Source organism: Pseudomonas sivasensis (assembly GCF_021391435.1).
GTDB classification, from domain to species: Bacteria; Pseudomonadota; Gammaproteobacteria; order Pseudomonadales; family Pseudomonadaceae; genus Aquipseudomonas; species Aquipseudomonas sivasensis.
The window spans coordinates 2,790,450-2,848,120 of sequence record NZ_CP090029.1 but is presented as its reverse complement, the minus strand read 5'-3'; the positions used below and the strand labels follow the sequence as shown (position 1 = coordinate 2,848,120).

General features: G+C 60.1%; 51 protein-coding genes and 1 pseudogene (2 of these 52 cut by a window edge). 35 read left to right on the top strand and 17 right to left on the bottom strand.

All coding sequences use genetic code 11. The annotated features are described in order from the left end of the window. From LRO94_RS12700 to tpx, 4 genes are all read right to left on the bottom strand, one after another. Positions 1-50, bottom strand: partial view of an efflux RND transporter permease subunit gene (locus LRO94_RS12700; protein WP_032886862.1) — the 5' end (the start) only. The gene continues 3,058 nt to the left of window position 1, outside the view; the window shows 50 of its 3,108 coding nt (coding positions 1-50); the start codon lies at positions 48-50; the stop codon falls past the left edge of the window. Continuing rightward, positions 47-3,148, bottom strand: a complete 3,102-nt coding sequence (locus LRO94_RS12695; protein ID WP_233897033.1) for an MdtB/MuxB family multidrug efflux RND transporter permease subunit — start codon at positions 3,146-3,148, stop codon at positions 47-49. The genes LRO94_RS12700 and LRO94_RS12695 overlap by 4 nt, the downstream gene beginning before the upstream one ends. After that, positions 3,145-4,443 carry an MdtA/MuxA family multidrug efflux RND transporter periplasmic adaptor subunit gene (locus LRO94_RS12690; protein ID WP_032886865.1) on the bottom strand — a complete coding sequence of 433 codons (1,299 nt, stop codon included), beginning with the start codon at positions 4,441-4,443 and terminating at the stop codon, positions 3,145-3,147. Before LRO94_RS12690 ends, LRO94_RS12695 begins: the two co-directional genes overlap by 4 nt. Positions 4,444-4,673: 230 nt before the next feature. Then, positions 4,674-5,174 (bottom strand): thiol peroxidase, encoded by a 501-nt coding sequence (gene tpx, locus LRO94_RS12685; protein ID WP_179179135.1) that lies wholly within the window; start codon positions 5,172-5,174, stop codon positions 4,674-4,676. A 158-nt stretch (positions 5,175-5,332) separates the two neighbouring features. Here tpx and LRO94_RS12680 point away from each other — a divergent pair, with 158 nt between their 5' ends. The 11 genes from LRO94_RS12680 (at position 5,333) to LRO94_RS12630 (ending at position 17,022) form a co-directional block, all read left to right on the top strand. Next, positions 5,333-6,622: a glycosyltransferase gene (locus tag LRO94_RS12680; protein ID WP_233897030.1), complete on the top strand. Its 1,290-nt coding sequence runs from the start codon at positions 5,333-5,335 to the stop codon at positions 6,620-6,622. A 73-nt stretch (positions 6,623-6,695) separates the two neighbouring features. Further along, complete coding sequence (locus tag LRO94_RS12675) at positions 6,696-7,601, top strand: AraC family transcriptional regulator (protein ID WP_099602877.1); 906 nt, start codon at positions 6,696-6,698, stop codon at positions 7,599-7,601. Positions 7,602-7,818: 217 nt separating this feature from the next. Next, positions 7,819-9,102: an ABC transporter substrate-binding protein gene (locus LRO94_RS12670; protein ID WP_371260725.1), complete on the top strand. Its 1,284-nt coding sequence runs from the start codon at positions 7,819-7,821 to the stop codon at positions 9,100-9,102. Between the two features lie 154 nt (positions 9,103-9,256). After that, a complete protein-coding gene (locus tag LRO94_RS12665) occupies positions 9,257-10,147 on the top strand; it encodes a carbohydrate ABC transporter permease (protein WP_050442832.1) in 891 nt (296 codons plus the stop codon). A gap of 10 nt (positions 10,148-10,157) precedes the next feature. Continuing rightward, complete coding sequence (locus LRO94_RS12660) at positions 10,158-10,988, top strand: carbohydrate ABC transporter permease (RefSeq protein WP_032886872.1); 831 nt, start codon at positions 10,158-10,160, stop codon at positions 10,986-10,988. A gap of 23 nt (positions 10,989-11,011) precedes the next feature. Continuing rightward, a complete protein-coding gene (locus LRO94_RS12655; protein ID WP_095185869.1) occupies positions 11,012-12,115 on the top strand; it encodes an ABC transporter ATP-binding protein in 1,104 nt (367 codons plus the stop codon). Between the two features lie 18 nt (positions 12,116-12,133). Further along, the gene (locus LRO94_RS12650; RefSeq protein WP_179179136.1) at positions 12,134-13,615 is read left to right on the top strand and encodes a mannitol dehydrogenase family protein; all 1,482 of its coding nucleotides are present in this window, start codon (positions 12,134-12,136) and stop codon (positions 13,613-13,615) included. Between the two features lie 139 nt (positions 13,616-13,754). Next, positions 13,755-15,236, top strand: a complete 1,482-nt coding sequence (gene xylB / locus LRO94_RS12645) for a xylulokinase (protein ID WP_179179137.1) — start codon at positions 13,755-13,757, stop codon at positions 15,234-15,236. A gap of 12 nt (positions 15,237-15,248) precedes the next feature. Then, positions 15,249-16,187: a carbohydrate kinase family protein gene (locus LRO94_RS12640; protein WP_122681362.1), complete on the top strand. Its 939-nt coding sequence runs from the start codon at positions 15,249-15,251 to the stop codon at positions 16,185-16,187. Positions 16,188-16,287: 100 nt separating this feature from the next. Further along, positions 16,288-16,545, top strand: a complete 258-nt coding sequence (locus LRO94_RS12635) for a DUF2790 domain-containing protein (protein ID WP_032886878.1) — start codon at positions 16,288-16,290, stop codon at positions 16,543-16,545. Between the two features lie 78 nt (positions 16,546-16,623). Beyond that, positions 16,624-17,022 carry a hypothetical protein gene (locus LRO94_RS12630; RefSeq protein ID WP_095185873.1) on the top strand — a complete coding sequence of 133 codons (399 nt, stop codon included), beginning with the start codon at positions 16,624-16,626 and terminating at the stop codon, positions 17,020-17,022. Here LRO94_RS12630 and LRO94_RS12625 read toward each other — a convergent pair. Both LRO94_RS12625 and ilvA read right to left on the bottom strand, forming a co-directional pair. After that, positions 17,019-17,288 (bottom strand): DUF1652 domain-containing protein, encoded by a 270-nt coding sequence (locus tag LRO94_RS12625; protein WP_095185874.1) that lies wholly within the window; start codon positions 17,286-17,288, stop codon positions 17,019-17,021. The genes LRO94_RS12630 and LRO94_RS12625 overlap by 4 nt on opposite strands. Positions 17,289-17,513: 225 nt before the next feature. Next, positions 17,514-18,545, bottom strand: coding sequence for a threonine ammonia-lyase, biosynthetic (gene ilvA, locus LRO94_RS12620; RefSeq protein WP_179179138.1), 1,032 nt, complete (start codon positions 18,543-18,545; stop codon positions 17,514-17,516). A gap of 269 nt (positions 18,546-18,814) precedes the next feature. On the opposite strand from ilvA, the gene LRO94_RS12615 reads away from it, so the two are divergent. Together LRO94_RS12615 and map are read left to right on the top strand one after the other, a co-directional pair. After that, complete coding sequence (locus tag LRO94_RS12615) at positions 18,815-19,015, top strand: ParD-like family protein (RefSeq protein WP_025855286.1); 201 nt, start codon at positions 18,815-18,817, stop codon at positions 19,013-19,015. Then, on the top strand, positions 19,015-19,776 hold the full coding sequence (gene map / locus LRO94_RS12610; RefSeq protein ID WP_099602882.1) for a type I methionyl aminopeptidase: 762 nt from the start codon (positions 19,015-19,017) through the stop codon (positions 19,774-19,776). The genes LRO94_RS12615 and map overlap by 1 nt, the downstream gene beginning before the upstream one ends. Before the next feature lie 44 nt (positions 19,777-19,820). Here map and LRO94_RS12605 read toward each other — a convergent pair whose 3' ends face one another. Both LRO94_RS12605 and LRO94_RS12600 read right to left on the bottom strand, forming a co-directional pair. Further along, positions 19,821-20,753, bottom strand: a complete 933-nt coding sequence (locus tag LRO94_RS12605; RefSeq protein ID WP_179179139.1) for a magnesium transporter CorA family protein — start codon at positions 20,751-20,753, stop codon at positions 19,821-19,823. A 6-nt stretch (positions 20,754-20,759) separates the two neighbouring features. After that, complete coding sequence (locus tag LRO94_RS12600) at positions 20,760-22,346, bottom strand: RimK family protein (protein ID WP_032886887.1); 1,587 nt, start codon at positions 22,344-22,346, stop codon at positions 20,760-20,762. Positions 22,347-22,440: 94 nt separating this feature from the next. Between LRO94_RS12600 and LRO94_RS12595 the strand changes: the two are divergent. Next, a pseudogene (locus LRO94_RS12595) lies at positions 22,441-22,890 on the top strand (GNAT family N-acetyltransferase); the annotation flags it as partial. Here LRO94_RS12595 and sfnG read toward each other — a convergent pair. Continuing rightward, complete coding sequence (gene sfnG, locus LRO94_RS12590) at positions 22,886-23,971, bottom strand: dimethylsulfone monooxygenase SfnG (protein ID WP_032886892.1); 1,086 nt, start codon at positions 23,969-23,971, stop codon at positions 22,886-22,888. The pseudogene LRO94_RS12595 and the gene sfnG sit on opposite strands and share 5 nt — an antisense overlap. 266 nt (positions 23,972-24,237) lie before the next feature. Between sfnG and LRO94_RS12585 the strand changes: the two genes are divergently transcribed. After that, the gene (locus LRO94_RS12585) at positions 24,238-25,476 is read left to right on the top strand and encodes an acyl-CoA dehydrogenase family protein (protein WP_099602885.1); all 1,239 of its coding nucleotides are present in this window, start codon (positions 24,238-24,240) and stop codon (positions 25,474-25,476) included. Between the two features lie 127 nt (positions 25,477-25,603). Here LRO94_RS12585 and LRO94_RS12580 read toward each other — a convergent pair whose 3' ends face one another. Further along, positions 25,604-26,389: a sulfite exporter TauE/SafE family protein gene (locus LRO94_RS12580; RefSeq protein ID WP_095185880.1), complete on the bottom strand. Its 786-nt coding sequence runs from the start codon at positions 26,387-26,389 to the stop codon at positions 25,604-25,606. Between the two features lie 194 nt (positions 26,390-26,583). Here LRO94_RS12580 and LRO94_RS12575 point away from each other — a divergent pair, with 194 nt between their 5' ends. The 3 genes from LRO94_RS12575 to LRO94_RS12565 all read left to right on the top strand — a co-directional run bounded on the left by LRO94_RS12575 (position 26,584) and on the right by LRO94_RS12565 (position 28,363). Continuing rightward, the gene (locus tag LRO94_RS12575) at positions 26,584-27,105 is read left to right on the top strand and encodes a DUF3455 domain-containing protein (protein WP_032886898.1); all 522 of its coding nucleotides are present in this window, start codon (positions 26,584-26,586) and stop codon (positions 27,103-27,105) included. Positions 27,106-27,173: 68 nt separating this feature from the next. Beyond that, positions 27,174-27,692: a sigma-70 family RNA polymerase sigma factor gene (locus LRO94_RS12570; RefSeq protein WP_233897029.1), complete on the top strand. Its 519-nt coding sequence runs from the start codon at positions 27,174-27,176 to the stop codon at positions 27,690-27,692. After that, positions 27,689-28,363: an anti-sigma factor gene (locus tag LRO94_RS12565; RefSeq protein WP_179179141.1), complete on the top strand. Its 675-nt coding sequence runs from the start codon at positions 27,689-27,691 to the stop codon at positions 28,361-28,363. The genes LRO94_RS12570 and LRO94_RS12565 overlap by 4 nt, the downstream gene beginning before the upstream one ends. Here the strand turns inward: LRO94_RS12565 and LRO94_RS12560 are convergent, their stop codons facing one another. Both LRO94_RS12560 and LRO94_RS12555 read right to left on the bottom strand, forming a co-directional pair. Continuing rightward, positions 28,364-29,665, bottom strand: a complete 1,302-nt coding sequence (locus LRO94_RS12560; protein WP_032886902.1) for an ATP-binding protein — start codon at positions 29,663-29,665, stop codon at positions 28,364-28,366. A 3-nt stretch (positions 29,666-29,668) separates the two neighbouring features. Continuing rightward, positions 29,669-30,370 carry a response regulator transcription factor gene (locus tag LRO94_RS12555; protein WP_032886904.1) on the bottom strand — a complete coding sequence of 234 codons (702 nt, stop codon included), beginning with the start codon at positions 30,368-30,370 and terminating at the stop codon, positions 29,669-29,671. A 289-nt stretch (positions 30,371-30,659) separates the two neighbouring features. Here LRO94_RS12555 and LRO94_RS12550 point away from each other — a divergent pair, with 289 nt between their 5' ends. The 8 genes from LRO94_RS12550 to LRO94_RS12515 all read left to right on the top strand — a co-directional run bounded on the left by LRO94_RS12550 (position 30,660) and on the right by LRO94_RS12515 (position 39,284). Further along, complete coding sequence (locus LRO94_RS12550; RefSeq protein ID WP_099602888.1) at positions 30,660-31,817, top strand: efflux RND transporter periplasmic adaptor subunit; 1,158 nt, start codon at positions 30,660-30,662, stop codon at positions 31,815-31,817. Between the two features lie 13 nt (positions 31,818-31,830). Beyond that, on the top strand, positions 31,831-34,929 hold the full coding sequence (locus LRO94_RS12545; RefSeq protein WP_179179142.1) for an efflux RND transporter permease subunit: 3,099 nt from the start codon (positions 31,831-31,833) through the stop codon (positions 34,927-34,929). A 147-nt stretch (positions 34,930-35,076) separates the two neighbouring features. After that, positions 35,077-35,547, top strand: a complete 471-nt coding sequence (locus LRO94_RS12540; RefSeq protein ID WP_141606202.1) for a hypothetical protein — start codon at positions 35,077-35,079, stop codon at positions 35,545-35,547. A gap of 126 nt (positions 35,548-35,673) precedes the next feature. Then, on the top strand, positions 35,674-36,315 hold the full coding sequence (locus LRO94_RS12535) for a DUF1345 domain-containing protein (RefSeq protein WP_095185885.1): 642 nt from the start codon (positions 35,674-35,676) through the stop codon (positions 36,313-36,315). A gap of 73 nt (positions 36,316-36,388) precedes the next feature. After that, positions 36,389-37,228 carry an AraC family transcriptional regulator gene (locus LRO94_RS12530; protein ID WP_032887015.1) on the top strand — a complete coding sequence of 280 codons (840 nt, stop codon included), beginning with the start codon at positions 36,389-36,391 and terminating at the stop codon, positions 37,226-37,228. A gap of 54 nt (positions 37,229-37,282) precedes the next feature. Next, a complete protein-coding gene (locus LRO94_RS12525) occupies positions 37,283-37,888 on the top strand; it encodes a LysE family translocator (protein WP_179179143.1) in 606 nt (201 codons plus the stop codon). A 121-nt stretch (positions 37,889-38,009) separates the two neighbouring features. Next, on the top strand, positions 38,010-38,786 hold the full coding sequence (locus LRO94_RS12520; protein ID WP_179179144.1) for a carbohydrate binding domain-containing protein: 777 nt from the start codon (positions 38,010-38,012) through the stop codon (positions 38,784-38,786). A 75-nt stretch (positions 38,787-38,861) separates the two neighbouring features. After that, a complete protein-coding gene (locus tag LRO94_RS12515) occupies positions 38,862-39,284 on the top strand; it encodes a hypothetical protein (protein ID WP_032887019.1) in 423 nt (140 codons plus the stop codon). A gap of 82 nt (positions 39,285-39,366) precedes the next feature. Here LRO94_RS12515 and LRO94_RS12510 read toward each other — a convergent pair whose 3' ends face one another. From LRO94_RS12510 to LRO94_RS12500, 3 genes are all read right to left on the bottom strand, one after another. Then, the gene (locus LRO94_RS12510) at positions 39,367-41,634 is read right to left on the bottom strand and encodes an autotransporter outer membrane beta-barrel domain-containing protein (protein WP_233897028.1); all 2,268 of its coding nucleotides are present in this window, start codon (positions 41,632-41,634) and stop codon (positions 39,367-39,369) included. Between the two features lie 211 nt (positions 41,635-41,845). Then, positions 41,846-43,828, bottom strand: a complete 1,983-nt coding sequence (locus tag LRO94_RS12505) for a hypothetical protein (RefSeq protein WP_179179145.1) — start codon at positions 43,826-43,828, stop codon at positions 41,846-41,848. Positions 43,829-44,003: 175 nt separating this feature from the next. Beyond that, entirely contained in the window at positions 44,004-45,950 is a 1,947-nt protein-coding gene (locus tag LRO94_RS12500) for a hypothetical protein (RefSeq protein WP_179179146.1), read from the bottom strand. Between the two features lie 225 nt (positions 45,951-46,175). On the opposite strand from LRO94_RS12500, the gene LRO94_RS12495 reads away from it, so the two are divergent. The 5 genes from LRO94_RS12495 to LRO94_RS12475 are packed head-to-tail and all read left to right on the top strand — an operon-like array spanning position 46,176 to position 51,267. Beyond that, on the top strand, positions 46,176-47,189 hold the full coding sequence (locus LRO94_RS12495; protein ID WP_122681373.1) for a LacI family DNA-binding transcriptional regulator: 1,014 nt from the start codon (positions 46,176-46,178) through the stop codon (positions 47,187-47,189). 43 nt (positions 47,190-47,232) lie between these two features. Beyond that, positions 47,233-48,015: a sugar phosphate isomerase/epimerase family protein gene (locus tag LRO94_RS12490; protein WP_095185893.1), complete on the top strand. Its 783-nt coding sequence runs from the start codon at positions 47,233-47,235 to the stop codon at positions 48,013-48,015. Further along, a complete protein-coding gene (locus tag LRO94_RS12485; RefSeq protein ID WP_179179147.1) occupies positions 48,008-48,949 on the top strand; it encodes a sugar kinase in 942 nt (313 codons plus the stop codon). The genes LRO94_RS12490 and LRO94_RS12485 overlap by 8 nt, the downstream gene beginning before the upstream one ends. Positions 48,950-48,994: 45 nt before the next feature. Next, the gene (locus LRO94_RS12480; RefSeq protein WP_095185895.1) at positions 48,995-50,293 is read left to right on the top strand and encodes an MFS transporter; all 1,299 of its coding nucleotides are present in this window, start codon (positions 48,995-48,997) and stop codon (positions 50,291-50,293) included. Beyond that, positions 50,290-51,267: a 2-hydroxyacid dehydrogenase gene (locus LRO94_RS12475; RefSeq protein WP_032887030.1), complete on the top strand. Its 978-nt coding sequence runs from the start codon at positions 50,290-50,292 to the stop codon at positions 51,265-51,267. Before LRO94_RS12480 ends, LRO94_RS12475 begins: the two co-directional genes overlap by 4 nt. 134 nt (positions 51,268-51,401) lie before the next feature. Here LRO94_RS12475 and LRO94_RS12470 read toward each other — a convergent pair whose 3' ends face one another. Beyond that, on the bottom strand, positions 51,402-53,027 hold the full coding sequence (locus tag LRO94_RS12470; RefSeq protein ID WP_032887031.1) for a methyl-accepting chemotaxis protein: 1,626 nt from the start codon (positions 53,025-53,027) through the stop codon (positions 51,402-51,404). Positions 53,028-53,259: 232 nt separating this feature from the next. Between LRO94_RS12470 and LRO94_RS12465 the strand changes: the two genes are divergently transcribed. Genes LRO94_RS12465 through LRO94_RS12455 form a run of 3 tightly spaced genes read left to right on the top strand, consistent with a single transcriptional unit; the run spans position 53,260 to position 55,725 of the window. Then, positions 53,260-54,687, top strand: coding sequence for a nucleobase:cation symporter-2 family protein (locus LRO94_RS12465; RefSeq protein ID WP_099602898.1), 1,428 nt, complete (start codon positions 53,260-53,262; stop codon positions 54,685-54,687). A 12-nt stretch (positions 54,688-54,699) separates the two neighbouring features. Continuing rightward, entirely contained in the window at positions 54,700-55,161 is a 462-nt protein-coding gene (locus tag LRO94_RS12460) for an LEA type 2 family protein (protein ID WP_032887033.1), read from the top strand. An 18-nt stretch (positions 55,162-55,179) separates the two neighbouring features. Continuing rightward, the gene (locus tag LRO94_RS12455; protein WP_179179148.1) at positions 55,180-55,725 is read left to right on the top strand and encodes a GNAT family N-acetyltransferase; all 546 of its coding nucleotides are present in this window, start codon (positions 55,180-55,182) and stop codon (positions 55,723-55,725) included. A 119-nt stretch (positions 55,726-55,844) separates the two neighbouring features. Here LRO94_RS12455 and LRO94_RS12450 read toward each other — a convergent pair whose 3' ends face one another. Then, positions 55,845-56,771, bottom strand: coding sequence for a carbon-nitrogen hydrolase family protein (locus LRO94_RS12450; protein WP_032887037.1), 927 nt, complete (start codon positions 56,769-56,771; stop codon positions 55,845-55,847). Positions 56,772-56,862: 91 nt separating this feature from the next. On the opposite strand from LRO94_RS12450, the gene LRO94_RS12445 reads away from it, so the two are divergent. After that, on the top strand, positions 56,863-57,671 hold the 5' portion of the coding sequence (locus LRO94_RS12445; protein ID WP_179179149.1) for a LysR family transcriptional regulator. The gene runs 112 nt beyond the window's last position; the window shows 809 of its 921 coding nt (coding positions 1-809); its start codon is at positions 56,863-56,865; the stop codon falls past the right edge of the window.

The window sequence follows — 57,671 nt, the reverse complement described above, 5'->3', positions numbered from 1 at the left end:
AGCAGCAGGGTCGCTACCGGTCGGCGGATGAAAGGTCCGGACAGGTTCATGACTCAACCGGCTCCAGGCTTTGCGGCTCTTTGCGCCAGCGACGACCCAGGCGATCGAAATACAGGTAGATCACCGGCGTGGTGAACAGCGTCAACACCTGGCTCACCAGCAGACCGCCGACCATCACCAAACCCAGCGGCTGGCGCAATTCAGCACCGGAGCCGGTGGCCAGCATCAGCGGAACCGCACCGAACAGCGCGGCCAGGGTGGTCATCAGGATTGGCCGGAAGCGCAACAGCGCGGCCTGGTAGATCGCGGTCTGTGGGTCGAGACCCTGGTTGCGTTCGGCGTCGAGGGCGAAGTCGATCATCATGATCGCGTTCTTTTTCACGATACCGATCAGCAGGATGATGCCGATGATCGCGATCATGCCCAGGTCATTACCACTGAGCAGCAGGGCCAGCAATGCCCCCACCGCCGCCGAAGGCAAGGTCGACAGGATGGTGATCGGGTGGATATAGCTCTCGTAGAGCACGCCGAGCACGATGTACATGGTGACCACCGCCGCCAGGATCAGCAGCAAGGTGCTCGACAGCGAGGCTTCGAACGCCTGGGCTGCGCCCTGGAACTGGGTCTGCACGCCCACGGGCATGCCGATGTCTTTCTGCGCCTGGTTGATCAGCTCCACGCCCTTGCCCAGCGCCACGCCGGGAGCCAGGTTGAACGACATCATCACGGCCGGAAACTGGCCGATATGGGCAATGGCCAACTGCGCCTGACGCTGTTCCACACGGGCCAGGCTCGACAGCCGCACTTGGCCGCCGTCGGTGGTTTTCACATGGATCTGGTTCAGTGCATCCGGGCCGAGGGTCTCACCGGACTGGGCCTGCAACACCACGCGGTATTGGCTGGCCTGGGTGTAGATGGTGGAAATCTGGCGTTGGCCGAAGGCGTCGTACAGCGCGTCGGTGATGGTCGACACACTGACGCCCAGGCGCGAGGCCGCATCGCGGTCGATCACCAGGTACACCTGCAGGCCTTTGTCCTGCAGGTCGCTGGCGACGTCGGTAAGCTCCGGCAACTGGCCGAGGGCGTGCACCAGCTTGTCACTCCACAGCGCCAGCAACTCAGAGTCCGGGGAGGACATGCTGAATTGGTACTGGGTGCGGCTCACACGGTCTTCGATGGTCAGGTCCTGCACCGGCTGCATAAACAGGCGGATACCCACCAACTTGTCGATTTCCGGTTGCAGACGCGTGATTACCTGGGCTGCGCTCAAGTCGCGCTGGCCGTGGGCCTTGAGGTTGATCAGCAAGCGTCCGCTGTTGAGGGTCGCGTTATCGCCATCCACACCGATGTAGGACGACAGGCTTTCCACCGCCGGATCCTCCAGGATGATTTTGGCCAACGCCTGCTGGCGCTGACTCATGGCCGCAAAGGAAATCGACTGCGGCGCCTCGGAAATACCCTGGATCACCCCCGTGTCCTGCACCGGGAAAAAGCCCTTGGGCACCACCAGGTACAGCACCACGGTAAGACCCAACGTGGCGATGGCCACCAGCAGGGTCAGCGGCTGGTGCTTGAGCACCCACTGCAACTTGCGCCCGTAGGCTTCGATCATCCAGTCGATCCAGGCGCCACTGGCCTTGTAGAAGCGGCCCTGTTCTGCCTCTTTCGGCTCACGCTTGAGCAACCGCGCACACATCATCGGCGTGAGGGTCAGGGACACTACCAGGGAAATCAGGATCGCCACCGCCAGGGTGATGGCAAATTCGCGGAACAGGCGCCCCACCACATCGGCCATGAACAGCAGCGGAATCAGCACAGCGATCAGCGAAAGGGTCAGGGAAATCAGGGTGAAACCAATCTGCTTGGCGCCCTTGAGGGCGGCGGCCAGGGGGGTCTCGCCTTCTTCGATGTAACGGGAGATGTTCTCCAGCATCACGATGGCATCGTCCACCACAAACCCGGTGGCGATGGTCAAGGCCATCAGCGTGAGGTTGTTGATGGAGAACCCAGCCAGGTACATCACGCCGAAGGTGCCCACCAGAGACAACGGTACGGCGATGGACGGAATAATCGTGGCGCTGACCCGGCGCAGGAACAGGAAGGTCACCATCACCACCAGGGCAATGGCGATCAGCAATTCATGTTGTACGTCCTTGACCGAGGCGCGGATGGTCTGGGTGCGGTCGGTTAGGACGGTGACGTCGAGGCCGGCAGGCAGATTGTCGGTGATGCTCGGCAGCAACGCCTTGATGCGGTCCACCACCTCAATGACGTTGGCACCCGGCTGGCGCTGGATGTTCAGCAGCACCGCCTGGTTTTCATTAGCCCAAGCCGCGAGGCGCTCGTTTTCGGCGCCGTCGACGATCTGTGCCACATCTTTAAGGCGCAACGGCGCGCCATTGTTGTAGGCCAGGATCAGTTCGGCGTATTGCTGGGGCGAGACCAACTGGTCGTTGGCGTCAAGCATCGACACCCGGGTCGGGCCGTCGAAGTTACCCTTGGGTTGGTTGACGTTGGACGCCGCGATCAAGGTGCGCACATCCGACAAGTTCAGGCCATTAGCCGCCAGGGCTTCGGGGTTGACCTTGATACGCACGGCCTGACGCTGGCCACCAGCGATGCTGACCATGCCGACGCCACTGATCTGGGCAATTTTCTGCGCCATGCGCGTGTCGACCAAGTCATTGAGCTTGGGCAGCAACATGGTCTTGGAGCTGATAGCCAGGGTCAGCACCGGGGTATCCGCCGGGTTGACCTTGTTGTACACCGGCGGCGCCGGCAGGTCCTTGGGCAGCAAATTGGTGGCGGCGTTGATCGCGGCCTGCACCTGTTGCTCGGCGACATCCATATTAATGTCGAGGTTAAAACGCAGGGTCAGTACCGAAGCGCCGCCGGAACTGGTGGACGCCATCTGGGTCAAGCCGGGCATCTGCCCGAACTGGCGCTCAAGGGGCGCGGTAACCGCGCTGGTCATCACGTCGGGGCTGGCGCCGGGGTAGAGGGTCATCACCCGAATGGTCGGGTAATCCACCTGGGGCAAGGCCGAGACCGGCAGCAAGCGGTACGCGATGATGCCGGCCAGGACAATGGCCAGCATGCTCAGCGTGGTGGCGACCGGGCGAAGGATAAACAGCCGCGACAGGTTCATGCGCCGACCTTTTGCGCCTTGCCAGCGTCAGCGCCGGTCTCCCCTTTCGCTGCCGGTTTGCCTTGCAGGTGCTCAGTCGGGGTGGTCGGGACTTCAGTGCTGTCGTTGACCACTTCGATTTCGCTGCCTTCCTTAAGGCGGTCGGTGCCTTCCAGCACCACACGGTCGCCAGCGACCAAGCCTTCCTTGATCACGGTGTTTTCACCGTCGGTATCACCGACCACAAGGGGCTGTACCTTGACCTTCTTGTCGCCATCCAGTTTGTAGACAAAGGTGCCAGCATTGCCGAACTGAATCGCGGCGGACGGAGCCAGCACCACGTTGTGCAGGGTGTCGGCCAGCAGGTGCACGTTGACGAACTGGTTGGGGAACAGCGCTTTGTCCTTGTTATCGAAACGCGCCTTGAATTTCAGAGTGCCGGTGGTGACGTCGATCTGGTTGTCCAGGCTCTGCAACACGCCGACGGCCTGCTGTTTCACGTCGCCACGGTCCCAGGCTTCCACGGGCAGTTTGTTGCCAGCGTGGTAACGGGCGAGCACGGTTTCCAGGGTGTTTTCCGGCAGGGTAAAGGCCACGCTGATCGGCTGGGTCTGGGTGATCACGGCCAGGGCGGTAGTGTCGTTGGCGGCCACCAGGTTGCCGACGTCGAGCTGGCGCAAGCCGACGCGACCGGCGATCGGCGCGCGGATCTTGGTGAATTCAAGGTTGAGCTTGGCGTCGTCGACCGCGCCCTGATTTGTCTTGACCGTGCCTTGGTATTGCAGGACCAGCGCTTCGGCGGTGTCCAGGGTCTGCTTGGCGATACTGTCCTGGGCATACAACCCACGATAGCGTTCCACATCGACCTGGGCATTTTTCAGCTGGGCCTGGTTCTGCATCAGCGTGCCCTGGGCCTGGAGCAAGGCGTTCTGGTAGCTGCGCGGGTCAATCTCGGCCAGCAGATCACCGGCCTTGACCATCTGCCCTTCTTCAAAGGCGATCTTCATCAATTCCCCGCCCACCCGGCTGCGTACATTAATGGTGTTGAGCGCAGTAACAGTGCCCAATGCCTTGTAGTACACCGGAAACTCTCCCAACACCGCCGGCGCCACGCGCACCGGTATCGGGCCCGTGGAACCGCCGAAACCAGGGCGTGCCATGCCGGTTTTGCTGGTGTGCCCGGCCGGTGCGTCTTTTTGGGCCGCGCCGCCGGGCCAGAATTTCCAGCACAGACCGGCGATAACCAGCAGCACAAGCAGGCCGAACAGCCAGCGACGGGAGTTGCGGGGGGAGGATTGCATGGAATGATCAACCATTGGGCGCGAGAGCTTCTTCTTTGGGAGGCTGAAAGATAAGCACTGGGGCGCATTAAGAAAAGCGCCTTTACCGGCTATTTACCTTGGGCTTACAACTTTTAACGTCTGGGTCTAGTCCGTCGGCTATTTGCCTAAACGTCTGAAGCACAAATGAAAACGGCCTGGACTAGGCCAGGCCGCAATCATGTATCACGCGTGTTACTGCAAAACGACAGCATCCACGCAAACAGTTACTTCAGAACAGCCAGAACAGCTTCGTAGTTTGGTTCTTCAGCGATTTCAGAAACCAGTTGGCTGTGCAGGACGTTGTTGTTTTCGTCCAGAACCACCACGGCGCGGGCGGTCAGGCCGCGCAGCGGGCCATCAGCGATTGCCACGCCAAAGTCCTGAGCGAAAGCAGGATCGCGGAAATCCGACAGGTTCTTCACGTTTTCCAGGCCTTCGGAGCCGCAGAAGCGTGCTTGGGCGAATGGCAGGTCGGTGGAGATGCACAGTACAACGGTGTTGTTCAGTTCGTTGGCCTGGGCGTTGAACTTGCGAACCGACGTCGCGCAAGTCGGGGTATCAACGCTTGGGAAGATGTTCAGCACTTTGCGCTTGCCGGCGAAGGTCGCCAGGGTGGCGTCCGACAGGTCGTTGGCAGTCAGGATGAAGTCTGGAGCCTGGGTGCCGACTTGCGGCAATTCGCCTTCAACCTTGACCGCGTTGCCTTTAAGGGTGACTTGAGCCATGAACAGAATCCTTATGCTGGGTTTAGTTAAACGAATTCGAGAGGCGGAAGTTAACCACAAAGTGCCGTGCCTACCTACCGCCAGACACAAATTGTCATGCCCACAGGTTGTGGTTTAATTGCGCGCTTTTCGCCTGCCCTTAAAGGAAACCGTCGTCGATGAATCCGCCTGCCACCAAAGTTCTGGTCATTGGTTATGTCTGGCCGGAGCCGCGTTCTTCGGCCGCTGGTGGGCATATGATGCAGATTCTTGAGACCTTTCTTACACAAGGTTGGGACATTACCTTCAGCAGCCCAGCTGCACTCGGCGAGCACAAAGCCGACCTGCTCTCCCTGGGCATTGCCGAATGCGCCATCGAGCTCAATAACAGCAGTTTCGACGACTTTATCCGCGAGCTCGCTCCGGATATCGTGCTGTTCGACCGTTTCATGATGGAAGAGCAGTTCGGCTGGCGCGTGGAGAAGTGTTGCCCCGACGCATTGCGCGTGCTGGAAACCTGCGACCTGCAAAGCCTGCGCGACGCTCGCCAGCAACGGCTCAAGAACCACCTTAAGACCCATCCCGACAGCGACGACTTCAGCGCTCTGTTTGCGCCCGCCCTGGAAGATGAGTTCCAACTGATGGCCGACACCGACGTGGCCAAGCGCGAGATCGCGGCGATTTACCGCTGTGACATCAACCTAATGATCTCCGACGTGGAAATGCGCCTCCTGACCGAGCAGTTCAAGGTGCCGGCCGCCCTGCTCCACTGGTGCCCGCTGATGCTGGAGCCCGTGACCGAAACCTTCGTCCCGTTTGACGACCGCGCGCATTTCCTCAGCATCGGCAACTTCCGCCACGCGCCCAATTGGGACGCTGTGCTGTGGATGAAGAACAGCCTGTGGCCGCTGATTCGACAACAATTACCCGGCGCGCAGCTGCATATCTATGGCGCTTACACCCCACCCAAGGCCACCGCCCTGCATAACCCGGCCCAGGGCTTTCATGTGATGAACTGGGCTGAAGATGCGCTACAGGTAATGAGCGCTGCACGCATCTGCCTGGCCCCCCTGCGCTTCGGCGCGGGCATCAAGGGCAAACTGGCGGACGCGATGTTGTGCGGTACGCCGAGCATCAGCACGCCGATCGGCGCCGAGGCCATGGGCGATGAGCAACCATGGCCCGGCATGATCGAAACCAGCGCGCCTGCCTTGGCCGCCGCTGCCGTGGCTTTGTATCAGGACCGCGAGCGCTGGACCCAGGCCCAGGAAGACGGTCGCCAGTTGATTGCCCGCCGCTATGACCAGAACGTCCACGGGCCTGCGCTGGTGGAGTGCCTGGAGCACTGCCGTCGCCACCTCGCCGCCCATCGCCGCGACAACTTTACCGGCAGCATGCTTCGCCATCACGCCCACAAAAGTACCCAGTACATGTCCCAGTGGATCGAGGCAAAAAACCGCGTGCTGTAAACACCGACGCTGGCAGGGTCGCGCGCAAGGGGGCATTATTCGGGTCGCAACCAACAATAAAAGCGACGGCAGCATGACCCGAGCAGCGCGAATCACCGACCCTTCCTACGAGCTGATGGACGATCACAACGGTCTGTCCATCATCTATCGCCAGCATGGTTTCCCCTGTCCGCTGGTGCGCTGGCATTTCCACAAGGAATACGAACTGCACCTGATCGTCGCCAGCTCGGGCAAGGTGTTTATCGGCGACTACATCGGTAATTTCTACCCTGAAAGCCTCTTCCTCACCGGCCCCAACCTGCCCCATAACTGGATCAGCCAGGTGGAAGAAGACGAGGTGGTGCCCAAGCGCGACATGCTGGTGAACTTCACCGATGAATTACTGGAAAACGGCAGCCATATCTTCACCGAGCTGAAAACCCTCACCCCACTGCTGGAACGTGCCCAGTACGGCATCGAGTTTCGTTGCAGAAAGACCATTGCCCAAGCCATGACCCTGATGCAACGCATCGAGGACGCCCAGGGTATGGCGCGCCTGGGGCACTTCTTTATCTTGCTGGAAGTGTTGAGTACCTGTGAGGACTACCAACTGCTGTCCGGCGTGACCACGCCGCAACTGGCCGATGAACACAGCATCGACCGTACCAACCGGGCGGTGGATTACATCTTCGCCCACTACGCGCGGGAGTTGCCGCTGGAGGAAGTGGCGGAACACTTGGGCATGAAGCCCACGTATTTTTCCCGGGTGTTCAAGCAGGCCACCGGGCGCACATTTATCGAATTCGTCAACAGACTGCGCATCAGCAAGTCATGCGAGTTACTGGCAGATGGCGACAAGGCCGTCACCGATGTGTGCTTTGAGTCGGGTTTCAACAATATCTCCAACTTCAACCGACGTTTTCAGCAGCTTAAAGGCATGACCCCTTCCCACTACCGGCGCCTGGCGGTGCAACGGCTGACCGAGCAGAACCTGGCTTGAAGGTTTCAAAGGCTGTGTGACCGAGTGCAAAAAAGTATCAGTCCAAGTGCTCCCAAGGATTTGTCACAACCCCATTTGAAGGCTGTAATCAACGCACACTCTTCCTGACTCCTCGTAGGAAGACACAACAACAATAACTGTCCTTCTGTAGCCCCTGGGCGCGGAAATGGAGTGCGCGATGAAGTTCACAGCAAAAGCACTGCTTGTCTCCACCTGCATGACAACCTGCATGACCCTCAGCGCCGTCAGCTTTGGCGCGCAGACCCTGACCATTGCCACCGTCAACAACAGCGACATGATCCGCATGCAAAAGCTCTCGAAGACCTTCGAGGCCGAGCATCCAGAGATCAAGCTGAATTGGGTGGTGCTCGAAGAAAACGTGCTGCGCCAACGCCTGACCACCGACATCGCCACCCAAGGCGGACAGTTCGACGTGCTGACCATTGGCATGTACGAAGCCGCACTCTGGGGCGCCAAAGGCTGGCTGGAACCGATGAAGGATCTTCCGGCTTCCTACGACCTCGACGACGTTTTCCCTTCTGTGCGTGACGGTTTGTCCGTCAAAGGCTCGCTGTACGCCCTGCCGTTCTACGCTGAAAGCTCGATCACGTATTACCGCACCGACCTGTTCAAGGACGCCGGGCTGACCATGCCCGAGCATCCGACCTGGACCCAGATCGGCGAATTCGCGGCCAAACTCACCGACAAAACCAAAGAGCAATACGGCCTGTGCCTGCGCGGCAAAGCCGGTTGGGGTGAAAACATGGCGCTGATCACCACCCTGGCCAACGGCTATGGCGCGCGGTGGTTCGATGAAAAGTGGCAGCCTGAATTCAACGGCCCCGAATGGAAAGACGCGCTTAACTTCTACGTCGACAACATGAAGAAATCCGGCCCGCCGGGTGCGTCCAGCAACGGTTTCAACGAAAACCTGGCGCTGTTCAACAGCGGCAAGTGTGCAATTTGGGTCGACGCCAGCGTGGCTGGCTCGTTTGTCACCGACAAGTCCCAGAGCAAGGTGGCCGACAGCGTAGGCTTCACCTTCGCGCCCCACGAGAAGACCGACAAAGGCACTTCGTGGCTGTACTCATGGTCCCTGGCGATCCCGACCAGCTCCAAGGCCAAGGACGCCGCCAAGGTGTTCACCAGTTGGGCAACCTCCAAGGAATATGGCGCATTGGTCGCCAAGACCGACGGCGTGGCCAACGTACCGCCTGGCACACGCAAGTCGACCTACAGCGACGAGTACATGAAGGCTGCACCGTTCGCCAAGGTGACCCTGGAATCGCTGAAAGTCGCCGACCCGACCAAACCGACGCTCAAGCCGGTGCCGTATATCGGTATCCAGTTGGTGACCATTCCTGAGTTCCAGGCGATTGGTACCCAGGTCGGCAAGTTCTTCTCCGGTGCACTGACCGGTCAGCAAACGGTCGATGCTGCACTGACCGCCGCGCAGACCACCACCGAGCGTGAAATGAAGCGGGCGGGTTACCCCAAATAACCCGGGGCTCACCACAGTCAAATGTGGGAGGGGGCTTGCTCCCGATAGCCATCTACCAGTTGATGATTCAGTGACTGATACACCGCTATCGGGGGCAAGCCCTCTCCCATCCTGACCGCATTCCGATCCTTGCTTCGCAATGGCCTTGATTATCATGAATACAGCACCCAAAAACCGCCTGGCCAACCCCGGCTGGTTCCTCGTCACGCCCTCGGTCGCCATGCTGTTGCTTTGGATGATCGTGCCCCTGGGCATGACCCTGTACTTTTCCCTGATCCGCTACAACCTGCTCTACCCCGGCGAAAACCAATTCGTGGGGCTGGAGAACTTCACCTACTTCATCACCGACTCGGGCTTCTTGCCCGGTGCCTCCAACACCCTGTTGCTGGTAGGTAGCGTATTGCTGATCAGCGTGGTGTTCGGCGTGTTGATCAGCGCGCTGCTGGAAGCCAGTGAATTCTTCGGTCGCGGCCTGGTGCGGGTGTTGCTGATTTCTCCGTTCTTCATCATGCCCACCGTCGGTGCGCTGATCTGGAAGAACCTGATTTTTCACCCGGTGTCGGGAATCCTCGCTGCCGTGTGGAAGTTCTTTGGCGCAGAACCTGTTGACTGGCTGGCGCACTACCCGCTGCTGTCGATCATCATCATTGTGTCGTGGCAATGGCTGCCCTTCGCGATCCTGCTGCTGATGACCGCCATGCAGTCCCTCGACCAGGAACAAAAGGAAGCGGCACGTCTGGACGGTGCCGGCGCCATTGCGATTTTCTGGCACCTGACCCTGCCCCACCTGGCCCGCCCGATTGCCGTGGTGGTGATGATCGAAACGATCTTCCTGCTCTCGGTATTCGCCGAAATTTTCACCACCACCAACGGTGGCCCCGGCTACGCGTCGACCAACCTGGCCTACCTGATCTACAACCAGGCGCTGGTGCAATTCGACGTGGGCATGGCCTCGGCCGGCGGCTTGATTGCCGTGGTCATCGCCAATATCGCGGCGATCATCCTGGTGCGGATGATCGGCAAAAACCTGACTGACAAGCCTTGAGGGCCGCGCCATGACGCTTCAACAATCCCGCCGCCTGCAAAGCCTGTTGCTCGGCACGTTGGCCTGGGCCATCGCGATCCTGATTTTCTTCCCGATCTTCTGGATGGTGCTGACCAGCTTCAAGACCGAAATCGATGCGTTCGCCACGCCGCCGCAGTTCATCTTCACGCCGACGCTGGAGAACTACCTGCACATCAACGAGCGCAGCAACTACTTCAGCTATGCCTGGAACTCGGTGCTGATTTCCTTCAGCGCTACCGCCCTGTGCCTGCTGATCTCGGTGCCGGCGGCCTACTCCATGGCGTTCTACGAAACCAAGCGCACCAAGGGCACGCTGCTGTGGATGCTCTCCACCAAGATGCTGCCGCCGGTAGGCGTGCTGATGCCGATCTACCTGCTGGCCAAGAGTTTTGGCCTGCTGGATACGCGCATTGCGCTAATCATCATCTACACCCTGATCAACCTGCCGATCGTGGTCTGGATGGTTTACACCTACTTCAAAGACATCCCCAAAGACATCCTCGAAGCCGCACGCCTGGACGGCGCCACCCTCTGGCAGGAAATGGTCCGGGTACTGCTGCCGATCGCCAAGGGCGGCCTCGCTTCCACGGTGTTGCTGTCGCTGATCCTGTGTTGGAACGAGGCGTTCTGGTCGCTGAACCTGACCTCATCGAACGCGGCGCCGTTGACCGCGCTGATCGCCTCCTACTCCAGCCCCGAAGGTTTGTTCTGGGCCAAATTGTCGGCCGTCTCGACCCTAGCCTGTGCGCCGATCCTGATCTTTGGCTGGATCAGCCAGAAACAGCTGGTGCGCGGTTTGTCCTTCGGCGCAGTTAAATAATAATTTCTAGCGGAGGGCCCATCATGGCCAACCTCAAAATCAAGAATTTGCAAAAAGGCTTCGAAGGTTTCTCGATCATCAAAGGCATCGACCTGGAAGTGAACGACAAGGAGTTCGTGGTCTTCGTCGGCCCGTCGGGCTGCGGTAAGTCCACCCTGCTGCGCCTGATCGCCGGCCTGGAAGAAGTTACCGAAGGCACCATCGAACTCGATGGCCGCGACATCACCGAAGTGACCCCGGCCAAGCGCGACCTGGCGATGGTGTTCCAGACTTACGCGCTGTATCCGCATATGAGCGTGCGCAAAAACATGTCGTTTGCCCTAGACCTGGCCGGCGTCGACAAGAAGCTGGTGGAGAGCAAGGTCAACGAAGCGGCGCGCATCCTCGAACTGGGCCCGCTGCTGGAGCGCAAGCCCAAGCAACTCTCCGGTGGCCAGCGTCAGCGCGTAGCGATTGGCCGCGCCATTGTGCGCAACCCGAAGATCTTCCTGTTCGACGAACCGCTGTCCAACCTCGACGCTGCCCTGCGTGTGCAAATGCGCCTGGAGCTGGCGCGCCTGCATAAAGAGCTGCAGGCGACCATGATCTACGTGACCCACGACCAGGTCGAAGCCATGACCCTGGCCGACAAGGTGGTAGTGCTCAACAGCGGCCGTATCGAGCAGGTGGGTTCGCCGCTGGAGCTGTATCACCAACCCGCGAACCTGTTTGTGGCGGGCTTTCTTGGCACGCCGAAAATGGGTTTCCTCAAGGGCAAGGTCACGCGTGTCGAGTCCCAGACCTGCGAAGTGCAACTGGACGCCGGCACCTTGATCAACCTGCCGCTCAGTGGTCCGACCTTGAGCGTCGGCAGCGCGGTCACCCTGGGCATTCGTCCGGAGCACCTGGAAATCGCGTCGCCTGGCCAAACCACCCTGACCGTCACCGCCGACGTCGGCGAACGCCTGGGCAGTGACACCTTCTGCCACGTCAACACCGCCAACGGCGAGCCGTTGACCATGCGCATCCGCGGCGACATGGCCAGCCAGTACGGTGAAACCCTGCACCTGCACCTGGACCCGGCGCACTGCCATCTGTTCGACACCGATGGCGTGGCCGTGGCCCGTCCACTGCGCGCTGCCGCCTGATTTCGCGAGTATTACGTTATGAAATTGAACACACAGAACCTCACGCAACTGGCTGAGCAGGTGAAAATCCCGGCCTACGCCATTGCCGACACCCGTCAGGGCATCGCCCATATCGGCGTCGGCGGCTTCCACCGCGCGCATCAGGCGTATTACACCGATGCGCTGATGAACACCGGTGAAGGCCTGGACTGGAGCATCTGCGGCGTCGGACTGCGGGCCGAGGACCGCAAAGCCCGCGACGATCTGGCCGGCCAGGACTACCTGTTCACCCTGTATGAACTGGGCGACACCGACGACACCGAAGTGCGCGTAATCGGTGCCATCAGCGACATGCTGCTGGCCGAAGACAGCGCCCAAGCCCTGATCGACAAGCTCGCCAGCCCTGAAATCCGCATCGTCTCGCTGACCATCACCGAGGGCGGTTACTGCATCGACGACAGCAACGGCGAGTTCATGGCCCACCTGCCGCAGATCCAGCATGACCTGGCGCACCCCGCAGCGCCGAAAACCGTGTTCGGTTTTATCTGCGCGGCGCTGACCCAACGCCGCGCCGCCGGCATTCCCGCGTTCACCGTGATGTCCTGCGATAACCTGCCCCACAACGGCGCCGTCACGCGCAAGGCATTGCTGGCGTTTGCCGCCCTGCACAATGCCGAGTTGCATGACTGGATCGAGGCCAATGTGAGCTTCCCGAATGCCATGGTCGACCGCATCACCCCCATGACCAGCACCGCCCACCGCCTGCAATTGCACGATGAACACGGCATTGACGATGCCTGGCCAGTGGTGTGCGAACCCTTCGTGCAGTGGGTGCTGGAAGACAAATTCGTCAACGGCCGCCCGGCGTGGGAAAAGGTCGGCGTGCAGTTCACCGACGATGTGACGCCCTATGAAGAGATGAAGATCGGTTTGCTCAACGGCAGCCACCTGGCACTGACCTACCTGGGGTTTCTCAAGGGTTATCGGTTTGTGCACGAGACCATGAACGACCCGCTGTTCGTAGCCTACATGCGTGCCTACATGGACCTCGACGTCACGCCAAACCTCGCGCCGGTACCGGGCATCGACCTGACCGACTACAAGCAGACGCTGGTGGATCGCTTCTCCAACCAGGCGATTGCCGACCAGTTGGAGCGCGTGTGTTCGGACGGCTCGTCGAAGTTTCCCAAGTTCACCGTGCCGACCATTAATCATCTGATTGCCGATGGGCGTGAAACAGAGCGCGCGGCGCTGGTCGTCGCAGCCTGGGCCTTGTATTTGAAGGGCGTGGATGAGAATGGGGTGAGCTACAAAATCCCCGATCCGCGGGCGGAATTCTGCCAGGGGTTGGTGACTGACGATGCGCTGATCAGCAAACGCCTACTGGGCGTAGAAGAGATTTTTGGCACGGCTATTCCCAACTCGCCGGCGTTTGTGGCAGCGTTCGAGCGGTGCTATGAGAGTCTGCGTGATAACGGCGTCACCACTACCCTGAAGCACCTCCTGAAGAAACCGGTTTAAATGTGAGAAGGGGCTTGCCCCCGATGAGGGTGTGTCAGTCAAATATCTTTGACTGACCCACTGCCATCGGGGGCAAGCCCCCTCCCACACTGGACCGGGTTGCCAATCCAAAAAAAATAACACTGCTGAGCACACCATCATGACCCAGCAAAACCTGTTCCTCGGCATCGACTGCGGCACCCAAGGCACCAAAGCCATCGTCCTCGACGCCTCCAGCGGCAAGGTGCTGGGCCTGGGCGCCGCCGCGCACACGTTGATCAGCGGCGCCAATGGCCGTCGCGAACAGCACACCCAGGAATGGCTGGACGCCTTTACCGAAGCCACCCACCGCGCCCTGCAACAGGCTGGCGTGGACGGCCAGGACATCCTTGGTATCGGCGTTTCCGGCCAGCAGCACGGGCTGGTGCTGCTGGATGACCAAGGCCAGGTCTTGCGCCCGGCCAAGCTGTGGTGCGACACCGAAACCGCGCCGGAGAACGACCGCCTGCTGCAACATCTGGGCGGCGAAAGCGGTTCACTCGAACGGCTGGGCGTGGCCATCGCACCGGGCTACACCGTGTCCAAGCTGCTCTGGACCCGCGAACAACACCCGGACATCTTCAAGCAAATCGCCCATATCCTGCTGCCCCACGACTACCTCAATTACTGGCTCACCGGCCGTGCCGTCGCAGAATACGGCGATGCGTCCGGCACCGGCTATTTCAACGTGCGCAGCCGTGACTGGGATGTGGCACTGCTCAAGCACATCGACCCCAGTGGTCGCCTGGAACAAGCCTTACCGCAACTGATCGAAGCCGATCAAACCGTGGGCAGCATCCTGCCTGCCATCGCCGAGCGCCTGGGCATCAACCCCAACGCCATCGTCGCCAGCGGCGGCGGCGATAACATGATGGGCGCCATCGGCACCGGTAATATCGCGCCCGGCGTGATCACCATGAGCCTGGGCTCATCGGGTACCGTCTATGCGTTTTCGGACCAACCCAACGTCAGCCCCCAAGCGTCGGTCGCCACATTCTGCTCATCCAGCGGCGGCTGGTTGCCGTTGATCTGCACGATGAACCTGACCAACGCCACAGGCGTGATACGCGAGCTCTTCGAACTGGACCTGAACGCCTTCAACGACCTGGTGGAGCAAGCGCCGATTGGCGCCGACGGCGTCAGCATGCTGCCGTTCCTCAACGGCGAACGCGTACCCGCCCTGCCCCACGCCACTGGCAGCCTGCACGGCCTGACCATGACCAACCTGACACGCGCCAACCTGTGCCGCGCCGTGGTTGAAGGCACCACCTTCGGCCTGCGTTACGGGCTGGACCTGCTGCGCCAGACCGGCCTGCAAAGCCAGAGTATCCGCCTGATCGGCGGCGGCTCGAAAAGCCCCGTGTGGCGGCAGATGGTCGCCGATATCATGAACACCGAAGTGATCTGCACCGAACAAAGCGAAGCCGCCGCCCTCGGCGCGGCGATCCAGGCTGCGTGGAGCCAGTCCGGCGAATCCCTGGCCAGCCTCTGCGACAAATGCGTGAGCGTCGACCCGGCCAGCCGTACCCTGCCGGTTGCGGCCCATGTCAGCGCCTATCAACTGGCTTACGAACGCTATCAACAGCACGTGGCAACCCTTTAAGAGCGAACGACTATGTATCTGGTGTGTGGTGAAGCGCTGTTCGATTTTTTCAGCGAGGAAGATGCCAGCGGGCAGGCCTCCAAGGTCAACTACAAGGCGATTGCGGGTGGCTCACCGTTCAACGTCGCGGTGGGGTTACGCCGCCTGGGCATCGAGGCCGGGTTGTTCGGCGGCCTGTCCACCGATTTCCTCGGCCGACGCTTATTGCAGGTGCTGAAAGATGAAGGCGTCAGCGAGCAGTTCCTGGTGGAATTCGCCGCGCCGACCACCCTGTCCATGGTCGCCGTGGGTGCCAATGGTTCACCGCAGTACAACTTCCGGGGTGAGGGCTGTGCGGACCGGCTGCTGCAAGCCGAGCATTTGCCGGTACTCGGTGATGACGTGCGTGGGCTGCATATCGGCTCGTTCTCCCTGGTGGTGCAACCGATTGGCGACACCCTGCTGGCCCTGGTACAGCGCGAAAGCGGCAAGCGCCTGATCAGCCTCGACCCCAACGTGCGCCTCAACCCGCAACCCGACATCCAGCTGTGGCGTGACCGCGTCGCCGAGCTGGTCAAACATGCCGACCTGATCAAGGTCAGCGATGAAGACCTGCACCTGCTGTACCCCGACCAGTCGCCGGAAAGCGTGCTGCAAGGCTGGTTGCAACACCGTTGCCAGTTGGTATTCCTCACCCGTGGCGGCGACGGCGCCAGTGTGTTCAGCCGCCAACATGGCACCTGGTCGCAACCTGCGGTCAAGGTGGTGATGGCCGACACCGTGGGCGCCGGCGATACCTTCCAGGCTGCGTTGATTGCCTGGCTGACCGAGCAGCAGTTGGATTCGGTCGACGGCCTGCAACAACTCACCCGCGCGCAGATTGACGCCATGCTGGGCTTCGCGATTCGCGCGGCGGCACTGACCTGCACCAAAACCGGCCCGGACCTGCCGTATCGTAAACAGTTGGGCTGAACACCCGGTTTCATGAAGGTTTTGTCAGCCAGGCCTCGATTAATCGATGGTTAATCCCGCAAGCCGACAGTGAAGTCGAACCCACTTGCGGAGCACCTTCATGAAACTACTTACTTTACTGTGTGGCGGCGCGCTGGCACTGGCAGCCGTCTCGGGCCTGGCCCAGGCCGACAACCAGAAACCCGTGCCTTACCAATACGGCATGCCGTTGAACATCAAGCATGTGATCGCCATGAACGAAGCGCCGACCAATGACTGCAAAGTCATCGACGCCGATATCAAGTTCGTGGACAAGGCTGGGAAAGTCGAAGATGTGGGCTATCGGAAGCTGTCCGACGCGTGCAGCTTCCAGAATTGAGCGTTGCACTGTCACACAGCAAGCCCGCGTAGATAGGCGTATTCTTGCGGGCTTGTCCCAAGGCCGAAAGGAATCGCCATGCCGTTCAGTTTTCGTACCCTCGCCACCACAACCGCCCTGCTGTGCTTTGCCCTCGCTCTGGTCTGGGGGTTACGCCCCGATCTGCTGCTCGGGATGTGGGGAGTGAATTCTTCAGACGCCACAGGCCTGGTCGCCCGCCGCAGCGCCGCGCTGTTCCTGGCCATCGGCATCATGTTTTACCGGGCCCGCCATGCGCCGCCTTCGGACACGCGTCGCGCCATGACCAGTGGCTTTGCCATCGGTTGCCTGGTGCTGGCTGTGCTGGGCTTGAGTGAGTGGTTCAATGGCAACGCCGGGCCGGGGATCTTCCTGGCCGTGGCGACCGAAACCGTATTGGGCCTGGCGTTTATCCAAGCCCACAGGTCTTCGGTGGTTCACCCTCAGGCGTCTGCCTAGTAATAGGCTCGACCTCCCGCTCTTTGCAGGGCGGGTGCAGGGGTATTTTTCAGATCTTCACGCAACCCGGCGATCAGGTTGCAAATCGCTCGACTGCTGTCGAGTTTGTCCGTCTTGATGCCTTTGACCTCCAAATCCACCCGGTCACGGTCGCGATCGTCATAGATCTTGATCGTCAGCGAAGCATCTTCGGCTTTGGTGCATTCGCACCGTTTGGGCAGGAAACTTCCTTCAATAATGCTGCGTAGCTCTAATTCCGAAAGCATGGCCAACCTCTCCTTTTTTGAGACTGCCAACAGAGTCTTATGGGTGTGGCAGACGCCTGCCTGCCGCGTCTTGCCGACCTTGGAAGACGTTTCAACTACCAGCCTACTCGGCAAAATACGCTTGCGTTGTAACCATTCCTCATAAGGAACGCGAAAGTTTATATAACTTAAACAGGTCCCCGTCCGTAGTGTTTATAACATCGTCGAACAGCCACGATTAAACGTTTAACCCTGCACTTCGTGTGCGTATGCCATCACTCTTTCAGCAACATGTCGCAAACTATCAAAGTTGATATTCGCCCCGGAATTCACCGCCACCAGTGTCTGCCCATGCACGCCTCGTTGCGCCACGTACTTGCGAATGCCCGCCACCGCCAACGCGCCAGAGGGTTCGGTGATGGAACGGGTGTCGTCGTAGATCAGCTTGATGGCGCTGCACAGTTCGTCATTGCTCACGGTGATGACTTCATCCACCCACTCCCGGCAGATTTCAAAACCGTAGGCGCCGATCTGCGCTACGGCGGTACCGTCGGCAAACCCGTCGACGCTCGGCAACACCACCCGCTCACCGGCGCGCAGGGCGGCCAGCAGGCAACTGGAGCCTTCGGGCTCGACACCGACAATGCGCACCTCAGGCCGCAGGTATTTGACGTAGGCCGCGATACCTGCGATCAGACCGCCGCCACCCACCGGCACGAAGATGGCGTCCAACGGGCCCTGTTGCTGGCGCAGGATTTCCATGGCCACGGTGCCCTGGCCGGCGATCACGTCCGGATCATCGAAGGGCGAAACGAACGTGCATCCGGATGTCTCGGCCAGTTGCAGCGCATGGGCCAGGGCAAACGGGAAACTCTCCCCGTGCAACACCGCTTCGGCGCCTCGGGAGCGCACGCCCAACACCTTCAACTCGGGCGTGCTGCACGGCATGACGATCCGCGCCTTGATCCCCAACTCCTTCGCCGCCAGTGCCACGCCTTGCGCATGGTTCCCCGCCGATGCGGTCACCACACCGCGCGCCTTTTGCTCGGCGGTGAGCTGCACCAGCTTGTTGTAGGCGCCGCGAATCTTGAAGGAAAAGGTTGGTTGCAGGTCTTCGCGCTTGAGCAGCACCTGGTTACCCAGCAGCGCCGACAATGCCGGCGCGGCTTGCAGGGGCGTACGCAATGCCAGGTCATAGACCGGGGCAGCGAGGATCTTTTTTACATAGTGTTCAAGCAATGCCGTATCAGCGGTGTGGGGGACGGGGCACGTGCTCATAGGTGTCTCCTGGTTTTCAAGGGCCCTGGAGACGGAAAAACAAAACCCGCCTCTAAGGCGGGTTTGGGTGCAGCCGTGTGCTATCCCGCCAAATGAGGAATGGCGGTAATAATGCTTGGCTGGCTGCGGAAGGTTTGAAATGTCATGTCACGAAATTAACCGGGCGTCACCGGGCAAGTCAATGGCCAAGCGCCATTTAGCGTTTGGGGGTTTACGATAGATATACGAAACATATACGCTTTGTATATCAACTTTAAACAGTGAACCCCATGGGCATCGTCAAAATCACCGACCAACTGCATGAACAACTCCGCCTGGCCAGCGCGGCCATGGACCGCTCCATCAACGCCCAGGCCGAGTTCTGGATCAAGATCGGCCTGCTCGCCGAACTCAACCCCAACCTGCCGTACAACGAGCTGATCAACAAACTGTTGCTGGACAAGCCCGACCTGATCCGGGGGCGCAGCTGATGATCAAGACTGCCGCTCAACTGGCTGTGATGCGCGAATCCGGGCGCCTGCTGGCTCAAGTGTTCGACATGCTCGACGGGTTTGTCGCCGCCGGCCGTTCCACCCTGGAGCTGGACGCCGCCGTCGAAGCCTTCATTCGTAACGACCTTAAAGCCCGCCCCGCCAGCCTCGGGCAATACGACTACCCCTTCTCCATCAACACCTCAATCAACGAAGTGGTGTGCCATGGCATGCCCAGCGCCAAGGAGATCCTCAAGGACGGCGACATCATCAACATCGACATCACCCTGGAAAAAGGTGGCTTTATCGCCGACTCCAGCAAGATGTACATGATTGGCAACGTCGCCCCCAAGGCGCGGCGCCTGGTGGAAATGACCTTTGAGGCGATGTGGGCCGGGATCCGCCAGGTCAAACCCGGCGCACGCCTGGGTGATATCGGCCACGCGATCCAGAGCCACGCCCAGGCCAACGGCTACAGCGTGGTGCGTGAATACTGCGGCCACGGCATCGGCAAGCAGATGCATGAAGAACCGCAAATCCTGCACTTCGGCCGACCCGGCACCGGGCTGGAACTGCGCGAAGGCATGGTGTTTACCATCGAACCGATGCTCAACCAGGGCAGTTCCAAGGTGCGCAGCCTGAAAGATGGCTGGACGGTGGTGACCAAGGACAACAGCCTGTCGGCGCAGTGGGAGCACACGGTGGCGGTGACGGCGGATGGCTTTGAAGTGCTGACCTTGCAAACACAGCCAGGCGAATAAACGGTGGTGAGCGGGCTTGTCGAAGAAGTACTCCCTCGCCCCCCTTACATCGTCGCGCCCGCCATCCGTTTGAGCGCCAGTACCATCAAGCCGGCGCCCAACCCCATCGCTGCCAGGAACAATGGGTACGACACCCACCACGGTGTACCCGCGGTCATCATGCTGAACTCCGACATACCGCCAATGCTGGCGATCAGGTTGAGCGGCAAGAACACCACGTTGATCAGCGTCAGCTTGCGCAACAGGTTGTTCATGCTGTTGTTCATCAGGTTGCCGCGCGCATCGATCAGCCCGGAAAACACGTTGGAATAGATCTCCGCCTGTTTGTAGCACTGGTGGTTCTCGATGATCAGGTCATCGATAAGGCCGAGAATTTCAGCACTGAAGTGCTCCTTTTCCCCATGGTTACGCAGCCGCGACAGCACGGCGCCGTTGCTGTGCAGCGCGTTGATGTAATAGATCAGGCTTTCGCTGAGGCTGAACATCTGCATCAGGTGATGGTTGCTCATGGACGCGTTGAACTGCTGCTGCAACTCCCGTGCAACCAGCTTGATCACCTTGAGGTGGCCCAGGTAGTGGTGGATGTTGTTGAGCAGCAGGTCGAGCAATACGTCCAGGGGCGTGTGCAACGGCCGGCGCTGGCCCAGGCCACTCAGTGGGGTTTCATCGGTGGCGATCACCAGCAGGCGGCCGGGTGAAAACAGCAGGCCGCACGACGCCACTTCGAACACCAGGTTGCCGCCACCGGAATAGTTCTCCGGGCGCTTCCAGATCAGGAACAGGTTGTCGGGATGAAATTCGATGCGTGAGACTTCGTCCGGGTCGAGCGCCGACGCCAACGCGTGCTCGTCGAGCTTGTGGTGATCACGCAGCCACTCGCGCTCGGCCAGGTCGGGGTTGTTGAACAACAGGATCGGGGCCGCGTCGCTATGCCCGCTGCGCAGCTTTCCATCGGTCAGTTCAAAGCGCTGAATCATCGCGCGTCACCAGACCTGGCCCTGGCGTTTCAACTCCAGGCGCCGCACGAACTCTTCCAGCACAAGGCTGTACAGGTCGTCCTGCAAGTAGGCATCTTCGATGCCCGCATCGAGGTTGGGGTTGTCGTTGACCTCGATCACTACCACCTTGTCGCCGGACTGCTTGAGGTCCACACCGTAAAGGCCGTCGCCGATCAGGTTGGCGGTCTTCACCGCCAGTTCCACCACCGCCTTGGGCGCTTCATGGACGGCCAGGGTGCGGCATTCGCCGTTGATGGCCTGGCCGATGGCCTTGTGGTTATAGATCTGCCAGTGGCCCTTGGACATGAAGTACTGGCAAGCGAAGATCGGTTTGCGGTTGAGTACGCCGATGCGCCAGTCGTACTCGGTGTAGAAGAATTCCTGGGCCAGCAGCAGCACCGAATGCTCGAATAACTCGGCGGTGGCCTTGAGCAAGGCTTCCTGGCTTTCGACCTTGATCACGCCACGGGAGAAACACCCGTCGGGAATCTTCAACACCAGCGGAAACCCTAGGCGCTCGCCGACCCGTTCGAAATCTTCCGGTCGCTCCTTGTAGAGAATCTCGGTGGCGGGCATGCCCAACTGATGGCTGTTGAGCAAGTCGGTGAGGTAGACCTTGTTGGTGCAGCGCAGGATCGACGCGGGGTCGTCCATCACCACCAGGCCTTCGCTTTCGGCTTTTTTGGCAAAGCGGTAGGTATGGTTGTCAACGCTGGTGGTCTCGCGGATCAGCAAGGCGTCGTATTCGGCCAGCCGCGCGTAGTCCTTGCGCTCGATCAGCTCCACATCGATGCCCAGGCCCTTGCCCACGCGGATGAAGTTCTCCAGGGCACGGGCGTTGGAGGGTGGCAGCTGCTCCTGTGGATCGTGCAGGATTGCCAGGTCGTAACGGGCCAGGCGCCGCGAACGGGGTTGGCGCCAGATCTTGCGGCTGAAGTTATCAAGGGCATGGGCGAACTGATCTTCCTGATCGTCACGCAACTTGTGCAATACGCCGGATTTCACCCCTTCGATATGCCAACCGTTATTCTTTCTGAATTCAACCAAGAGGATCGGACACGGGAATGTTTCAAACAACTGGCGGGCCAATTCCTGCAACGGTTCTATATTGGTCCTGCCGAAATAAAGTGTCAGGGTAAACCCTTCGGTATTACTGTAGAGGTGATGACTCAAGGCTTTATCAAGGGTTTTATCCAGGTCATCCAGCGCCAGGCCGTACAGCGACTTCTTAGTCAGTTCGCTGATGGTACGCACCGAGGGAATCACCTTGTGTCCGCGCGCTTCGGCCAGCAACGAGCAGTAGTAGCCGTGCCCCAGGTACTTGTAGCTGCGGCACAGGTTGATCACCTGCACACGCTTGCCAGTCTCGTTTTGCCGTGTTTGCTCAAGGTATTCCTGGGCGGTGACGATGTCTTCGCTGGGAAAGTAGGAGGCCCAATCTTCCTTGCGCTCAACAATAATCACCACTTGACTGTTACTTCGAGGCGACGCAGAAAAAAAGCCCTTCGAAGTTATTGTCGCCGCGACAATTTGCTCGGATACTTCACGCCAATGACCTTGTACCGCCGACATAATATTTGATCCGCTTTAGAGAACTCGACCTTTTCTATTAAGCACGATCTTTTAGGGAAGTCCCGTTTCGTTACGCAACTTTTACGGCGGTTATATGGCTCTTTTCTCTCGCGTTGCATTACCCGGTGATGTACCGGCATTGGTCGCATTGGAACAACAGTGTTTCACCAGTGACCGGCTCTCATCGCGCAGTTTTCACTGGATGATCAGCCGCGCCCACGGCCAGTTGCTGGTGGCGGAACAGGACGGGCAGTTGCTCGGTTATGCGCTAGTGCTGTTTCGTCGTGGCAGCGCGTTCGCACGCTTGTATTCCATCGCCATTGCCGCCCACGCACGCGGCCTCGGGCTGGGCAGGCAGTTGCTCAGCCATGTCGAGGCCTGCGGGGTGACGCACGGGTGCGCGCACCTGCGCCTGGAGGTGCGCACCGACAACCCCGGCGCCCTTGCGCTGTATGAGCGCAATGGCTACCGGCGCTTCGCCCAGGTCAACGACTACTACGCAGACCACACTCCGGCCCTGCGCCTGGAAAAAACCTTGGTCAGGCCACCTGCTTGATCCCGGCCTTGGCTTCCAGCTCACGCACCAGCGGCAGTACGCGTTTGCCGAAGTACTCCACTTCTTCCTGGAAGTGCAGGAAGCCCGCCAGCACCAGGTCCACGCCTACGGCCTTGAGTGCAACGATGCGCTCGGCGATCTGCTGCGGAGTGCCGATCAGGTTGGTCTTGAAGCCATCGTTGTACTGCACCAGGTCTTCAAAGCTGGACTTGGCCCAGTTGCCCTCGCCTTCGGGTGACGCCTTGCCTGCTTGCTTGGCCGCGTCGCCAAAGGCATTCACGGCTTCCGGGTCGGCCTTGTCGATGATCTCTGCGAGTACGGCGCGGGCTTCTTCCTCGGTGTCGCGGGCGATGATGAATGCATTCACGCCGACTTTGACCGAGTGGTTATTTGCGGCAGCCTTGGTGCGAATGTCATCGACCTGGGCCTTGATGCCTTCCGGGGTGTTGCCGTTGGTGAAATACCAATCCGACACCCGCGCCGCCATGTCCCGCGCGGCCCGTGAACTGCCGCCTTGGAACACTTCCGGCTGGCCCAGCGGCTTGGGTTTGAGGGTGTAGTTGTTGAAACGGTAGAAGTCGCCCTTGAAGGTAAAGTCGTCCTGGGTCCAGATGCCTTTGAGGGCGCGGATAAATTCCTCGGAACGGCGATAGCGCTCGTCGTGTTCCAGCCAGTGTTCGCCGATGGCCTGGAACTCGCCCTTGAACCAGCCACTGACGATGTTCACCGCAATGCGGCCGTTGGTGAGTTGGTCGATGGTCGCCAGTTGCTTGGCCGCCAGCGCCGGCTGCCAAGGGCCGGGAAGGATCGCGGCGATGACCTTGAGCTTGGTGGTCGCCGCCAGCAGCGCATGGCTGAACGCCACGGATTCATGCTGGTTCTCGGCGCCGTAGCCAGCGGTGAAGCGGATCTGGGTCAGGCCGTATTCGAAGCCGGCTTCTTCGGCCAATTGCGCCAATTTACGGTTGTAGTCGATGCCCCAGTGGGTGCGTTGTTCGATCTTACTGACCACCAGCCCACCGCTGACGTTGGGCACCCAATAGGCAAATTTCACGGCTTGCTGACTCATCGAACGGTACCTCGTGCAAAAGGGATGTATCGAGGCTTGAGCAGCAAGCGTGCCAGTCAGTGGCAAAGGCCCATGCCATGGGCGTTGCGCCCAAAAAAACGCCCCCGGCGGGCGTGCACGCACATGTCATGGATCACGCCGGTTTGTCGGAATGCTGTTGCTGGAGCAACAGTAATCAACGCAAATCCCCCGTAAACATTGGGCCACGAACCCGGCACGGACTGTGCAATCCCCCTTGCATTGACCACTGCCCCGGAGCCTTGCCCATGACCGAACATCACGTCATTAACCCGCTGTCCATCGGCGTTGATTACCCCACCTTGGCCGCGCGCTTCCGGCCGATCTTCCAGCGCATCGCCGACGGTGCGGTGCAGCGCGAACTCAGCCGTACCCTGCCCCATGAGCCGATCCAATGGCTCAAGGAGGCCGGTTTCGGCGCGGTGCGCGTACCGGTGGAATATGGCGGTGGCGGTGCTTCGCTGCCGCAACTGTTCGAACTGCTGATCGAACTGGCCGAAGCCGACTCCAACGTACCCCAGGCCCTGCGCGGGCATTTCGCCTTTGCCGAGGACCGCCTGAACGCGCCGCCGAGTGCCGGCCGGGACCTGTGGTTCAAGCGGTTTGTCGACGGCGATATCGTCGGCTGCGCCTGGACTGAAATCGGCAACGTGGCCATCGGTGATGTGGTCACCCAGGTCAGCCCCGACGGCGATAAGTGGAAGCTCAATGGTGAAAAGTTCTACAGCACCGGCAGCATTTTCTCTGACTGGATCGACGTGTACGCCCAACGCAGCGACACCGGCGGCGATGTGATCGCTGCAACCCGTGCACGCCAGCCTGGCGTGGTGCACAGCGACGATTGGGACGGCTTTGGCCAGCGCACCACTGGCAGCGGCACCTCGCGCTTTACCGATGCTGAAGTCGAGGCGGATAACGTCATCGACTTTGCCACCCGTTTCAAATACCAGACCGCGTTCTACCAACTTGTCCTGCTGGCCAGCCTCGCCGGTATCGGCCGTGCGGCGTTGCGCGATGTGGCCCACCAGGTGCGCAGCCGCAAGCGCATCTACAGCCACGGCAATGCCCAGCATGTGAGCCAGGACGCACAGATTCAACAGGTGGTGGGCGAAGTCGCAGCACTGGTGTATGCCGCTGAGGCCAGCGCGTTAAGGGCGACATTGCCAGCGCAACGGGCTTACGTGGCGCGGTTTGGCGGGGATGACGCCGTGGAGCGCGAAGCCAACGTCGCCGCCGAAATTGAGTCGGCCACGGCGCAGGTGGTGGTGTCGGAGTTGATCCAGCGGGCTACCAGCGAGTTGTTCAACGCACTGGGGGCGTCGGACGTGCGCCAGGGGAAAGCCCTTGATCGGCATTGGCGCAATGCGCGGACTGTGTCGTCTCACAACCCGGTGATCTACAAGGCGCGGATCGTGGGGGACTGGGTGATCAATGGCACCGAGCCGCCGTTTGTGTGGCAGATCGGTAATGGTCCGGCGAAAGCCTGAGGCTGAGCGGGGTCAAAACTGTGGGAGGGGGCTTGCCCCCGATGGCAGTGGGTCAGTCACTGTATTCAAAAACTGACCCACCGCTATCGGGGGCAAGCCCCCTCCCACATTGGATACTGCGCACGCCTCAGAAGGCCAGTTTGTAACCAACCGCCATCAACATGATCGCCAGGCACGGGCGAAGCACGCCGTCCGGGATCTTGCCGGTCATGTGGCTGCCGAAGTAAATGCCCGGCAACGAACCCATCAGCAGAAAGCCCAGCAGGTGCCAGTCCATATTGCCCATGCCAGCATGGCCCAGGCCTGCCACCAGGGTCAGGGGCACGGCGTGAGCAATCTCGGTGCCGACCAGGCGGCGCGTGGCCAGGAATGGATACAGGATAAACAGCGCCACAGTGCCCAGGGCGCCGGCGCCGATTGAAGTCAGGGCGACCATGGTGCCGAGGATGGCGCCGGTGACAACGGTCAAGCCGTTCAGGTTGCGCGGGTTCATGTGGTAGCTGTCGCCCGCGTGACGCTGGGCGAAGGCCAGCAGGCGTTGCTTGAACAGGATCGCCAGGGCCGTCAACAGCAACACGACACCGAGGGCTTGCTTGATGACCGCGTTCATCGCCGTAGGATCGGTATGCAAGGTGGCGAGAAACCACAGGGTCAGCAGCACCGCAGGCACACTGCCCAGGGTCAGCCAGCCGGTGATGGTCCAATCGATGTTCTTGTTCTTGCTGTGTACCAGCACGCCACCGGACTTGGTGATGGCCGCGTACAACAGGTCAGTGCCCACAGCCGTGGCCGGGTTGATGCCGAACCACAACAGGATCGGGGTCATCAACGAGCCCCCGCCGACACCGGTCATGCCCACGATAAAACCTACGATCAGGCCGGCAATTACGAAACCAAAGTTACCCACATCCATTACAGCTACCCGCGGCCTTATAAATTTCTGGCGGCAGGATAGCGATTTTTCTTATAACGACTTATACCAATATGATCTGACTTTAGATCTTTTTCGCTTAATGCAATTTTTTTTGCCGATCACTGCATCCAGTTGGCGTGCCCATGGGTAGTCCTTGCAGCAACCCTGCTGTTTCATCTAATGGAGAAACACCCATGAACGCTAAAGCCCTGCTCTGCCTCACCGGTTTGCTCGTTGCCAGCCCCGCCGCCTTTGCCCAGGCCGGTTTGCCGGACAGCATTAAAGTGCCGGACGGCCACAAGGTGGCGATGGAAACCACCGGTGTCGGCGAAATCACCTACGAGTGCCGCGACAAAGCCAACGCCGCTGGCCAGACCGAATGGACTTTCGTCGGCCCCAAGGCGGTGCTCAATGATCGCAGCGGCAAGCAAGTCGGCACCTACTTCGGCCCACCCGCCACTTGGCAAGCCAAGGACGGTTCGAAAATCACCGGCACCCAGCTGGCCGTGGCGCCATCGAGCCCGGGCAACTTGCCATATCAACTGGTCAAGGCCAACCCGGCCGAAGGCAAGGGCGCGATGAGTGGCGTGAGTTACATCCAACGGGTCGCCCTTAAAGGCGGTGTAGCGCCGAGCACTGAATGCACGGTCGCCAACAAGGGCAAACAGGAAGTGGTGAAGTACCAGGCCGACTACATCTTCTGGGCGGCCAACTGAACAAACTGCGCTACGCTGCCTGTGGCGAGCATGCTCGCCACAGGGGTTCAGCCATTTGAGGGATGTGCGTGTTTGATTACGAAGCCTGTCTGCTGGCCTGTGCCCGTGGCGACCAACGCGCCTTGCGCCGACTGTATGAGCAGGACAGCAGCCACTTGCTCGGCGTAGCCCTGCGTATCGTGCGTGACCGAGCGCTGGCCGAAGATATCGTGCATGACGCGTTTATCAAGATCTGGCGCGGCGCCGGCAGTTTCGACCCCAGCCGTGGTTCGGCGCGGGGTTGGGTGTTCAGCGTGACCCGACACTTGGCGCTCAACGTGGTGCGCAACCAGTACCGTGAGGTGCCGCTGGAAGACGAACACGAGCACGTCACCGCGCCCGCCGACACCTTTGAGTTTTCCGCGCGTTCCGGGCAGATCCACACCTGCCTGGAGCAGCTCGATCCGGCCCGCCGCACGTGCATCCTGCATGCGTATGTCGACGGCTATTCCCATAGCGAAATCGCTTCGAGGTTGGACACCCCCCTGGGGACCGTCAAAGCCTGGATCAAACGTAGCCTCGCCGCGCTGCGGGAGTGCATGGCATGAACAACCCCTTGGACGAACTGGCCAGCGAATACGTGCTGGGCACCCTGCCCGCCGAGCAACGGGCCGACGTGGAACAACGCCTGCCCCACGATGCCGAGTTACGCGCGGCGGTGGATGCCTGGGAACAGCGCCTGCTGCCCCTGACCGCGTTGGCCGAGCCGGTGTTGCCCTCGGCGCAGTTATGGCGGCGCATCGAACGTAACACCGCGACCCCGGACGCCGACGTACCGTGGTGGAACCTGCTGGCCTTGTGGCGCGGCCTGGCCGGTGCCGGGCTGGCGGCGAGCGTGGTGCTGGGGACGTTATTACTGACCCGCCCGCCTATCGCGGACCCCGCCTTTGTGGTGGTGCTGGTGGCCCCCCAAAGCCAGGCGCCCGGCTGGGTGATCCAGGCCAGCAACAATCAGCAGATTCAGTTGATCCCGTTGGGCGTGATGGAAGTCCCAGCGGACAAGGCGCTGCAGTTCTGGACCAAGGGTGATGGCTGGCAAGCCCCCGTGTCCCTGGGGCTGGTCAAGCCGGGGCAAACCCTGTCGCTGCCGCTGGACAGGCTGCCGCCGCTGTCGCCTAACCAATTGTTCGAACTGACCCTGGAAGACCCGAGCGGCTCGCCGACCGGCAAACCCACCGGGCCGATCCAGGCCATCGGCCGCGCGGTCAAGGTGCTCTGATCAACCGAGGCTGGGCAGCCACACGCGAAACCGCGCGCCACCCAACGGCGACGCCTGGGCGGTCAACGTCCCGCCCTGGGCTTCCAGGGCGCGGCGGCTGATCGCAAGACCCAGGCCGAAGCCGCCGGTGCTGCGGTCGCGGCTGCGGTCGAGGCGATAGAACGGTTCGAAGATACGTTCACGCTGGTCCAACGGGATGCCGATGCCATCGTCATCCACCCAGATTTCACAGCCCTTGGGACACACCTTGACCCCCACCTGGATGCGCTTGTCGCAGTAACGCGTGGCGTTGCGCAGCAGGTTCTGCAAGGCACGGGCGGTGAGGCGCGGGTCGAGGCTGAAGCGTTCTACAGCGCAATCAAGCACGACATCGATGACGATCTCGGGGTTTTCCAGCTCGTCGTCGACGCTGCCCAGCACGCTGTCGATAAACTCATCGAGCACCACCTCGACCCGCTCCGGCAATTGCGCCGGGTTTTGCAGGCGGCTGTAGGAGAGCAACTCCAGCACCAATTCATCCAGCTCACGAATATGCGCCACCAGGCCGTGCAGACGTTCGCGACTGGCCTCGGGCAAGTCTTCGGACAGCGCAAGGGCCAGGCCGAAATCCAGGCGCGTCAACGGCGTGCGCAGTTCATGGGAGACGGCGTTGAGCAGGTCTCGCTGTTGGTTGAGCAGGTGTTCGATGTCGTCGGCCATGGTGTCGAACACCGCCGCCAGGCTGCCGATGTTGGAGCTGGGCGGAATACGGGTGCGCTCGGCCAGGTTGCCCTTGCCGAGTTGAGCGGCGGTGCTTTTCAGGCGTTCCAGATCACGCCAGTGCGGGCGCAGCCAGAACAGCAGGCAGGCAAGCAACGCCGCGCCGATCAGCACATTCATCGACCAGTACAGCAGGTTCATGTCCAGCGGGTCTGGCGGAATGGTCAGCTTGACCACGAACTGCTGGTTGAGCGGCGAGCTGATCTCTTCCATCCAGCCCCATTCTCCCAGACGAATCACCGGCTTGCCCTGCTCCAGCAGCTTGGCTTCTTGCGGGGTATAGCTGGCGTCCTGACGTAGCAGCAGTTGCACTTTGAGCGGCGCAAAGTCGCGGCCCAGTTGCTCGGTGACCTGGGACCAACGCTCCACCGGCGCCCGCAGGTATTGCTTGACGATGAGGGTTTGCTGGCCACGGGACTGCTCAATGTTGTAATCCAGGTAACGGTGTTCGAACAGCTGAATGACCAGTTTGGGAATCAGGTAGATCGCCGCACTGTAGGTGACGATGGTGATCAGGTAGAGGCGCAGCAGTACACGAAACATGGCTCAGCATTCCCACTCGGAACGGCTGAACAAATAGCCCTTGCCCCACACGGTCTTGATCTTGCGCGCCTCGCCGGCATGGTCGTCGAACTTGCGGCGCAGCTTGGAGATGGCCACGTCTACCGAGCGGTCGGTGCCGTTGAACTCGATCCCGCGCAGGCGTTGCAGGATCTGGTCGCGGCTGAGCACTTCACCGGCATGCCGCGCCAACACCACCAGCAGGTTGTATTCGCCGCTGGACAGCTCCACCGGCTGCTCGCGCCACACCACGGTGCGCTCCGACAGGTCGATGCACAGGTTGCCCATGTGGATCTGATCGTTGGCCACCTGGGGCTCCGACAAACTGCTGCGCCGCAGCAAGGTACGCACGCGGGCCAATAGCACGCGCGGCTCGCAGGGTTTGGTCACATAGTCGTCGGCGCCCATTTCCAGACCCAACACCTGGTCGTGGCTGTCGTCGCGAGCGGTGAGCATCAGGATCGGCAGCCCTGCCGAATCGGCGCGCAGCAGGCGGCACACTTGCAGGCCGTCGAGACCCGGCAGCATGAGGTCGAGGATCACCAAGTCCGGCGGATTGAGGCGTGCGCGTTCCCGTACGTGGTCGCCACGGCTGAGCACACTGACGTGATAGCCATTGCGCTCCAGGTAGCTTGCAATCAGCTCCGAGAGTGCGGCGTCGTCTTCCACCAGGAGGATGTTGGGCATGAAGGTGTTTCCAAAAAATACAGTGATAGGTCGTACACAAATCCAATGTGGGAGGAGGCTTGCCTCCGTTGGCGGTGCTTCAGATGCAGAGTCGTTGACTGATTCACCGCTACCGGGGGCAAGCCCCCTCCCACATTGGATCGTCAGTTTTTGCAAGGTTGTGCAAGGATATACGCCCTCGGCGCCCCGCGCGCCGCACCTTACATTTCTTCACAGACCACCTACACAGCTTCACAGCACCGCGGCGCAGGTGAACTTAGGATGCGCCAGTCACTATTGGGATAAGAGCATGTCGAAGAATCTGTTTGCGCCGTTTTGCCTGTTGGCCCTGACGCTAGCCCTGAGTGCTTGTGACAAATCAGCCGCGGAAGCGCCGGAAATGCCCCTGGCCAAAGTGCGCATCGAAACCCTTGAGGCCAAGCCTCTGTCCATCACCAGCGAGCTGAGCGGACGCATCGCCGCGCCGCGTGTTGCCGAAGTGCGCGCGCGGGTGGCCGGCGTGGTGATGCAGCGGGTATTCAAGGAAGGCCACGACGTCAAACAGGGCGACGTGCTGTTTCGCATCGACCCGGCCCCGTTCAAGGCCGATCTCGACAGCGCCCAGGCCAACCTGAGCAAGGCCCAAGCCAACGCGTTCCAGGCACGCCTGCAAGAGCAGCGCTACAGCCAATTGGTGGAAGGCAACGCCATCAGCGGCCAGGACTACGACAACGCCCGCGCCAACCTGCGCCAGACCAACGCCGAAGTCGCCGCCAATAAAGCCGCCGTCGAACGCGCCAAGTTGAACCTGGGATATGCCACCGTGACGGCCCCAATTTCCGGGCGTATCGGCCGGGCGCTGGTGACCGAAGGCGCACTGGTCGGCCAGAACGAGGCCACGCCCCTGGCGATCATCCAGCAACTGGACCCGATTCACGCTGACCTCACTCAATCCACCCGCGAACTGAACGACCTGCGCCGCGCCTTCCGCGCCGGCAGCTTGAAGCAGGTCGGTCAGGACCAGGCCAAGGCCACGCTGATCCAGGACGACGGCAGCCTGTATCCGCTGCCGGGCAAATTGCTCTTCGCCGACATCAGCGTCGACCCCGGCACAGGGCAGATCATTCTGCGCAGCGAGTTCCCCAACCCGGACCTCGACCTGTTGCCCGGCAGCTTCGTGCGGGTGCGCCTGGAGCAAGCGGTCGACAAACAAGGCATCAGCGTGCCGCAACGCGCTATCAGCCGTGACAGTGCAGGTATCCCGATGGTGCTGCTGGTGGATGCCGAGCAGACCGTCAGCCAGCAACCGGTGCAATTGGGTGCGGTGATCGACGATCGCTGGATCGTCAGCAGCGGCCTCAAGCCCGGTGATCGCATCGTCGTCGAAGGCCTGCAACACGCGCGCCCCGGTGAAAAAGTCCAGGTAGACGACAGCCCGACGCCACTCGCTCAGGCTTCCGGCCAATAAGGATTATTCGACCATGCCGCAGTTCTTTATTGACCGCCCGATCTTCGCCTGGGTGGTTGCCCTGTTTATCCTTCTGGCCGGTTTACTCGCCATCCCGCAGTTGCCGGTGGCCCAGTACCCCAACGTGGCGCCGCCGAAAGTCGAGATCTACGCGGTGTACCCTGGCGCCTCGGCCCAGACCCTGGATGAAAGCGTGGTCAGCCTGATCGAGCAGGAGCTTAACGGCGCCGATCACTTGCTGTACTTCGAATCCCAGAGCAGCCTGGGTTCGGCCACCATCACCGCCACCTTCCAACCCGGCACCGACCCGGAAATGGCCCAGGTCGATGTGCAGAACAGGCTCAAGGCCGTGGAGCCACGCCTGCCCCAGGCGGTGACCCAGCAAGGCTTGCAGGTAGAAAAAGTCTCCGCGGGTTTCCTCCTGCTGGTGACCTTGACCTCCAGTGACGGCAAGCTCGATGACGTAGCGCTCAGCGATTACCTCGCGCGCAACGTAATGAACGAACTCAAGCGCCTGGACGGCGTGGGCAAGGCGCAGTTGTACGGCGCCGAACGGGCAATGCGCATCTGGATCGACCCGCAGAAGCTGATCGGTTTCAACCTGACCCCGGCCGACGTCAACGCCGCGATCAGCGCGCAGAACGCCCAGGTTTCCGCTGGCAGTATTGGTGATTTGCCGGGCACCAAAACCCAGGAAATCACGGCGGCTATCCTGGTCAAGGGCCAGCTTTCCACCCCGGCGGAGTTCGCCGACATCGTGCTCAAGGCCAATCCGGACGGTTCCACCGTTCGCGTCGGCGACGTGGCGCGGGTAGAAATCGGCAGCCAGGAATACCAGTTTTCGACGCGCCTGAACGGCAAGCCATCCACCGCCGTCAGCGTGCAACTGGCGCCCGGTGCCAACGCGCTGAACACCGCGACCCTGGTGCGGGCAAAGATGGATGAGCTGTCACGCTACTTCCCGGCCAATGTGGAATACAAGATTCCGTACGACACCTCGCCCTTCGTCAAAGTCTCGATCACCAAGGTGGTCTACACCTTGCTGGAGGCCATGGCGCTGGTGTTTGCGGTGATGTTCCTGTTCCTGCAGAACGTGCGCTACACGCTGATCCCCACCCTGGTGGTACCGATTGCGCTGATGGGCACCTTTGCCACGATGCTGTTGCTGGGTTTCTCGATCAACGTGCTGACCATGTTCGGCATGGTGCTGGCCATCGGCATTTTGGTGGACGATGCGATTGTGGTGGTGGAGAACGTCGAACGGATCATGGTCACCGAGGGCCTCTCGCCCAAGGACGCGACGAAGAAAGCCATGGGCCAAATCACCGGCGCCATCGTCGGCATTACCCTGGTGCTGGTGGCGGTGTTCCTGCCGATGGCGTTCATGGCGGGCTCAGTGGGGGTGATTTACCAGCAGTTCTCGCTGTCGATGGCCACTTCGATCCTGTTCTCGGCATTCCTCGCCCTGACCTTGACCCCGGCCTTGTGCGCCACCCTGCTCAAGCCGATTGCCAAGGGCGAGCACCATGCCAAGGGCGGTTTCTTCGGCTGGTTCAACAAACGCTTCGAGCAACTCACCGACCGCTATGAAGGCTGGGTGGCCTATGCCCTCAAGCGCAGCGGCCGCTACCTGCTGATCTACCTGGTGCTGCTGGTGGGCCTGGGCCTGATGTTCATGCGCCTGCCCGCCTCGTTCCTGCCGGTGGAAGACCAGGGCTATACCATCACCGATATTCAGCTGCCGCCGGGCGCGAGCAAAAACCGCACGGTGCAGGTCGCCGAGCAGATCGAAGCGCACAACGCCGAGGAGCCTGGGGTGGGTGACACCACCATGATCATGGGCTTCAGCTTCTCCGGTTCGGGGCAGAACGCCGCGTTGGCGTTTACCACCTTGAAGGATTGGTCCGAGCGCAGCAGCGAGGATTCGGCCGCATCGATTGCTGAGCGGGCCAATATGGCGTTCAGCGAATTGAAAGACGCGATTGCGTACTCAGTGCTGCCACCACCAGTGGACGGCCTGGGCACGTCCAGCGGTTTCGAGTTCCGCCTGCAGGACCGCGGTGGCGTCGGCCATGCAGCGTTGATTGCAGCGCGCACCGAGTTGCTGGCGGCAGCCGAGAAAAGCCCAATCCTGGCCAACGTGCGCGAAAGCGCCCTGGCCGAAGCGCCGCAAGTGCAGCTGGAAGTGGACCGTAAGCAAGCCAACGCCTTGGGCGTGTCGTTTGCGGATGTGGGGAATGTGCTGTCGTCGGCGATTGGCTCGGCCTACGTCAACGACTTCCCCAACCAGGGCCGCATGCAGCGCGTGGTGGTGCAGGCCGAAGGCGACCAGCGCAGCCAGGTGGCGGACCTGATGAAAATCAACGTGCGTAATAACGCCGGGAAAATGGTGCCGCTGTCGGCATTTGTCGAAGCCAAATGGACCCAAGGCCCGGCGCAACTGACGCGGTATAACGGCTACCCTGCCATCGCCATTTCCGGCGAGGCAGCCCCCGGGCACAGCACCGGCGAGGCGATGGAGGAAATCCAGCGCCTGGTCAGCCAACTGCCAGCGGGCCTGGGTCAGGAATGGACCGGGCTGTCGTTGCAGGAACGCTTGTCCGGCGCACAGGCACCGATCCTGCTGGGCCTGTCGCTGCTGATCGTGTTCCTGTGCCTGGCCGCGCTGTATGAAAGCTGGTCGATCCCGACCTCGGTGTTGCTGGTGGTGCCACTGGGCGTGCTCGGCGCAGTACTGGCGGTAACCTTGCGGGGCATGCCCAACGATGTGTTTTTCAAGGTCGGCTTGATCACCATCATCGGCTTGTCGGCGAAGAACGCGATCCTGATCATCGAGTTCGCCAAGGACCTGTATGACCAGGGTGAAGACCTGATCGAAGCCACGTTGAAGGCTGCGCGCTTGCGCCTGCGTCCGATCATCATGACCTCGCTGGCGTTTATTCTCGGCGTGGTGCCATTGGCGATTGCCACCGGGGCCAGTTCGGCAAGCCAGCAGGCGATTGGTACGGGCGTGATTGGCGGGATGATTACCGCGACGTTGGCGGTGGTGTTTGTGCCGGTGTTCTTTGTGGTGGTGATGAAGCTCACCAAAGGCATTGAAATAAAGAAATAAAGCGCCCGCGCCCAAGCGGATAACAGAATAAAAAACGCGTTGAAACTGTCAACTCTGACAGTGTCGACGCGTTTTTTTTTGTTTTACGTTGACCACAGCAAGTCAGGTACAGCTAAACGGCCAACGATGACAAAAGGTAGCGAAACCATGATCAGCCAACACAAGAAAACGGCAAACCAGAAACAGAGTTCCGAAGGAACGTTCAGCGTTGATATCAATGATAATCAGCACTTCAATGGCACCGAGGTCTCATTGAAGTACTTTTTCCCCGAGGGATTCATACTCGACGTCTATGACGCTAACTGGCACAACAACAATGTGCTGTTCATTGTTGAAAACGCTAATAATACTGGCCAGCACTTGAAGATTGGGGCTGACGAACGCGCTAGGGCGTACTTCGCTTTCTGGGTTGGAGGGGGATTTTATCGCCTTGCATATGCCGACCGTGGGGAACTTACATACTTCTACAACCTGCAAACCAAAGAGATCCACGGAACGTTCTGGTTCGAAATAGACGACGAAGAGGGACAGTCTGTTGCCTATTCATTTACCAACGGTAAGTTCAGGGTCAAGGAACTCAATCAACTGGTAACCACAGCGACACCGCTCGCACCGTGACGATTGATCGCTCCCAGTGATCGTTCCTTCGCTGCGAGTAGGGACGATCCTTCTGGCAGCCATCGCGGGCTCGCGCCAACAGCCGAATAGGCTATCGTGCTCACAAATAGCCTTTAGTGAGCCACCATGCCCTTCCTCGCCCGTACCCACCCTCGCCTCTCCGCCGCCGCCGTACTGGGTCTTGCCGCAGGCATCCTGATGCCCGCCGAAACACTCATCAGCAAAATCCTGATCGGCTGGAACGCTGGGGTCTGGACCTACCTGGTGCTGATGCTGTGGCTGACCAGCCGCGCCAAGGCCGAAGACGTCAAACGCATCGCCGAAGTCGAGGACGAAAACGCCGGGCTGGTGCTGTTCATGGTGTGCATCGCCGCCATCGCGAGCCTGGCGACCATTACTTTCGAATTGGTGGGCAGCAAGGAGTTGGCCACCGGGCAACGCCTGTTGCACTACGGTTTCACCGGGCTGACGGTCATCGGCTCATGGCTGCTGATCGGGGTGATTTTCAGCGTGCACTACGCCCGGCTCTATTACACCTGGGCAGGCAAGGAACCGGCGCTGCGTTTCGCCGAAGGGTTGCTCACGCCCAACTACTGGGACTTCCTGTACTTCTCCTTCACCATCGGCGTGGCCGTGCAGACCTCGGATGTGGGCGTCGCCACCCGTGGCCTGCGCAAGGTTGTACTGGCGCAGTCGTTGATCGGCTTTCTGTTCAACACCGCGATACTGGGGTTCTCGATCAATATCGCCGCCGGCCTGTTCGGCTAGCCTTGCACAAACCTTCTAGACGCTCATTAGCGGATGGGCGCCAATAGCCTCACTTATTCCTCAACGGTGATGTATGGCCGCGCACAATTGGATCGACCTGTCTCAGGACGCCGACACTGGCATCGAGACCCTGCGCGCGCATTTTGAAGGCCATGCCTATGACCCCCATTGGCATGACAGCTACCTGATCGGCGTCACCGAACAAGGCGTGCAGCAATTCAACTGCCGCCGTGCCCGCCACAACAGCGTGCCCGGCCAGGTTTTTTTGGTGGAGCCTGGCGAAGTGCATGACGGCGACGCGCCCACGGCGGACGGCTTCACCTACCACATGCTGTACCTAGACCCACAGTGGCTGGCGCGGGAAGTGAGTGCGGTATTTGAAGAAGCGCCGGTCAACAGTCAATTGGGCTTCGCCAGCACCCTGGCCAACGATCCACGCCTGGCGCTGTCCACCAGCCAAGCCTTCCAGACACTGCACAGCGGTGAACTGCGCATCGTGCGGCAACGGGCAATGGACCACTTGCTGGAATGCCTCACCGACCAACTCTACTGGCGCACCCGCTACCGCGAAGATCCGCGCCTGCCGCGGGTGGCCCACAAGGCCCGGGAATACCTGCATGACCACCTGCATCAGGACGTGGGCATGGACGAACTGGCCCTGGCCTGCGGCGTCGACCGCTTTCGTCTGAGTCGCGCCTTCAAAAGCGCTTTCGGCCTGCCGCCCCACGCCTACCTGGTGCAACTGCGCCTGGCCCGCGCGCGCCACTTGCTGGGCAAGGGCGCGCAACCGGCCGATGTGGCGATTGCCTTGGGCTTCGCCGATCAAAGTCACTTGGGCCGCTGGTTCGTGCGCGCCTATGGCCTGACACCGGCGGCGTACCGCAAGCGCTGCTCAAACGTTCCAGACAGCTAAGTCACGGGCTTGCAAGGATGGACACCACTGATCTGTTCACTGGAGTCCCGTCCCATGCTGTCTACCTTACTGCCCTTCGCGTTATTTGCCTTCGTCGCCTCCATTACGCCCGGCCCCACCAACATCCTGGTGCTGAGCAACAGTGCCCGCTATGGCCTGCGGGCGGCACTGCCGATCATCCTCGGGGCTTGTGCCGGTGCAGCGGGCATTGTGCTGATAGTGGGTTCGGGGTTCGGTGAGTCGCTGATTCATCTGCCCAAGGTACAAGCCACCCTGCAGTGGGTCGGCGTCGCATGGCTTAGCTACCTCGCCTGGCAGATTTTCTGTGCACCCGCCCAGGCCGTTGAGCGCGATGCACCCCACAAGCGCCTGGGCCTGCTCGGCGCCGCCAGCCTGCAACTGGTCAACCCCAAGACCTGGATGATGGCGTTGGCGGTGGTCAGTGTGTTTGCGGGGCAAGGAGACGGGCGTCAGGCGCATGTGCTGACCCTGTCCCTGATGTTTTTTGTGGTGTCCCTGCCGTGTCTTGGCATGTGGGCGGTGCTGGGCGCCGGATCGACCCGGCTGCTGGGCTCGGCCAGGGCCATGCAACGGTTCAATCGGTTAATGGCGATCTTATTGCTGATGTCGGCCTGGATGAGTGTGTGGACACAGGGCTAGAACCGACGAATGGCAGAGCGAACCTGTTAGTTCTGACAGTTGCCAACCCTGCTCTTATAGCGCGCAATAGCTTCACCCACAGGGATTCATCGGAGCTGGCGAGATGCCTGGACAGAGTACGTTGATCAACAATTTGCTGCGCAACGGCAACTTCAGCAAATTTGGCGCCGACTGGACCACGCAAGACAGCGTGGACTACTCACGCCAGTATTGCCGCGTACTCACCGGCCAGGCTTCCCAAGTCATTGACGCCAGTGCCGAAACAACCTATCTGCTCGAGTTCTGGAGCCAGGTCCTGTTTAAAGGTAACGGCACGCTTTCTATTCGTTCCAACGTGCCCGGTGCCGACTTGGAAGTTGAGCTCAACGACTTCCATGTTTGGAGATGGCAGCAAATCAGCTTCACCACTCCACCGGCGACAACCCTCCTCACCGTGGCTATCACCGGCACCGGCGGAGAAGTGTGCGTCGACGAGATGCAACTGACCCTGGATACGGGCATCCCGCCCCGACCTGAGTTGGTGCTTAACGGGGATTTCTCCAACAACATGGATCACTGGAGTACCGAAGGCTCCCCGATCGGCTCCGGCACTCATTTTGACGGTAGTACCTTTCAGTGCACCCTGGGCGGCCGCGCCCGGCAAACCGTCCCTGTCACCGGAGGAAACACCTACGAATTTTCCTTTCGCTCGCGCAGTGATTTTGGCGGGCATGGGTTCTGTCGATTCGAAGTTGAGCCATCCGGCACGTTTGCGGAAATTCGCGTAGATGCGTCGAGCTGGACCACCTATCCAGAGGAACTGGCGATGCCCGCCAGCGCTACCGCGCTAACCATCATTCTTATTGGCATTGATGGCGCAGAATTTTTCGATGATGTCTCGTTGAGACGCAAAGCTTGAGCCTATCCGCAACCACTGCGCCTCCATCCAGGACGTGAACCGGAGTCGCGATCACTATGTAGAGGAGATGTCGCCATGACAGCCGTTCAAGAAATACTCACCCCAAAATCATCCCAAGAGCTTAATCATTTCAAAGGAACAATCGACGGGAAGGACTTTACTGCCACAGTGTTTTCCATCTCCAAAACAGCGGACCGATGGACTGTTTCCGGCACTCAAGTCGTCGTTCCGGGTGTCCGTCATAAAATCCAGCTTTCGTTTCCGACGGCTTTAACGGAAGGCGTTTACAAACTGGAAGACGAACGTCATCAGATTAGGCTGACCTATACAACAGATGACTTGTTGGATCCCATCTTTATACGCGGTGATACAGGCCTCATTGACTTGACCACCATAGACCCAGCCAATGATCACGTTGAAGGCGGATTGCTAAACATCCTCACACACGATGATGGAAATCCTGTCTCTACCATCACTGCGTTGTTCAGGGTGCGTTGAGCCCTGAGCGATAACCAAAAGCCACCGCCCAGACACCCAAAAAGGAAGCCGAAGCTTCCTTTTTGGATTACCGCACAGGCTTTTACCAGCTATAGCGCAACCCCACGTTAACGCCCCACGGTTGATCCACATGCTTGCCTTGGCTGTGTTCAAAGTCGCCATGCAACTGCAGGTTCTGCGAGAGCGACACCGCCACACCCGCGCCAAACTCGGCACGCGAGCCCGACAGATCATTCTTGAAGACTTGGCCGTTCACCCGCGCTTTGTTATCGCTGGCAAACTCGTGGGCCACTGCAGCGCGAAGATACGGCTGAACCACACTGCCGTCATTCATGATGAAATCGCGGCCTACCGTCACACCCAATTTACCCAGCACAGAGTGAGTATTTTCACCTTTTGCCTGGAGGCCGTTGTCCAGATCATACTTCTTGCCCTTGACCACCACCGTAGAGGCCTGAGCAAAGGGCTCAATGAAGAACGCGTCATCCAGTTTGATGTGGCGCCCCACTTCCGCCGACGCACCAATACCGTTGGTTCCGTACTTGCCTTTAGCCTGGGCACCATCGCTCATGCCGACCTTGGATTCGTTCTCGAAGCGGTTGGCTTTGACGACACCGTCGAAGTAGTAACCGCTGTCCGCATCCATCCACGTCGCATAGAGACCGGCGTAGTAGCTTTTCACTGTTCCGGAGGTGCCACGGCTCAAGTCCAGGTCCGAGGTGCTGTGCCCCGCCATGACACCGACCAGCCAATTGCTGTCTTCGCTCAGCGGTGTATCTGCACCGAGGGAGAACCCGCGCTGAGTCTGTTTGAAACCCGTACCGTTGGCATCAGAGACTGTGTATTTATTGCCATAACTACGAATCCAACCGCCGGCCTGGGCATCATTGTGCCGCAATTCGCCCATGCGACTGCGCAACGAGGTCATCTCGCCGTACCACACGGTAGGCGCGGTATTGAGCAGCGCCAGTACCGAACGCGTGCCCGGGCTGATAGTGCGTGCGCTGGGGTCGAGAAACCAGTCGTTGCCATCCTGCTTAAGGCCATAAGACCAGGCACCGATATCCACGGCGCCTCCCGCCAGAGAGAACTCCGCGTCGCCGCCACCGGTATGCACGATGTGCACGTCACCGGGGGAAACAGGTTCCAAACCACTGCTGGCCACTAACAAACTGTGTTGGCCGGTAGCTTCCCCGGTGATATTCAGGAAATCGTTCGAGCCGACCGCAAAGTCGGCGCCCATCACGAACGTGCCGTTACCACTGAGGGTGTCCAGGTTCAACTGGTAAAACGCATCGGTCTCACCGAATTTCACCGTACCGCCAGCGAGATCCAGGTCCCCCACCAAGCTGTCACCGGTCAGGTTCCAGAACGACCCATCAGCAATGCTCAAGGTGCTGACGTTCAACAAAGCGCCCGTCAACGATGCGTTGTTGTGCAAATTCAAGTTGGCATTGCTGCCAGCTTCAACGATGACATTGCCGTTCAAGTGGCTGTTATTGACGTTCATATTGGCCGTCGCACCACCGGTCACTTCCAGCAGGTTGCCGTTGCCGCCGATCAATTGAGAGCCGTTGTTCACATCGATGGTTGCCGTCGGCACCCGACCCGGCAAGCCGGCGACCAGAATTGCCGCGCCGGTTTGACCTTCGACTGTCGTCTGATCCAGGACCAGTGAGCCATCTTGAGTGGTTCCGGCCACACGGGTAAAACGAACACCATTTTGCTCACCCAACAGCACACTATTCTGGGCAAACGCAGAACCGCCGATTAACAACACGCCGGTGCTGCCGACGGCAGTCCCTTGTACCAGGGAATCCTGCAAATACAGTTCACTGAATTGAGTCGCCGATGCACCCGCTTGTGCGCCCTTTATCGTGCTGTGACTGACGTCTGCACGAGAACCATCCGGCGTCGAGCTATAACGATTGAGTACCAGGCCGATAGATTGGGCACTTTCCAGGTGGCTGCCGGAAATGGTCGCGCTGCCGTTGGTCAGCTCCATCGCTGACGCGCCCGCAGCACTGGCTTTAACAGTCGCGGCGTCCAGGCTCACAGTGGAACCTTCCTGGGCAACAATACGTTCAATGGCGCTGCCACTATTCACGGTCAATTGCGCACCCAGGCTAAGGATGGCACCGGTAGTTGCTCCGTTGACGGTCAGGCTGGAGCCGGCCTGCAGCGCCCAGTTTTTTACTGCCTCTCCAGACTCAATAACTTTGGATTCACCTGGGGCGACGACTTCCTGACTTGCCTGGCTTTGTACCGCTACGCCCAGCAACAGGCCCAGTGAAGACACCTTGACAGCCGCACTTATGGGGGAAAGTTTAAAAAAATACTTGATGGACATGCTGTAACACTCGCTCTAACTAAATGCCATGAATCAGTGGCATGACTCGTTCCGAAGGAGTGGAGCCAGACCTGTAGAGGCCGCGAGGTTATAGTTGGGGGAGGTAGGCGTAAGTAGGATAAATCTGAAGAGCGCAGAAGAACTGAGTGGTGCAACCGTAGTAAAAAGCACCGAGACACATCATGTCTCGGTGCTTGTCGCACGCCTTGGGTTACACGGGCGTTCCATCGCAATAGTTATTGGACGTCACCATGCGAATCGGAACAACCGCAGGTATCGATCGTGCCGGTGTTCCGGCGATGTCCAGAGAGTATTGGAGCCAGAGCGTATTCCACGGCGCGGTCGCACCGACCACTTTGAGATGCGGATCGAACGGTTTGAGTTCGAAGATAAACCCTTTCGCCGCCATCTCCGCGTCCAGCGTAACTGAAGCTGTACCGCGTGTAGCCTCGATAGGGATATCGCCTAGAAGTCCCGTAGAAGCAACAAACTCAACGGTGACTTGTTTTCCATCCGCAAAGAACTCAGGACTGGGGGGAATCCTCACCTCAACGTGTCTATCACTCCACGGCGTGCCGGCATCTGTCGGCCGCAAGGACTCACAGCGAAGCCTGCCTCTAGAATCCTGGCTCCAGGGTCCCAAATGGAGAAACTCCGCCGGGTCGAGTTGATGAGTAATGGCATCGTCCACTCTCACGGACGTGCTATCCGAGTAGTTGCTATTGCTTGCCCCGGAGCGGCTCACACCATAGAACACCGGAATATCGTCGCCATTGCCCCCCGCAGCAATCGCAATTTTATCTACCTCGATTTCGACCTCAGTGCCAGGCCCATCGCCAGGCCCAACCGTGTATGAGCCTGCCAGGTTCAGCTTGCTCCCCCAATACAGCTTAATGACGTCGTCTTGTTCCGGCTCAGGGTCAACAGACCACAAATCGAAGGTGGCCAGGATGGGGGCAACGTGATCGATGTCGGCGGAGTTCAGGTAGTTCGTCGTTGGGGCCGACGCGGGGCCGGTGATGGTGACGATGTCCAGGTCTGGGCTAGGCTCGCCCGGAACCGGACCCGGAGGCCCAACAACGCTTAAATCAACACTCACCAGAGTGTCATCGGTCGGAGAATTGGTAGAGCCGGTCCTGATGATGTCATAACTGGCCGTCACCGAAACCGGGCCTTCCTGATCGGCGTACTCGTCCACAATCAGTTGGCCAGGAACCGTGAATTCGAACGGAAAAACCCCGCTTAGAGGCGCCAGAGCGGTGGTCTGGTCGCCCCAATGCAACCTGTATTGATCGCTCGGCTCCCATGCATATTGTGGAATGGCCCCCTTCACGCCGGCCTGCCATGCTTCGATATCCACCATCCCACCAGAGGGTGGTGCAACGATTACAAGAGGATCCAGGTTCAGGTTTGCACTGCGCTTAAGCCTGCGCCCGGTGGGGATTCTGGAAATCTCGCTGTAATTGCCGGCAGCGTCTACGAATTGGCAGTAGGCAAATAAAATGCCATCAGCCATAGCAGCAATGGCTGAAATAGGTACGTTGAACACTGTTCCACCAGCCTCCATGGGTTTACTGCCCAAAGAGGGCGCGTCGTCAGGCGGCTGGGTGGCGGTAACCCAGACCCGGGCCACGGTGTCCCCCGCCTCATAATCCCCGTAGCCCGGAATACCGAGCTCAATCCCTCCGGGGTTCAGGTCCAAGGTCTCTTGCGTAATATCAACACCGAGAGGCAATGAAGCCGGCCAAACAACTCTTGCAGGTGCTTCACTCTTACCGGGCGCTTTGTAAGGACCGTACAGATCAATCTTGACCCGTTGTTGGGCAGAGAAGTCTAAATAATCACTGCCCGAACCGGGCCTTACTTTAAACCTGAGATCAAACTCACCATGGCCGAGGGATAAGGTACTGACGGTAATTTGAACGAAAGGTCCCGTCGGTTGAACATCAAAGTGAATAAGATCCAGCGGTATCCAGAGGGCTTCCCCAACCTTGCTGTAATACATCTGCAGCTCATCCCCGTCATCCGGGAAACTCCAGATGGGGCAGTCAACCCTCAAACCGCCATCGCTGTCCAAGTGCGGCCGCCAGATTAAACCGCTTGTACCATTGAGGGCCTGAGGAAAAATCGGCGCAGCCAGGTTGGGGTCTTCCCAGCCCGCCACACTTGCTTTTTTTGAACGGTTAATTGCCATCTCAGTTTCTCCTTGCCAGTAGTAAGGCGCTCAAGAATGACCCGGGTATATTGTCGGCCGCTCAGCAACCGAAACAGCCGCCAGCCCGTACATAACCAAGTTCAAATCAAGCACAATGAAGAACGATCAATTAATCTTTAATTACCCTTCACAGCCACGAATGGAAACTTCGTTTTTAGTCAGGACCATCACCACCAGGCCCACAAAACAGTGGCAAACCATGTGATCTACGCCGATCAATTTTTATATAACGAATCAATGAGCTGCCTATGCGAGTTTTATTACGCCATACCGTGAACTCAGCATAAGCGCCTGCCTCGTCTTTCATGGGTTTTACATAAGGAACATAAGGCACGACACATTCGTAATAACCCTGAGCCTCATGGGCGGCCGACCAATAATCCACAAACACCTCAGTGGTTTCCGGGATAGGCTGGTTGCCGCCGAAGCCAAGCGTACCCTGCCATTTCAGCCGCACTTCGTCCCCTATCTTGATATCAGGATGTTTGAGCACGTGAACACGAACCCCGTCCCAGATGGGTGGCTTGGTGTCACAGTTCAACCAGGCGTTACTGTTTGCATGTGGAAATTCCGGCCGAGGAAATCTAACCGGCGGGGCTATATTTATATTCACCAGTTGACTGGGCGCCAGTTGGTCATTCACACCATTACGGGTTCGATAACTCACTGGGAACGCCGGGTTATTGGGTGTTTCAGCAACCACCGACCACGCAATAGGGGTAAATGTCACCAAGGCCCCTGCTACGTCCCCGGGCTGTACATGATAGGAGGCCACGGGCTCTTCTTTATCTCCCCAATACAAGTCCAACCACTTACCGACACTCGGACCGTCGGGCAGCGCGACGGTCGCCGTGACAGGTTGATCCGAATCACTGAAATCCAAGTGGTTGGCCGTATCGGAAACCGCACCGCGAATCTCGACCCGCTCCAAGTGTCGATTCAACTCATCAGGTGCCTGATCATGATCCACGCCAAAGACCCGGAAGTCGGCATCGACATGCCGCACGGGCGATGGAATGGCCGTCGGAACGCCTGCACGATAAATGAAGTATTGGACCGGTAGATGGGTCTGCAGGTAACCCTTCTGGATCAACGTAGACCAGGGCACCGGCACCACTTTCGGAAAACCCTCGACCCCCTCTTTTGCCAGAACAATACCGTCCCAGCTGACCACTACCTCGTCTGCCGGATCCCAACCGGAATAGGCTTCAAACCTCACATTGACGCCCGCACGTGCATCCGCGCGATCAATCAGACCGTCGAATTCGTAGGCAAGGACCTGGGGTGGTTTAAGCCCACTTGGAGACGGTTTCAAATTGATGTAGACGGGCGTAGGCCCCGAATAATTGGTTTGCTGGTTACCTGCCCGGTCACGCAGGCCATAACGAATAAACCGCGGGCCATTCGGTAATTGTCGAAACAAAATAGAAGGCATAGTGACTAGCAACGGATCCTGAACAGTCGTGAGCGTGTACGTATAGTTGGCCTCGAAAGGGTTCGACTCTTCGCTCAATAATAAAAAAATCAATATATCGTCACGGAGTTGGGCATCTATATACCTGGGAATACGCAGACCCGTGTTCTCATACTTGCTCAAATACTCTTCAGTGACGCCGTGCTCGATGATCTCGTTGTTTATGAAGGTCGCAGGCTGCAAAGGCCCCGTCCCACCGGGCGGTATCCAGTCCAGTGTGAAGGTCGTGGTATATGGGCAGTGTTCTATGCCGCCGGGTCCGTCAACATAATAGGTAAGGTCATACGAGCCGCTGATCTTCAGCCAGTTTCCACCTATGGTCAGCTCCACAGGGAAATCGTCTTCCTGGGTGAGTGGCCCTTCTAAAGGAATCGGTGTCAGCGGATAGGCTGGCTCAGGCGTATGAGGTTTGATGAAGAAGTGGACATAGTCCGTCTCACCCTCTTGGGCAGGGAACCTCCAGATGTTCTTCAACTGAATTTTTATCGGGTGGTACAAAAACTCAGTGGGAATCAATCCGACTGGATCACCCTCAATGGCATCCACTACTACAGCGGCCTCAAGTGACGATACCTGCCCTTCTGAACGGCCGCAGAAGGATTTTTGGGTGGTCTTCGAAAGCGTCATCGTGCGCTCCTTGATGCTCAGACAGACAGGTAGAAAACCATGGCTGGATCAAATTAAGCGCCCATTTCGAACCTCTGGATACTGTCATAAGTAACAGGTAGGCGACCCCTTTCGTCGGATTCCACAGGAGCCTCCCGACGAGCGCCCCCTTGACGCAAGGGTTGTGTTGGTGTTTCCTGAAACCGGTTTCAAGGCAACCTCCAAACTAATAAAAAAGGCTCTACCGTGACTTCCTTTTCCGATGCCCAGCGCTCTCGCGTCACCATGCTCGACGTCGCCCAACACGCCGGTGTATCCAAGGCCAGCGTGTCGCGCTTTATCGGCGACGACCGTGCCCTGCTCTCCGATGCCATTGCCTTGCGCATTGAGCAAGCCATCGAACAGCTTGGCTACCGCCCCAACCAGATGGCCCGTGGCCTGAAACGTGGCCGCACCCGTCTGATCGGCATGCTGGTAGCCGATATCCGCAACCCCTATTCCATTGCCGTGATGCACGGCGTCGAAACCGCCTGCCGCCAGCACGGCTACAGCCTGGTGGTGTGCAACACCGACCGCGACGACGAGCAGGAACGCCAACACCTGGCTGCACTGCGCTCGTACAACATCGAAGGGCTGATCGTGAATACCCTCGGCCATCACCTCGACCAACTGCTGGAACTGCAACGGGAAATGCCTCTGGTGCTGGTGGACCGCAAGGTCGAGCCGCTGCACAGCGACCTGGTGGGGCTGGATAACCCGGCAGCAGTGCGCATGGCGGTGGAGCATCTGGAACAACAGGGTTATCGCGAGGTATTGCTGGTGAGCGAAGCCGCCGATGGCACCAGTTCACGGGTAGAACGTTTGGACAGTTTCAAGGCCGAAATTGCCCGGCGCCCGGCGCTGACCGGCGCGGTGCTGGAGTTGGATGGCAACCTCGAAACCGGCCTAAAGAATTTTCTCGCCAAGCCTGGCCCCAAGGCGGTGTTCTGTGCCAACGGCGTCGCCGCGCTGGCCTGTACTCATGCGCTCAAGACGCTGGGCTGCAACTTGTTTGAAGACGTGGGCCTGATCGCCCTGGATGACCTGGATTGGTATCCGTTGGTGGGCAACGGCATCACCGCCCTCGCCCAGCCGACCGAGGCAATTGGCGCCAGCGCGTTCGACTGCCTGCTCAAGCGCTTGCGCGGTGACGATGCACCCACGCGCACCCTGGACTTCCTGCCACAACTGATCGTTCGCGGTTCTACCCACCGTCGATAATTTTTTTGCACAAAAATGAAACCGGTTTCAGAGGTAAACAACAATGCATAAATACCCCGTCTCCATCAGCCTTTCGAGCTACGGCGCCGACTTGGTCCGCCAGCAAGGCCAGTTGAGTTTTGTCCAGCTATTGGCCGCCGCCGGTGCCCAACGCATCGAGTGGCGAGAAGAGTTGCTGACCGGCGAAAACGCCGCCGAACTCGCCCAGGCCGCTGCCGAAAAAGGGCTGGAAGCCGTGTTCTCATCGCCCCTGGAACTGTGGGTCGCCGGTCGCGCCCAACCCAACGCCGAACTGAACGCGACTCTGGACCGCGCCCAGGCTTTTGGCGCGCGCTGGTTGAAAGTCTCACTCGGTTACTTCACCGACACTAACGATCTGGAAAGCCTGCACGCTCTGCTCAACCGCCACCCGGTCCATCTGTTGGTGGAAAACGACCAGACTCTGCACGGCGGGCGCATCGAGCCCATGCAGAGGTTCTTCACCGAGGTCGAGCGCCTGGGCCTGCCGGTGAAAATGACCTTCGACATCGGCAACTGGCAATGGCAGGACCAATCCGCCCTCACCGCTGCGCGCCTGTTGGGCCGGCATGTGGACTACCTGCACTGCAAGGCCGTGGCCCGCCGCCCGGACGGCAAGTTGGTCGCGCTGCCGCCTGGCGCCACCGACCTGCACCTGTGGGAACAACTGCTCAAGCACATGACTCAAGGCATTACGCGGGCGGTGGAATTTCCGCTGCAAGGCGATGACCTGATTGATGTCACCGCCCAACAGGTCGCCACCCTTGCCCTGCTCGGCCAACCCCGCCAGGAGAATGCCCATGTCTGAGATCGATATCCTGTCGTTCGGTGAAACCATGGCGATGTTCGTCGCCGAGCAGACCGGTGATTTGGCGCAGGTCAGCCAGTTTCACAAACGCATCGCCGGAGCCGACAGCAATGTCGCCATTGGCCTGTCGCGCCTGGGCTTCAACGTGGCCTGGTTGAGCCGGGTAGGCAACGACTCCCTCGGCCGCTACGTGGTCGACACCCTGCAAAAGGAAGGCCTGGATTGCCGGAATGTGGCCGTCGACCCGCTGCACCCCACCGGCTTTCAGTTCAAGTCGCGCGAAGAAGCCGGCGCCGATCCCCAGGTGGAGTATTTCCGCAAAGGCTCGGCTGCCAGCCATTTGTCCATCGCCGCCATCAGCCCTGCGCTGCTGCAAGCCCGTCATTTGCACGCCACCGGGATTCCGCCGGCGTTGTCCGAGGCCACCGGTGAACTGTCCGTCGAGTTGATGACCCGGATGCGCAAGGCCGGGCGCAGCGTGTCATTCGACCCGAACCTGCGGCCGTCGCTGTGGGCCAGCCAAGCCCAGATGATCCGCCAGATCAACGCCCTCGCCGGCCTGGCCGATTGGGTGTTGCCCGGCTTGAGCGAAGGCCGCCTGCTTACCGGTTTCGACGACCCGGCCGACATCGCCGCGTTCTACCTGGACCAGGGCGCCGAAGCCGTGGCCATCAAGCTCGGCCCAGACGGTGCCTACTACCGCACCCACTTGGACCAAGGCTTCGTCGCCGCGGTACGGGTGGACAAGGTCGTAGACACCGTCGGCGCCGGCGATGGGTTTGCCGTGGGCATGATCAGTGCCCTGCTGGAAAACCTGAGTTTCCCCGAGGCGGTACAGCGCGGTAACTGGATCGGCAGCCGCGCCGTGCAAAGCCGTGGCGATATGGAAGGCCTGCCCACCCGCGCTGAATTACCCACCCGATCCGTTGCGTGACCCACACCCTGTTGCCACAACTACAACAAGCTCAGGAGCAACCTCATGGAAACCGTGAAATTCGCCACCCGTCGTTGGTGGTACATCATGCCCATCGTTTTTATCACCTACAGCCTGGCCTATCTGGACCGCGCCAATTACGGGTTCGCCGCCGCCTCCGGGATGGCCGAAGACTTGATGATTACTCCCGGCATGTCGTCGTTGCTGGGCGCACTGTTTTTCCTCGGCTACTTTTTCTTCCAGGTGCCGGGGGCGATCTACGCGCAGAAGCGCAGTGTTAAAAAGCTGATTTTCGTCAGCCTGATCCTCTGGGGCGGCCTGGCCACCCTGACCGGCGTGGTGTCCAACGCCTACATGCTGATCGTTATTCGTTTCATGCTCGGCGTGGTCGAAGCCGCAGTGATGCCGGCGATGCTGGTGTACCTGTGCCACTGGTTCACCCGCGCCGAACGATCGCGGGCCAACACCTTCCTGATCCTCGGCAACCCGGTGACCATGCTGTGGATGTCGGTGGTGTCGGGTTACCTGGTGCAGCATTTCAGCTGGCGTTGGATGTTTATCATCGAAGGCCTGCCCGCGGTGCTGTGGGCGTTTATCTGGTGGAAGCTGGCCGATGAGCGTCCCAAGGATGCCAAGTGGCTGAGCGACAGCGAAAAGCACAGCCTGGAAACCGCCCTCGCCGCCGAACAGGTGGGCATTAAGGCGGTTAAAAATTACGCCGAAGCGTTCCGCTCGCCCAAGGTGATCATCCTGGCGCTGCAGTTTTTCTGCTGGAGCATCGGCGTGTACGGTTTTGTGCTGTGGCTGCCGTCGATCCTCAAGGCCGGTTTGCAGATGGACATGGTCGAAGCAGGCTGGCTGTCGGCACTGCCGTACCTGGCGGCAGTGATCGGCATGCTGGTGGTGAGCTGGGGGTCGGACAAACTGCAAAAACGTAAACGCTTTGTATGGCCGCCGCTATTGATTGCCTCCATCGCGTTCTATGCCTCCTACGTACTCGGCGCCGAACACTTCTGGTGGTCCTACACCCTGCTGGTGATTGCCGGGGCCTGCATGTATGCGCCTTATGGACCGTTTTTCGCGATCGTCCCGGAAATCCTGCCCGCCAACGTCGCCGGCGGCGCCATGGCGCTGATCAACAGCATGGGCGCGCTCGGCTCGTTCGGCGGTTCGTACCTGGTGGGCTACCTCAATAGCAGCACGGGTTCACCCGGCGCTTCGTACCTGCTGATGAGCGGTGCGTTGATGCTGGCGGTGGTGCTGACGATTTTCCTCAAGCCAGGCGCCAGCGACCGTGAGCGCGTGCCCCTGCCAACCCTCGAATTGAAGGTAAAAGCCCAATGAAAAAGTCTGTGGTGTTGTACAAGAAACTCTCCGCGCCGCTGATGGCCCGCCTGCATGAACAGGCCGAGGTCACGCTGATCGAAGCCCTGGACGACACCGGCCTGGCCAAGCTGCGCGACGCCCTGCCGACCGCCCATGGCCTGCTGGGCGCGAGCCTGCGCCTGGATGCCAAATTGCTGGATCTGGCGCCTCACCTGGAGGCGGTAGCCAGCGTGTCGGTCGGGGTCGACAACTACGACATCGACTACCTGACCCAACGCGGCATCCTGCTCAGCAACACGCCGGACGTGCTGACCGAAACCACCGCCGACACCGGCTTCGCGCTGATCCTCGCCACCGCCCGGCGCGTGGTGGAACTGGCTGATATGGTGCGCGCCGGCCAATGGAACAAAAACATCGGCCCCTCGCACTTTGGCAGCGATGTGCACGGCAAGACCCTGGGCATCATCGGCATGGGCCGCATCGGCGAAGCCCTGGCCCAGCGCGGGCATTTTGGCTTTGGCATGCCGGTGATCTACCACAGCCATTCGCCCAAGCCGGCGGTGGAACAACGCTTTGGCGCGCAATACCGCAGCTTGAACGACTTGCTGGAGCAAGCCGATTTTGTCTGCCTGACGTTGCCGCTTACGGCTGAAACCGAAAAACTGATCGGCGCGCAAGAGTTTGCGCGGATGGGCCCCGAGACGATCTTCATCAATATCTCGCGGGGCAAGGTGGTCGACGAAGCGGCGCTGGTCGAGGCGTTGCAGCAGCGCACAATTCGGGCAGCGGGGCTGGATGTGTTCGAAAAGGAACCGCTGGATCACGGCTCGCCGTTGCTGCGTTTGAACAACGTGGTGGCAACCCCGCATATCGGCTCGGCGACCCATGAGACGCGGGAGGCGATGGCCACCTGTGCGGTGGATAATCTGCTGGCGGCATTGGCGGGCGAACGGCCAAAAAACCTGGTGAACCCAGATGCCTGGAAACACTAGTTTCTAACACTGCAGAGAACACATGTGGGAGGGGGCTTGCCCCCGATAGCGGTGGATCAGTTATAGATATCTTGACTGACACACCGCCATCGGGGGCAGGCCCCCTTCCACATTTGATTGCTTTGCACAGTGGGTCAGATCACGAACTTGGCCACCATCCCGTTCAAATCCACCGCCAGGCGTGACAGTTCATGGCTGGCAGCGCTGGTCTGGTTGGCCCCCGCCGCCGACTGGGTGGCCAGGTCGCGGATATTCACCAGGTTGCGGTCCACCTCGCGGGACACCTGAGCCTGTTCCTCCGAGGCGCTGGCGATCACCAGGTTGCGCTCGTTGATCAGGCTGATCGACTGGGTAATCTGCTCCAGCGCCACCCCGGCGGCGCGGGCCATTTCCAGGGTGCTCTGGGTACGTTGATTGCTCTGCTGCATCGATTGCACCGCTTCACCGGTGCCGTTCTGGATGCCGGCGACCATTTTTTCGATTTCCTGTGTCGACTGCGCGGTGCGGTGAGCCAAGGCCCGCACTTCGTCCGCCACCACCGCAAAGCCACGCCCGGCTTCACCGGCGCGGGCCGCTTCAATGGCGGCGTTGAGCGCCAGCAGGTTGGTCTGCTCAGCGATCGCGCGGATCACATCAAGCACCTTGCCGATATCGCGGCCCTGAGTGGCCAGGCCTTCGATCATCGCGGCGGTGTTCTGCACGTCCTGGGTCATGGTCTGGATCGCGCCGACGGTTTCCACCACCCGGTCGCGCCCTTCCCGTGCAGCCTGGTTCGACTGGCTGGACGCCTCAGAGGTGGACACCGCATTACGCGCCACCTCTTCGACTGCGGCGGTCATCTCGTTAACCGCGGTGGCCGCCTGATCGATTTCATTGTTCTGTTGCTGCAAGCCTTTGGAGGCTTCTTCGGTGACCGCGCTGAGTTCCTCCGCGGCAGACGCCAGTTGGGTGGCCGAACCGGCGATGTGCTGGATGGTCTGGCGCAGGTTCGCTTGCATCGCGGCCAGGGCGCCGATCAAGCGAGCCGGTTCGTCGTTGCCGTCGTCTGCGATGGTGCTGCTGAGGTTGCCGGCGGCGATGGTTTCGGCCACGGTCACGGCTTTGCGCAACGGCGTGACGATGCTGCGGGTCAGCAACCAGGCCAGTAATACGGTGAGCAACGCGGCGGCGACCGAGACCATAATCACGCCGGTGATGGCACTGTCGTACCCTCGCCCAGCTTCAGCGTCGGCGGTCTTGGCGTCAGCGGCGTTGATGGCAATCAACTTGTTCAGCTGTTCGCCCATCTGATCGGTGCCGTCCTTGATACGGGTGTTGATCAGAGCACGCATTTCATCGACCTTGCCTTGCCTGGACAGGGTCAGCATGTCGGCCTGGGCCTTGAGGTAGTTGTCCAGGGTCGTACCAAATGTCTTGTACAAAGCCGCCTCTTCCGGCCCGGCGGGCAGCGTGGCGTAACCGGCCTGGGCGGTCTTGACCTTGTCGGCCAACACACCGATGCGGGTTTCTGCTTCCTGCAAAGCGGCCGGTTCACGGTTGACCAGCACGCGAAAGGACAGGATGCGCAGGCGCAGCACGTTTTCCGTGATCGTGCCCAGGTACGTCACGCTGGGCAACAGGTTGGCACTCATGGCCACTGACGCCTCGCGAATCAGGGTCATGCGGTTGACCGCAAACACTCCAAGGACAACCACTAACAGCGCGATGAACGCGAAACCCAGAGAAGCACGAGGGGCGATATTCAGGTGACGGAGGGACATAGGCGAGACTCTCAGGAGTAGTGTTTGCGCGCGTCCCTGCCGCGAAACGATCCGCCGGTGTCAACGCACCGCTCAGACCTTGGCCCACTGTTGTTATTGAGGGGTGGGCCTATAAACGGTATCGGCCGGCTGCAGCATTTTATGCAGGGGGTTCATAAATATTTTTTTACACTTCTGACGACTAGCGGTTTCTGGCATCCTGCGCCTCCATTTTCTGACCCGAGCCCTCAACTTGTCTGACGCTCAAGCCCCCCGCCCGCGCTATAAATCTGACCTGATCTACGGCCTGGAAGACCGCCCACACTTCACCGCAGCGATCTTTGCCGCGTTGCAGCATGTGCTGGCGAGTTTCGTCGGCATCATCACCCCAACCCTGATCGTCGGTGGTGTGCTCGGCCTGGAAAGCGAAGTGCCGTACCTGGTGAGCATGGCGCTGTTTGTGTCGGGGCTCGGCACTTTTGTGCAGGCACGCAAGTTCGGCCCGATCGGTTCGGGGCTGCTGTGCCTGCAAGGCACCAGTTTTTCGTTTATCAGCGTGATCCTCAGCGCGGGTTTCATGGTCAAGGCCCGGGGCGGCGGCACCGATGAAATCCTTTCGACCATCTTTGGCATCTGCTTTTTCGCGGCGTTTATCGAAGTGGTCCTGAGCCAATTCATCGGCAAACTGCGCAAGCTGATCACCCCGGTGGTCACCGGCACCATCATTACCTTAATGGGCTTATCGCTGATCAAGGTGGCGGTCACCGACATGGCCGGCGGCTTCGGCGCCAGTGACCTGGGTGCCGCGAGCAATATGGGCCTGGCGGCGCTGGTGCTCGTGACCATCGTGGTGCTCAACCGCTTCAACAACCCGTTCCTGCGCCTGGGCTCGATCGTAATCGGCCTGACATTGGGCTTTGTGGTCGCCTGGTGGATGGGCCGCGTCGACCTGGCCGCCTTGCCCCACGTGCCCTTGATCAGCGTGCCGGTGCCGTTCAAGTACGGTTTCTCGTTCGACTGGGTGGCGTTTATCCCGGTGGCAGTGATCTTCCTGATTTCGCCGCTGGAAGCGGCGGGTGATCTGACAGCCAACTCAATGATTTCCCAGCAGCCGGTCAAGGGTCCGCTGTATATCAAGCGCATCAAGTCCGGCTTGCTGGCCGACGGCCTCAACTCGGCGATGGCGGCCACGTTCAACAGCCTGCCGATGGTGACCTTTGCGCAGAACAACGGCGTGATCCAGCTGACAGGCGTGGCCAGCCGCTATGTGGCGTACTTCATCGCGGGTTTACTGGTACTGCTGGGGCTGTTCCCGATGATCGGCGCGGTGCTGCAACTGATGCCCAAGCCGGTGCTGGGCGGCGCAACCCTGATCATGTTCGGCACCGTGGCCGTGGCCGGCATCAAGATCCTCGCCGAAGCCGGGCTGCACCGGCGCAATGTGCTGATCGTGGCGATCTCCCTGGGCATGGGCCTGGGCGTCGCCGCCGTGCCGGAAGTACTGCGTGACCTGCCCAAAGCCCTGCACAACATCTTCGAGTCGCCGATTACCGTGGGCGCGTTCTGTGCGATCCTGCTGAACATTTTCCTGCCGGAAGAGTTCATAGAACTGCAAGAAGATGAATTTGATCCGGAGTCCTCCACCCTCAAAGTGATGCAGGACCCGGACGTCACGAAATAGGAGCACTTTTGTATGCGCAAGCTCATGGTTCTATCACTGTTGCTGCTGACCTTGAGCGCCTGCGCGCTGTTCCCCAACCGCGATCCGGTCAACATCAATGTGGTGGGCATCGAGCCACTGCAAAGCCAGGAACTGGAAGTGCGCTTCGTCGTGAAACTGCGGGTGCAAAACCCCAATGAAACGGCGATCGACTACAACGGCGTGGCCCTGGACCTGGAGGTCAATGGCCGGCCGTTGGCGTCGGGTGTCAGTGATCAGGCCGGAAGCATCCCACGCTTTTCCGAGGCCGTTCTGAGGGTCCCCGTCAGCGTTTCTGCGTTCTCGGTGTTGCGCCAGACCCTGGGCCTGAGCCAGACCCAAAGCTTGAACAATCTGCCGTATGTGCTGCGTGGCAAACTCGCGGGTGGGCTGTTTGGCACGATGCGGTTTGTGGATCGCGGTACCCTGGACCTACCCAATACTGCCACTTGGTAAACCTGGAGTTTCTGCAACATGGATGCGTTGCCTACCCTTTACACCGAACGCCTGATTCTGCGCCCGCTGACGCTGGACGATGCGGACGCCGTCCAACAGCACTTTCCCCACTGGGACGTGGTGCGTTACCTCAACGCCCTCGTGCCCTGGCCCTACCCGGCCGACGGCGCCCTCGCCTATCTGCAAAACGTGGCCTTGCCGGCCATGGCACGGGGCGAGGAATGGCATTGGTCAATCCGCCTCAAAACCGCGCCTGAACAACTGATCGGCAACGTCAGCCTGATGGATGAAGTGGATAACAACCGTGGCTTCTGGCTGGCGCCCGCATGGCAAGGCCAGGGATTGATGGCCGAAGCCAGCGCGGCGGTGACCGACTATTGGTTCGGCGTGCTGCAACGCCCCGTGATGCGTGTCCCCAAGGCAGCGCCCAACCTGGGGTCGCGGCGAATTTCCGAGCGTACGGGGATGCGCTTGATCAGGACCGATGAGGGGCAGTTTGTCGAAGGCACCTTCCCACGGGATATCTGGGAGATGACCCGCGAGGAGTGGTTGGAATCCCAATGACCCAAACGCTGAAATCAACTGTGGGAGGGGGCTGCCCCCGATGGCAGTGGGTCAGTCACACCTGCACCCATTGACACAGCGTCTTCGCGAGCACGCCCGTTCCCACATTTAGACCCGGTTCAGTCTGTAACAAAGCGCACGCCCGGCTTGGCCCGCTCATCCACCGTCAGCTCAAACACATCCGGGCGAGCGTAGTGCCCCACCACGTCATAGTCGTACCGCGCCTTCACCAAGTCATCGGTGTTGATCTGCGCCGTCAACAGCCCAGCCCCACCCAGCAACGGCCCCGCGAGGATGTCACCCATAGGGCCGACAATCACACTGCCGCCAGCAATCAACGGACGGCCTGCTGGCCAGTTGGCAATCTCCAGCCCCAATGCCTCGGGCGAAGCTTGCACCTGGCACGCGCTCACCACAAAACAGCGCCCTTCATGGGCCACATGGCGCATGCTCACCTGCCACATTTCGCGCTCATCCACTGTTGGCGCGCACCAGACCTCGACGCCCTTGGCGTACATCGCCGTGCGTAGCAGCGGCATCATGTTTTCCCAGCACACCGCGCCACCGAGACGCCCTACTGCGGAGTCGATCACTGGCAAGGTGGAGCCATCGCCCTTGCCCCAGATCAGCCGTTCGGTGCCGGTGGGCATCAGCTTGCGATGCTTGGCCACCAGACCACCCGAGGGTTCGAAATACAGCACGGTGCAATACAGCGTGCTGCCACTACGCTCGATCACACCCAGGACCAAGCTGGCGCCGGTGCGCGCCGACAAGCCGGCCAGCGCCTCGGTTTCAGCGCCTGGCACATCAATAGCGTTGGCAAAGTAACGGGCAAACGCCTCGCGCCCCTCGGGCAGGCGGTAGCCCAGTTGTGTGCCGAAGCCTTCGCCTTTGGGATAGCCGCCCAGCAGCGCCTCGGGCATGACCACCAATTGCGCGCCGCTGCGTTTGATCTCGTCCTCGTAGCCCAGGATTTGTTCAAGGGTTGCCGCCTTGCCGTCCGGCAACGAACCCAGTTGCAAAGCTGCCACAGTAGAAACAGGCATTACGATCACTCCGAATTAGGGGGGTTGCCCATTCTCCGGCCAGCCGTGATCATGAATAAAGCCCACCTCAGCACTGAATGATATGAGCCAAATGAATATCGCCCAGGTCGATCTGAACCTGCTGAAGACCTTTGAAGCGCTGCACGACGAATCCAGCGCCAGCCGCGCGGCATTGCGCCTGGGCGTCACGCAATCGGCCATCAGTGCGGGCTTGCGACGCTTGCGCGAGGTGTACGGCGACCCGCTGTTCGTGCGCACCGGCCGAGGCTTGGCGCCGACGTTGCGGGCCAATCAGTTAAAGCCGGTGATCAGCGAGGCGCTGGACCGTTGCCGACAGAGCCTGGCGATGGTCAACCCGGATAACCCGCATTACCAAGGGCGTTCCGTGGTAGTGGGGTTGTCCGATGATTTCGAGATCGCCTACGGTCGCCGCTTGATGCAGGAGATCGCTCAACGTTTGCCGAAACTGCGCGTTATCTTTCGCCAGACCCACAGCCAGATCGTGGCAGGCGCCCTGCTCGACCGCACGCTCGATCTGGCAATTACCGCCGGCGGGTTTGCGCAGAACCGTTTGAGTCGACAGGTATTGGCGGAAGGAGACTACCGTTGCCTGGTAGACCCCGGCAGTCTTGCGCCGGACCAGAACAGCATCGGCCTGGAAGAGTTCGTCAGCCGCGAGCATGTGCTGGTGTCGTCCGGCGGTTTTATTGGGATTACGGATGAGGGCCTTGCAGCGCTGGGGTTGAGCCGGCAGGTGTGTGCGTCGACCAGCCACTTTGCCGCGCTGCCGTTTTTGCTCAAGGGCAGCCACGCGGTTGCGACCATTCCGGGGCATGCGGCACAGGCGATCGCCGAGATGACAGGCCTGCGCGTACTGCCCTGCCCGGTGGCGCTGCCGCG

Coding starts and splice junctions, on each gene's coding strand:
- LRO94_RS12695 (WP_233897033.1), bottom strand. CDS start 3,148: ATGAACCTGTCGCGGCTGTTTATCCTTCGCCCGGTCGCCACCACGCTG.
- LRO94_RS12690 (WP_032886865.1), bottom strand. CDS start 4,443: ATGGTTGATCATTCCATGCAATCCTCCCCCCGCAACTCCCGTCGCTGG.
- tpx (WP_179179135.1), bottom strand. CDS start 5,174: ATGGCTCAAGTCACCCTTAAAGGCAACGCGGTCAAGGTTGAAGGCGAA.
- LRO94_RS12680 (WP_233897030.1), top strand. CDS start 5,333: ATGAATCCGCCTGCCACCAAAGTTCTGGTCATTGGTTATGTCTGGCCG.
- LRO94_RS12675 (WP_099602877.1), top strand. CDS start 6,696: ATGACCCGAGCAGCGCGAATCACCGACCCTTCCTACGAGCTGATGGAC.
- LRO94_RS12670 (WP_371260725.1), top strand. CDS start 7,819: ATGACAACCTGCATGACCCTCAGCGCCGTCAGCTTTGGCGCGCAGACC.
- LRO94_RS12665 (WP_050442832.1), top strand. CDS start 9,257: ATGAATACAGCACCCAAAAACCGCCTGGCCAACCCCGGCTGGTTCCTC.
- LRO94_RS12660 (WP_032886872.1), top strand. CDS start 10,158: ATGACGCTTCAACAATCCCGCCGCCTGCAAAGCCTGTTGCTCGGCACG.
- LRO94_RS12655 (WP_095185869.1), top strand. CDS start 11,012: ATGGCCAACCTCAAAATCAAGAATTTGCAAAAAGGCTTCGAAGGTTTC.
- LRO94_RS12650 (WP_179179136.1), top strand. CDS start 12,134: ATGAAATTGAACACACAGAACCTCACGCAACTGGCTGAGCAGGTGAAA.
- xylB (WP_179179137.1), top strand. CDS start 13,755: ATGACCCAGCAAAACCTGTTCCTCGGCATCGACTGCGGCACCCAAGGC.
- LRO94_RS12640 (WP_122681362.1), top strand. CDS start 15,249: ATGTATCTGGTGTGTGGTGAAGCGCTGTTCGATTTTTTCAGCGAGGAA.
- LRO94_RS12635 (WP_032886878.1), top strand. CDS start 16,288: ATGAAACTACTTACTTTACTGTGTGGCGGCGCGCTGGCACTGGCAGCC.
- LRO94_RS12630 (WP_095185873.1), top strand. CDS start 16,624: ATGCCGTTCAGTTTTCGTACCCTCGCCACCACAACCGCCCTGCTGTGC.
- LRO94_RS12625 (WP_095185874.1), bottom strand. CDS start 17,288: ATGCTTTCGGAATTAGAGCTACGCAGCATTATTGAAGGAAGTTTCCTG.
- ilvA (WP_179179138.1), bottom strand. CDS start 18,545: ATGAGCACGTGCCCCGTCCCCCACACCGCTGATACGGCATTGCTTGAA.
- LRO94_RS12615 (WP_025855286.1), top strand. CDS start 18,815: ATGGGCATCGTCAAAATCACCGACCAACTGCATGAACAACTCCGCCTG.
- map (WP_099602882.1), top strand. CDS start 19,015: ATGATCAAGACTGCCGCTCAACTGGCTGTGATGCGCGAATCCGGGCGC.
- LRO94_RS12605 (WP_179179139.1), bottom strand. CDS start 20,753: ATGATTCAGCGCTTTGAACTGACCGATGGAAAGCTGCGCAGCGGGCAT.
- LRO94_RS12600 (WP_032886887.1), bottom strand. CDS start 22,346: ATGTCGGCGGTACAAGGTCATTGGCGTGAAGTATCCGAGCAAATTGTC.
- sfnG (WP_032886892.1), bottom strand. CDS start 23,971: ATGAGTCAGCAAGCCGTGAAATTTGCCTATTGGGTGCCCAACGTCAGC.
- LRO94_RS12585 (WP_099602885.1), top strand. CDS start 24,238: ATGACCGAACATCACGTCATTAACCCGCTGTCCATCGGCGTTGATTAC.
- LRO94_RS12580 (WP_095185880.1), bottom strand. CDS start 26,389: ATGGATGTGGGTAACTTTGGTTTCGTAATTGCCGGCCTGATCGTAGGT.
- LRO94_RS12575 (WP_032886898.1), top strand. CDS start 26,584: ATGAACGCTAAAGCCCTGCTCTGCCTCACCGGTTTGCTCGTTGCCAGC.
- LRO94_RS12565 (WP_179179141.1), top strand. CDS start 27,689: ATGAACAACCCCTTGGACGAACTGGCCAGCGAATACGTGCTGGGCACC.
- LRO94_RS12560 (WP_032886902.1), bottom strand. CDS start 29,665: ATGTTTCGTGTACTGCTGCGCCTCTACCTGATCACCATCGTCACCTAC.
- LRO94_RS12555 (WP_032886904.1), bottom strand. CDS start 30,370: ATGCCCAACATCCTCCTGGTGGAAGACGACGCCGCACTCTCGGAGCTG.
- LRO94_RS12550 (WP_099602888.1), top strand. CDS start 30,660: ATGTCGAAGAATCTGTTTGCGCCGTTTTGCCTGTTGGCCCTGACGCTA.
- LRO94_RS12545 (WP_179179142.1), top strand. CDS start 31,831: ATGCCGCAGTTCTTTATTGACCGCCCGATCTTCGCCTGGGTGGTTGCC.
- LRO94_RS12540 (WP_141606202.1), top strand. CDS start 35,077: ATGATCAGCCAACACAAGAAAACGGCAAACCAGAAACAGAGTTCCGAA.
- LRO94_RS12535 (WP_095185885.1), top strand. CDS start 35,674: ATGCCCTTCCTCGCCCGTACCCACCCTCGCCTCTCCGCCGCCGCCGTA.
- LRO94_RS12530 (WP_032887015.1), top strand. CDS start 36,389: ATGGCCGCGCACAATTGGATCGACCTGTCTCAGGACGCCGACACTGGC.
- LRO94_RS12525 (WP_179179143.1), top strand. CDS start 37,283: ATGCTGTCTACCTTACTGCCCTTCGCGTTATTTGCCTTCGTCGCCTCC.
- LRO94_RS12515 (WP_032887019.1), top strand. CDS start 38,862: ATGACAGCCGTTCAAGAAATACTCACCCCAAAATCATCCCAAGAGCTT.
- LRO94_RS12510 (WP_233897028.1), bottom strand. CDS start 41,634: ATGTCCATCAAGTATTTTTTTAAACTTTCCCCCATAAGTGCGGCTGTC.
- LRO94_RS12505 (WP_179179145.1), bottom strand. CDS start 43,828: ATGGCAATTAACCGTTCAAAAAAAGCAAGTGTGGCGGGCTGGGAAGAC.
- LRO94_RS12500 (WP_179179146.1), bottom strand. CDS start 45,950: ATGACGCTTTCGAAGACCACCCAAAAATCCTTCTGCGGCCGTTCAGAA.
- LRO94_RS12490 (WP_095185893.1), top strand. CDS start 47,233: ATGCATAAATACCCCGTCTCCATCAGCCTTTCGAGCTACGGCGCCGAC.
- LRO94_RS12485 (WP_179179147.1), top strand. CDS start 48,008: ATGTCTGAGATCGATATCCTGTCGTTCGGTGAAACCATGGCGATGTTC.
- LRO94_RS12480 (WP_095185895.1), top strand. CDS start 48,995: ATGGAAACCGTGAAATTCGCCACCCGTCGTTGGTGGTACATCATGCCC.
- LRO94_RS12475 (WP_032887030.1), top strand. CDS start 50,290: ATGAAAAAGTCTGTGGTGTTGTACAAGAAACTCTCCGCGCCGCTGATG.
- LRO94_RS12470 (WP_032887031.1), bottom strand. CDS start 53,027: ATGTCCCTCCGTCACCTGAATATCGCCCCTCGTGCTTCTCTGGGTTTC.
- LRO94_RS12460 (WP_032887033.1), top strand. CDS start 54,700: ATGCGCAAGCTCATGGTTCTATCACTGTTGCTGCTGACCTTGAGCGCC.
- LRO94_RS12455 (WP_179179148.1), top strand. CDS start 55,180: ATGGATGCGTTGCCTACCCTTTACACCGAACGCCTGATTCTGCGCCCG.
- LRO94_RS12450 (WP_032887037.1), bottom strand. CDS start 56,771: ATGCCTGTTTCTACTGTGGCAGCTTTGCAACTGGGTTCGTTGCCGGAC.